The organism is Nocardiopsis sp. ATB16-24 (genome assembly GCF_030271535.1).
Classification (GTDB): Bacteria; Actinomycetota; Actinomycetes; order Streptosporangiales; family Streptosporangiaceae; genus Nocardiopsis.
Map to the genome: position 1 here is coordinate 56,748 of NZ_JASCXJ010000008.1, position 57,671 is coordinate 114,418.

Below are 57,671 nucleotides of genomic sequence, written 5' to 3' on the forward strand. Positions count from 1 at the left end.
GTTCACGGTCGTCGCGGTCGCCGCCACGCTGTGGGACGCGCGCGTCGCCTTCGTCACCCTCGTCTTCGGGTGCGCCGTCGCGATCACCGCGCATCTGGTCGACCCCGCGGACCACGGGGCGGACCGATGACCGCGGGCGAGGCGAACGGCCGGGCGGAGCGGCCCGGACGACGGTGCGAACCCCTCAGGCCCGATCTGCGCCTCCTCCGTGACGACGGCCGGATCTGCCTCCTGCTCGGCAGGATCGCGCCGGGGGCCGTGCCTCCCCTGCTCCCCGCGCTCACCGGTGCCCTGATCGTGGGGACGCTCCTCGTGGCGGGCCATGGACGGCTGACAGGTATTACCCTGTTTGCACCGGTTGCCGCCCTGCTACTGTCCGGATTGGCCTCGGGCCACCCCCACGACGGTCGGTTCGACTGGCTCGTACCGCCCGTCCTCCGCGTCACCGAGTACGGATATCTGGCGGTTCTGGGACTGGCCTCCGGTGTGCCGGGTCCCCTTGTGTCCGTACTCTTGGTGGTGGTCGTCTGCCTACACCGCGACGACGTCGCACGTCCCGCGGTGGGGACGGTCCGGAGGGACGGCGTACGCGCGGCGGCGTTGGGCTGGGACGGTCGCATGCTCGTCATCGCTGTCGGGGGAGCGTTTCACGCCCTTCCTCCCGCATACGGCATACTCACGGGATACCTGGTGGTGCTGCTCGTCCATGAGGCGGTGCGCACCTGGAGTTCGACACCGGTGACCGACGTGCGAGTCCGCACCACAGCCGCAGACGACGGCGTCACCGACCGGACTGACGCTGGGAAAGCCCGAACCGACCGCACAGGCGGGGCCCGATCGGCCACGGGAACGAACGGGGAGGCGTGAGAGCCTTCCCGACCTAAGGAGGAACACGCCCTCATGCTCGGAATGGTTCTCGCCGCAGGCGCGGGGCGCCGTCTGCGCCCTTACACAGACACCTTGCCCAAGGCCTTGGTGCCCGTCGACGGTGAGACGACCATCATGGACATCTCGCTGCGCAACCTGGCCGCCGTCGGGCTCACGGACGTGGTCGTCGTGGTCGGCTACCGCGCCGAGGCGGTCGAGGCCCGCAAGGAGGCTCTGGAGGAGCGCCACGGGGTCAAGCTCACCCTCAGCTACAACGACAAGGCCGAGGAGTGGAACAACGCCTACTCCCTGTGGACCGCGCGTGAGTTCTTCTCCGAGGGCGTCCTCCTCGTCAACGGTGACACGGTGCACCCCGTGAGCGTCGAGAAGACGCTGCTCGCCGCCCGGGGTCCGGAACTCCTCCTCGCGGTGGACGACGTGAAGAGCCTCGCCGACGAGGAGATGAAGGTCACCCTGGACGACGAGGGTCACCTGCGCCACATCACCAAGCTCATGGACCCGGCCACCGCCGCGGGCGAGTACATCGGGGCCACCCTCATCGAGGGCTCCCTGGACGCCCGACTCGCCGACGCGCTCAAGGCCACCTGGGAGCGCGACCCGCAGCTGTACTACGAGGACGGCTACCAGGAGCTGGTCGACCGCGGTGAGAAGGTCGCCGTGGCGCCCATCGGCAAGGTCGACTGGGTGGAGGTCGACGATCACGACGACCTGACCAAGGCGAGGGAGATCGCGTGCCGCTACTAGCTCGTATGCTCCCGTCCCCGCTGGCGATCGACGTCCGGCGGGGCGCGGTCTCCTCCCTGGGGTCCGTGCTCGCCGACCGGCGTATCGCGACCGAGGGGCGCATCGCCGTGGCGGTGGGGCCGGGCCAGGGCGCGCAGATCGCCGCCGACCTGGACCTGCCGCAGTGCGAGGTCTTCCACGTCAGCGAGGGCACCGTCGACGCGGCCACCGAGTTGGGGAAGAAACTCCGCTCGGGCGCCTACGAGGCGGTCGCCGGGATCGGTGGCGGCAAGACCATCGACGTCACCAAGTTCGCGGCGACCATGGCGGGCATTCCGATGGTGGCCGTGGCCACCAACCTGGCCCATGACGGTATCGCCTCACCGGTCAGTTCCCTGGAGCACGAGGGCGGTAAGCCCTCCATCGGTGTGACCATGCCCCTCGCGGTGGTCATCGACCTCGACTACGTCCGTGCCGCCCCCTCCCACCTGGTCCGCTCGGGCATCGGTGACGTGATCAGCAACATCTCGGCCATCGAGGACTGGGAGCTGGCGGGCCGGGTGAACGGCGAACCGGTGGACGGCATGGCCGCCACCTTCGCCAGGGTCGCGGCCGAGGCGGTACTGCACCGACCCGACTCGGTGGAGTCCGACGCCTTCCTCACCGTGCTCGCCGAGGGGTTGGTGCTCTCGGGCATCTCCATGTCGGTGGCGGGGTCCAGCCGTCCCGCCAGTGGTGCGTGCCACGAGGTTCTGCACGCCGTCACCCACCTCTACCCCGGCATCAGCAACCACGGTGAACTCGCGGGGCTGGGAACGCTGTACGCGTCCTTCCTGCGGGTGCGGCACCTGGGCTGGCCGGAGGCTCGGCTGGGAGAGCTTCGGGACTGCCTGCTCCGCCACGAACTGCCCATCGTGCCCTCCGACGTCGGACTCGGTCACGACGAGTTCGTACGGGCGGTGGTCCACGCCCCGGACACCAGGCCGGGACGGTTCACCATCCTGGAGCATCTCGACCTCTCCGAGGACGAGATCGGACGGAGCGTCAAGGACTATGTCGAAGCCGTCGGTCGCTGAGGTCCGGGCGGGCGGCCAGCCCGCCGGGATCAAGGAGCGGACCAACGAGGAACACTGGGCGGGTCGTCTCTACATGCGCGACCTGTCCCCGTATCTGACCACGCTCTTCGTCCGACTCGGCGTTCCTCCGAACCCGATCACCTATCTGATGATGGTGTTCGGCGTGCTCGCGGGCGTCGTGGTCGCCTTCGGCGGTCTGTGGTCGGCGATCGTGGCCGCGCTGCTGGTACAGGTGTACCTGTTGCTGGACTGCTCCGACGGTGAGGTGGCCCGTTACACGGGTCGCACCAGCGTCGCGGGGATCTACCTGGACAGGATCGGCCACTACGTCTCCGAGATCGCCCTCCTCGTGGGGCTGGGCATCCGCGCCCAAGGGGAGTGGGAGCCGGGAGGCTGGGTCGTGCTGGGCATGACCGCCGCGATCGGTGTCGCGCTGATCAAGGCCGAGACCGACAACGTGGTCGTGGCACGTGCCAAGGCGGGGCTTTCGGAGGAGATCCCCGACGAGGCGATGAGTCCGCGTTCCTCCGGACTCAGCCTGGCCCGCCGTCTGGCCTCGGCCCTCAAGGTGCACCGCCTGATCCAGGCGGTCGAACTGTCCCTGATCGTCGTCGTCGTGGCCGTCGTTGACGTGTTCCTCGGCGACCTGACGGCCACGCGGATCCTCGTGGCGGCGTGCGCGGCCGTGGCGGTGTTGATGAGCTTCGCGCACTTCGTGAGCGTGCTCGCCTCGCGGCGCCTCGAATGAGTCCCCGATGACGCGGGCAACGCGCCAGTGACCATGACGTCATATTCGGGGCCGTGCGGGTTACCCTGTTCACGGCCCCGGACATCTGCCGTTTATTTCTTCGTTAGTCCGTTTCCGCGAGTGTTGGCGTGTGTCAACCTTTCGGAAACACGTCGTCCACTGAATGGTCGCAAGCATGGCCACACCCGTGACTCCATCCTCGTCGAGCTCAGGCAATACCGAGACCGAGGTCTCCTCGGCCTCCACGGAGCAGGAGCAGCCCCGAGCGCCTGAAGAGGAGCACTCCCAGGCACCCAGAGCCGAACGGAGCCGCTCCGAGGTGCCCGTGTTGACCCTGTCCTGTGTCGTCCTCACGATGGGCAACCGTCCCGCCGAACTACGCCGCGCGATCACCAGTGTGTTCGAGCAGGAGGACGCGGACATCGAGGTGGTGGTGGTCGGCAACGGCGCGGACCTGCCGGAACTGCCCGAAGGCGTCGTCCAGGTGCGCCTGCCGGAGAACGTGGGCATTCCCGAGGGACGCAACCACGGTGTGCGGGAGGCCAAGGGCGACGTCATCCTGTTCCTGGACGACGACGGCTGGTATCGGTCCCCGGACCTGGCCCGGCACGTACGCGACCGCTTCGCCGCCGACCCCTCGCTGGGCGCCCTGTCCTTCCGGATCGCCGATCCCGACGGCGGGCCCGACCAACGCCGTCATGTGCCTCGTCTGCGCGTGGGGGACCCCCGCAGGTCGAGTGTGGTGACCACGTTCCTGGGCGGGGCGTGCGCCATCCGCCGTACCGCGTTCGAGGCGGGCGGTGGCCTGCCCGGTGACTTCTTCTACGCACACGAGGAGACCGATCTCGCCTGGCGGATCATGGACGCCGGTTACGGGATCGAGTACGACGCCGAAGCGGTGATGTACCACCCGGCGGTGGCCCCCACCCGACACGAGAACTTCTACCGGCTCAACGCGCGCAACCGGGTGTGGCTGGCCAGGCGCAACCTTCCCTGGCTCCTGGCCCTGCTCTACCTGACCGTCTGGGTGGGCCTGACCGTGATGCGTGAGCGCGACCGGAGCGCGTTGCGTTCCTGGTTCGCCGGCTTCCGTGAGGGCTGGCGGGAGAACCCCGGACCGCGCGCTCCGATCCGCTGGTCGACCGCCTGGCGGATGGCCCGTGCGGGTCGTCCACCGATCATCTGATCCGGAGAACGGCGTGTCGCCCGTGTCGTCGGCTCCGGGGCCCGGTGAACGGCCCGAACCGAAGGAAGCCCCCGCAGACTCGCGGGGGCTTCCTTCGGTTCGGCGGTGGTGTCCCTCCCCGCGTGGGAGGACCGGGCCACGGTCGATCGCCGCCCTGCCCGAAGGTGATTGTTGTCGCTTGACAATAGTTGATGTTCTCGGCATTGTGAGACCTCGGGAAGTCCGCCTCACGGCGGTCGCGGACCCGGGCAGCCCGGGAAAGCGGAGGTCTCCCCCTTGAGTGGTGTCGGTTCCTCCGTCCGGATTCCACGCGGCGGTCTCAGGCCGTACGGAAGTTCGGTCGTTCCGAACTTCCGGAATGCTCGTCGGAGCGGTTCGCCGCCTGGCGGAAGGACGTGAGCCCCTCCAGGAGCATCGCCCGTTTCCGCGGGGGCATGCGTGCGATGACCTCCTGGAGCTCCACCTCCCTGCGCGCCCTGAGGTCACGGAGGAAGGAACGACCGCTCTCGCTCAGCCAGAGCCTCAGTTCCCGACGGCTGTTCGGACTCGCTGTCCGCTTGACGAAACCGACCGCCTGTAGGCGGTCGCACAGCCTGCTCACGGACGGAGGGGTGGAACCCAGGCGCTCGGTGACGGTACGCAGGTTCACGCCGTCCTCCTCCTCGAGGACGAAGAGGACCTTGAGTTGTGGAGGGGAGACGGGAGAGGAGGCGACCTCGCGCCCACGTCCCCACAGCACTTCCATCAGTTCGGTGACAGCGGAGGCCGCACGGGCCGCGTCACTCGCCTGTTCCTGCGATTCAGGACTCACTTTCCACTCTCACAAATCGCGTCTGTGAGTAGTACCCGGCCGTGTTCGTCGGGCGGGTATCCCTACGACCATAACGGAACACCGGGTTCCATGTCCGCCGTCCGTACCCGTGCCGGTGCGCGGACACGTCCCACCAGGCACAGAAAACGCAGGTCGACCACAGTGAACAGATCCGAGACCGTAGCGCGGGCCCTTCGTGAGGCCGCACCACACCGCCTCGTGGCGGTGCTCCGCGACGCGTTGGCGGAGCACTACGGGGCGGTGTCCGTCGAGGTCCTCCTCGCCGACTACGGGCTCGAGGTACTCTGCCGGGTCACCGAGCCCTTCGGGGAGTGCGGCGAGGAGTTCTCCGTCTTCAACAGCATCGTCGGCAGGGTGTTCGGCGCACAGGCGACCTTCGTCGAGGACGACCTCGCCTCCGGGACGGAGGTCGTCCACCTGCCGGTGAGCGCGCGTGGGGACAGGCTGGGCGTCCTCGTGGTCGGGGTGAAGGCGGGCACCTCCTCGGAGGAGACGATCGTCGACCTGGAGCACGTCGCCACCGCCTTCGGCCACGAGCTCCTCGTGGCCGAACGGGACACGGACGTCTACCGTTCGCTGCGCCGCAGGGACCGTCTCACGCTGGCGGCGGAGGTGCAGTGGGACCTTCTGCCGGGCAGGGCCTACGAATGCCCCGAGTACAGCATCGGGGCCCACCTCGAACCCGCCTACGCGATAAGGGGCGACAACTTCGACTGGTCGGCCGAGCCGGACCGGCTCCACCTCGGCATCACCAACGGCATGGGTGAGGGCATCGAGGCCTCGCTCCTGACCGGCCTGGCCGTCAACGCCCTGCGCAACGCCCGTCGAGGCGGGGTGTCCCTCGCCGACCAGGTCGCCCTGGCGGACAAGGCCGTGTACGCCCAGTACCGAGGGGAACGGTATCTGGACGTCCTCATGCTCGATTTCGACCTGGAGACGGGTGAGGTGGAGGTGGTCGACGCCGGCTCCCCACGTCTGTACCTCCTCCGGGACGATCGCGTCAGCCAGTTGCCGTTCGAGCCGCAGTTGCCCGTCGGCATGGCCGAGGACAGCGTCTACACCACGCAGAACCTCAAGGTCGAACCCGGGGACCGTCTGGTCTTCGCCAGCGACGGCGTTTTCGACGCTCCCGGTGAGGCGGAGGAGAGTTTCGGCGACAGGGCCCTGGCCAAGGCGATCCTGGCCACCAGACTGTTGCCCAGCGTCTCGGTCCCCCAGGAGGTGCTGCGTCACCTGACCGCCTACCAGGGTGGACGGGAGGCGGTCGACGACGCGCTCGTGCTCTGTCTCGACTGGCGGGGCCGGTCCTGACCGGGATTTCGGTCACACCGTGGCGGAACACGGTGGGTGTGCGCAGTATGTTGGCGAGTGAGCCGGTCCCGAACACGCCCTTGCGTCGTTCGTCCCCCCGTCGGCACCGAGACCGTGTTCGTATCCTCTGTGCGTGCACATCCCTTCTGATAGACAGTTGTCAGAAGGCAAATGATCATGTCACCGAATCGACCTCACGAACAAGAGGAGACGTATGACGTACGGACCGCCTGACTCCGCCGCCGCCGGAGCGGAGGCCGTGGCCGGTCTCCTTCGGCGTCGCAGGGAACAGATCGCGCAACGCTGGGCGGACCTTCCCCTCTTCCAGGCGGTGTTCACCGTCACACGGGAAGAGGCCGTCGAAGCCTGTCACTCGGTCATCGACTCCCTGGCCGCGGTCGCCGAGAGCGGACGGGTCGAGGATCTGGAGGCCCCGGGTTTCGATCCCATCCAACGCCAGCTCGCCGCGATGACCGCCTCACGCGCGAGGGCGGGCCTGTCCACCAGCCAGGTCGACCAGGAGGTCAGTGCCCTGCGCGACGCGGCATGGGACCTGTTGGACGCCGAGACGGTCGAACTCGGCGTGGAGGACACCTGTGAGGCTCGGACGCGGCTCGTCGCGCTGTTCGGCACCCTGCGGGTCGTGGTCATCGAGGCCATGCTCCAGGAGAACCAGGAGATCATCCTGCGCCAGCGGCAACAGCTGCTGGAGATGGCGACGCCGGTCATCAAACTCTGGGACCGTCTCGTGGCGGTGCCCCTCATCGGCATGCTCGACAGCGCGCGCAGCCAGGTGGTGATGGAGAACCTCCTGGAGGCGATCGTCGAGCACAAGGCGACCATCGCCATCCTCGACATCACCGGTGTGCCGACGGTGGACTCGCTCGTCGCGCAGCACCTGATGAAGACCGTCGCCTCGGCACGCCTCATGGGCGCGGAATGCGTGATCTCGGGGATTCGGCCCGCCATCGCCCAGACCATCGTCCAGCTGGGGCTCGACCTGAGTTCGGTCACCACTCGCGCTACCCTCGCCGACGCCCTGCAATGGGCCCTGGGCCGTGACCAGCGTGGGGAACTGCCGGCCCGAGGCCACCTCTGAGAAAGGACCGGACGGACACATGCCAGGTGCGTCTTCCATCCCCGTGCTCGACTTCGGTGGGTTGCTGCTCGTCAGCATCCAGGGCGAACTCCCCGATGACGCGGCCGTCTCCCTCCAGGAGGACATCACCGACGCGGTGGTGCGAACCGGTTCGCGCGGAGTCATCATCGACATCAGTTCGCTCGACATGGTCGACTCCTTCCTCGCCCGGGTCCTGGCGGAGATCGCCGCGTCCTCGCGCCTGCTCGCGGCCAGAACGGTCCTGGTCGGTATGCGCCCCGCGGTGGCCATCACCCTGGTCGAGCTGGGACTGTCCCTGCCGGGCATGGACACCGCCCGCACCATCACCGACGCGGCGGCGGACTTCGGGGTCACCATTGCCGACACGGTCCAGGAGGAACGGAACACGACATGAGCCAGACCTCCGCGGAACCGATACGGTTGCCCATCCGCAAGGACACCGATCTCACCGCGGTCCGCCAGCATGTGCGTGCGCTCGCGCAGCGGGTCGGGTTCGGACTGGTACAGCAGACCAAGCTCGTGACGGCCGCCAGCGAGCTGGCCCGCAACACCCTTCTGCACGGTGGTGGGGGGATGGCGCAGATCAGCCTCGTCCACGGTGAGAGGGGCCAGGGGCTGTCCGTGAGCTTCGTCGACTCCGGACCCGGGATCCCCGACGTGGGACTGGCTCTGAGCGACGGCTACTCCACGGCGGGCGGCCTGGGCATGGGCCTGAGCGGTTCACGCAGGCTCGTGCACGACTTCGACCTCAAGAGCGACCCCGAGGGCGGTACGGAGGTCACGATCACCTGCTGGAACGACTCCCTTCGGCGTGGGTTCCGATGACCAGGGTCTGGGAACTGAGCGTCACCGACGCCACGCTCGTGTCGCACGCCGCCCGGATGGCCGGGAACGCCGCCCGGTCGATCGGTCTGGACGAGGTGAGGGCGGCCGCCGTCGCCCTCACCGCGTCCGAGTTGGCGACCAACATGTGCAGGTACGCGGCCGGGGGGCGGTTCGTGGCCGAGGAGGTCCAGGACCCCTGGGGAACGGCTCGGGCCCTCCAGGTACTGGCGTTGGACCACGGCCCCGGGATCCCCGACGTGGCTCGGGCCATGAGCGACGGCTTCTCCACCGTCGACTCGCTGGGCACCGGGCTCGGTGCCTGCCAAAGGGCCGCCGACTTCTTCGAGGTGCAGAGCACCCCCGGGCGGGGGACCGTCGCCCTGGCCAGGTTCACCCGGCCCTCCGACCGCGCGTTGTTCGAGAAGCGGGTGGCGGTCGGAGGGGTGCACGTGCCCTTGGGCGGCGAGGCGGACTCCGGGGACACCCTGGCCTTTCGCAGCGGCGGCGGAAGCCGCATGGTCATGCTCGCGGACGGTCTCGGGCACGGAGAGGCCGCGGCCGAGGCCTCGGCCGCGGCCGCGCGGTGTCTGAGGGAGAACGGTCGGCACTCCCCGGTCACGCTGCTGCGGGGCATGCACAAGGAACTGCGACGCACACGCGGGGTCGCCGTCGCGCTCGCGGAGGTGGACGACTCGCGGCAGCGCCTCACCTTCTGCGGGATCGGCAACATCGGTGCGCGCCTGTACCGTGGCGGACGTTGGGAGACCCTGCTCTCCAGCCCCGGGATCGTGGGGGCCTTCACGCTGCGTACACCGGTCCCGGTCCTCCGTGACTGGACCCCGGGGGACATGCTCGTCCTGCACAGTGACGGTCTGCCGAGCCGGTGGAGGCCCGAGGGAACGGAGCTTCTGTACGACCACGACGCGGCGGTCATCGCCGCCGCCCTGTTCCGGGACTCCGGAAGCGCGGCCCGGCCTCTGCGCGACGACACCTGCGTCGCGGTCGTCAAACACACCGTGCGAGAAGAAGGGGAGGAGGGGGCGGCCCTTGCTTGAACTGCGAGTGCGAACCGCCGCTGACGTGGCCCTGGCGGTCGCGGCCGCGGCGCGCGTGTTCGACGTCGCCTGTGTCGCTTCGGAGACCGTACTGGAGTGTCTGGACGCCTTCTCCTCACGCGCGCTGCGCGAGATCGAGGCCGGCGGATCGGCCGTGTTGGTACTGGAACGCTCCGAGGACGCGCACGCCCTGCGGACGGGGGTCCGTGACGGCGCGGGGGAGAGCATGTGGGCTTCCACGATCACCCTCTCCGAGCGTCTGGACCGTCCTCTCGGCGGGCTCGTCGGCTCCGTCGACCACGTGGAACTGTTGGCGACGGAATTGCTGCGCGCCCTCGACAGGGGTGGTTCGGCGGCCGCGGTCGCCAACGAACGCGCACGCGCGCTGGAGAGCCTCCAACGCGAACTGGAGGAGACCAACCAGGGCGTGCTCGCGTTGCACGCCGAACTCGCCGAGGCCAGTGACGAGCAGAGGAGACTGCTGGCGGCGGAGAGGACGGCCCGGAACGAGGCGGAGGCCGCGCGCAACAGGTTGACCTTCTTGTCCTGGGCCAGCGCACGGCTGCTGGCCTCCCTGAACCAGACGGAGATCTCCTCCTTCCTGCGCGAGTTCCTCATCCCTCGGCACGCGGAGGACGTGCAGGTGTGGCACTCGGGCGCGGAGGGGGAACTGTGCGGGCCCGAGGACGTCGACCAGACCCCTCCGGAGACCGTACTGCGGGCCGCGTCCAGCCGACGGCCCGTGGACGCCTTGAGCGAGGAGGGCCATCTGGGTCTGCCCCTGCTCACGGGCACCGAGCTGATCGGTGTGCTGCTGCTGCGGCGCACGGATGAGCTGGACCCCGACGACGGGGTCATGTTGGTCGAACTCTCGCGCAGGGTGGCCGTGTCACTGGACAACGCGCGCCGCTTCGAGCAGGAGCGCGACACGGCGGCCACGCTCCAACGCGCCATGCTCACCGATCTGCCCCGCACCCCGGGTATGGAGATGACCGCCCGCTATCTCCCCGCCACACGAGGGATGAACGTGGGCGGCGACTGGTACGACGTCTTCCCCCTGGGGGACGGCGAGTTCATCGGCGTGGTGGGCGACGTCACCGGGCACGGCATCCATGCCGCCGTCATGATGGGCCAACTGCGTACGGCCCTGCGCGCGTACGCACTGGAGGAGCGGAGCCCGGCCGCGCTCTTGGGACGGCTGCACCGTCTTTTGGACCACCTCGAACCGGACCTGTTCGCGACCGCGGTGATCGTGCGCTTCCGCCCGGGAGATCCGGAGGTGGTCATGGCCAGCGCGGGCCACCCTCCGCCGCTGTGGCGGGACGGCGGCGGAAGGGCCGAGGCCGTGGAACTTCCGCACGGAGGGATGCTCGGTCTGCCTGTGGACCTGGTCCACACCGACCACACCGTCGCGCTGCCGCCCGGTTCCGCCCTGCTGCTGTACACGGACGGTCTCGTCGAACGACGGGGCGAGTCCATCGACGACGGGATCGACCGTCTGCTGGAGGGTTTCAGCGGACCCCCGTACTGGGACGACGGTCCGGAGAAGGCGGCGGACGACCTGCTGGACGCCATGGTCAAGTACCAGGACTGCGACGACGACGTGTGCCTGCTGGTCTTCCTCGCCTCCGCGGGTAACGGGACCGGTGAGGGCTGAGCGGTGCTCCCTCCCACGGCTCGGTGTTCCCCGTGGGAGGGTGTGAGCGCCTCCCACCGACACGTCGGGCCGGGCGCCTCGGAGACGCCCGGCCCTTGTCCACGGAGGCGAGATCAGAGCTCGGTGAAGACCTCTTCGTGCTCCAGGCGCGGCAGACGGTCGAACCACGCGTCGGGGCCCGGCCTGCCGATGTTCATGACCACGAGGGGCTGGAGCGCGGAGTCCTCGCCGAAGAACTCCTTGCGGATGCCCTCGGCGTCGAATCCGGTCATCGGTCCGGCGGCGAGGCCGGCGGCGCGCACACCCACGATCAGGTAGGCGATCTGTAGGTAGGCGTTCTGCTGTGCCATGGACGCGCGGGCCTCGGCGGGCATCGCGGCGAAGTTCTCACGGGCGTCCGGTGCGACCGGGAAGGTCTTGGGGAAGTGCTCGTGGAAGTCGGGGTCCGCGGACAGGATCAGCGTCAGCGGGGCCGTGGAGGTCTTCGGGGCGTTGTTGCCCGACATGTGCGGGACCAGGCGCTCACGGGCCTCGCGGGAGCGGACCACGGTGACCCTCAGGGGCTGGTTGTTCATGGCCGTGGGCCCGTACTTGACCAGGTCGTGGATCGCACGTACCTGCTCCTCGCTCACCGGTTCGTCGGTGAAGGTGTTGGCGGTACGGGCGTCACGGAACAGGAGATCCTGGGCCGCCTTGTCGAGAACCAGCGCGTCAGTCATGTGCTTCCTCGGTCGTGATCATGATGGGCCGAACATCGGTTTTGCTCCGACACGACCCACAACATTCCTTATCGAGGAAGATATTTCCTAAGTCACTAAATGTGAGGCCGATCACCCACGGGTGTGGGCCGGCCTTTGCTCCGCTCCGTGACCACGGGGAACGCGCCGTTCGCCTCCTCCACCCAGCTCTCCAGCCGCCTGACGAACATGCGGGCCTGGACGGGCCAGTGGAAGGACGTGCGCGCGATCCGGTGTCCGGTGCGTGCCATGTGCCGCCGCAGCTCGGCGTCCCGGCACAGTCGTAGCACGGCCTCGGTGGCCGCGGGGACGTCGCCGAACGGTACCACCACGCCCGCCGGACCCTCCGGGCGGTCCTCCACCAGGGCCCGAGCCAGGGGGTTGGGCGTGGTCACCACCGGCAGGCCGTGCGCCATGTACTCCACGACCTTCGTCGGCATCGAGTGTCTGTAGTTCGGTGTGTCGTGCAACAGGCTCAGACCCGCCGCGGCGCCCGCGCACATCCGCAGGGCCCTGTCGTTGGGGACGAATCCGTACCAGTGCAGCACGCCCTCGCGCTGGGCCTCGCGCAGCAACGGTCGCACACCGGGGTCGGCGCCGCCGACGACCTCCAGGCGCACCCCGTGCGGACGCAGCGCGCGCCCCAGTTCCACCATCTCGCGCGCACCGCGCGCCTGCGACACCTGACCCAGGTAGACGACCCGGTCCTCCCCCGGTTCCCGGGTCGGGGTCGGGGGGACCTCGGTCGTGTTGGGCACCACCGGGTGTTCGCGTCGGAAACGGGAACGGTATCCCTCCTCCGCGAGCAGGAGGCGTATCCGGCGCTCCGCGTACCGTTCGACGGAGCGCACGACCGCGCCCAGCGGGCGGCGAAGCGGCCCCGGGACCCATGTCTTGGTGAGAAGGGCCGAGGCCGTGTCCTCGTGCACGTCCCACACCGTCACCGGGCGGCCGGAGGGCAGCGCCAGGAGGAGTTCGGGGTCGTGGAGGAGCAGCAGGTCGGAGGCGGGGGCGTGTTCGGCGAGTACCGCACGCGCCGCGCGCAGTGAGGACAACCGTTCCCTGCCGGAGGCGCGCGGTACGTCGACCGAGCGAAGCTCCTTCCAGGGGGTCGCTCCGCAGTCGCGGAAGGGCGCGACGTAGGTCACCGTGTGTCCGGCGTCCAGCAACGCGCGGATCTGACGGTGCAGGATCCGGGCGTCTTCGGGGTGGTGCACGACCGTGGCCACAAGTGCGTGCATCTGGTTCACCTACCTGTGTCACCGTATAGGCCCTTTGTGGTGATCTGTCCCAATCATCCACTTTCGGGGGTCGTATGGTCCTTCCGACACGCTAGGAGGTGAGAAAGACGTCGCGAGGAAACCGGGGTGGCCGGGCGGGGTGCGGCGGGTGAACCTTCGGTCGGGAAGGGGCGAACACGACAAGGCACGCCGACGGGCGACCATCGGCGTGCCGGTGGGCGGGCCCGGGGCCCGGCCGGTTCACAGGACCTGGAGGCCCTCACGCGGTACGTGGCGTCGGACCTGCTCGGGCACCGTGGTGCTCGCTTCGGTCTCCGGGTCGGGACGGCGCAGTACGCCCCGGGTGTCCAGGAGCAGGCGCGCGTACTCCTCCAGTTGCTTGGGCCGGTACTCGCTGTGGTCCGTGAGCAGGATGGTCAGATCGGCGTCGGCCAGTGCCCGTTCCAGGTCGGTGGAACGGGGGATGTCCACCCCGTCCACCTGCCAGGACTCCACGTGCGGGTCGTGGTAGGTGAGCGTGGCCCCCTTGGCGGTCAGCTTGCGCGCGACCGGTCGCGCCGGGGACTCGCGCTGGTCGGCGATGTCGGCCTTGTAGGTCACTCCGAGCAGCAGCACCTTGGAACGGGACAGGGCCAGTCCGGAGTCGTTGAGCAGTTCCTGGGCCCGCTGGGTCACGTACGCGGGCATCCGCCCGTTGATCTCCTGGGCCAGCTCCACGAACCGGAACGGATACCCCAGGGTCTTGACCTTGTACGACAGGTAGTTCGGGTCGATGGGGATGCAGTGGCCGCCCACGCCCGGCCCCGGATAGAAGGCCTGGAATCCGAAGGGCTTGGTGGCCGCCGCCGCGATGGAGTCCCACAGGTCGATGCCCAGTTCCTGGCAGAAGACGGCCATCTCGTTGACCAGGGCGATGTTGACGTGCCGGTAGGTGTTCTCCAGCAGCTTGGCCATCTCCGCCTCGCGCGTGCCGCGTGCCCGCACCACCGTGTTCACGAAGGCGGAGTAGAAGTTCGCCGCCGCCTCCCCACAGTCGCGGGTGAGACCGCCGACCACCTTGGGGGTGTTGACCACACCGTAGGTCGGGTTGCCGGGGTCGATGCGCTCGGGAGAGAAGGCCAGGTGGAAGTCGGCGCCCGCGACCAGGCCGGACTCCTCCAGCAGTGGTCGTACCACCTCCTCGGTGGTGCCGGGGTAGGTGGTCGACTCCAGGATGACCAGAGTGCCCGGTTGCAGCCGCGTGGCGATGGACCGGGCCGCGGAGGTGACCGCGTTCAGGTCCGGCCCTCCCTCGGGCGACAGCGGTGTGGGCACACAGACCACGATGGTGCGTGCGGTGGCGAGGCACGCGGGGTCCGTGGTCGCGGTGAAACCGCGGTCCAACATCCCGCGGACGTCCTCCGAGGAGAGGTCGTCGACGTGGGACACCGCGTTGTTGAGCCCGCTGACGACGTGGTCGCTCACATCGAGGCCGGTGACCTTCAGCCCCGCGGACACGGCCGCGGCCGCCAAGGGCAGGCCGACATAGCCGAGGCCGAGGACGACGAGATCGCCGACAGCGCCGACTGGCTGCTGGGAAACAGGTGCTGGGTTAGAGGCTGCGGCATCCACTTCGTGGTCACACTCGCATTCATTTCGTGAACGGGCGTAAATAGCAGGGATGGCCATTGCTCAGTACGTTGGACGTCCGAGTGTAGACAGACGTTGTCCCTGATTACGGATGTTGGCCTGATTCGGTCATTTCTTGAATCAGAACCCGATACGCCTGGTTGTAGCGGTATGCGGCCTTGGCCCAGGTGCGGTGCGCGCCGACGAGGCTGCGACCTGCACTGCCGTAGGAAGCCCGCTTTTCATGACTGTAAGCGAGTTTTGTCAGGACATCGGCTAGGCTTGCCGATTCGCCCGCAGGAATTAACTCTCCTGTCACTCCTGGTTCCACGATCTCTCGCAACGCGGGAAGATCACTGGCGACCACGGGAAGTCCGCCCGCCATGGCCTCCACGGGTTTGAGCGGAGTCACCGAACGGCATACCCTCTCGTCCCGCCGGGGCACGGCGAACACGTCCATCGCGGCGTGGTGGTCGCGTACACGGTCGGCGGGAACCCGGCCGGTGAAGTGCGCGGCCCCGCCCAACCCCAGGGAGGACGCCAGGGAGCGCAGCGCGGGCAGTTCGGGGCCGTCCCCCACCACGAGGGCGTGCGCGGGCTCCCCCCGTTCGCGCATCAGGGCGACCGACTCCAACAGCGTGTCCAGACCCTCGTAGCCGAAGCAGCTGGTGGTGGTGCCCACCACGAACTCCTCCGCACCGATGCCCAGCCGCGCACGCACCCCGGCACCGGAGGGCAGGGGCTCCAGGAAGGAGGGGTCCACCGCGTTGGGGACCACCATCAGACGCTCCCTCGCCACCCCCCGTGCCTCGATGTCCGCGCGCATCGTCTCGCCCAGCGTCACGACCAGGTCGGCGGCGAGCATGCACGCGGTCTCGTTCGCGCGCTCGGCTCGGTAGAAGGCGTCCTCCACGCTGCGCGAGGAGTCGCGTGACAACCACGACTCCTCCAGGAAGCCCCGCACCTCGTACACCACCGGCAGGCCGAACCTACGACCCAGTTCCAGGGCCAGACGGGCGTTGTGGTGGTTGCTCGCCGCGTGGAGAACGTGTGGACGCAGCGTCTCCACCAGCGCCGACGCCATCCGCGTCCCCACCTCCAGTTCCCGCGCGGAGTCGGCGGGCGCCGTCCACGGGATCAGTCGGTGGTAGGGGACGCCGTCCACGAGTACCGACGTCCGCGGATCCCGGACGCCTTTGGTGAGCGGGTAGCCCACCCGCGTGACCACGTGAACGTCCATCCCGGCCCTGCGTTGGGCCACCGCGATCCGGTGGGTGCGCTGCGTGTAGCCGGCGTTGGTGTGCGGCAGGGCGTTGGTCACCAGGTGTAGGACCCGTGTCGCCGCTTCGGACGGGGGACGTTCCTCACCCGCCCATCGTCGTTCACCAGCGTGGATCTTCGGTCGCCGAGCGTTCACCGTGTCGTCGGGTCGCGTTCGGGCATTGCGGGTTAACGTGATCCCGTGACGGTCAGGCGATACGGACAAGGGTACGGGAGCGGCGACGGCGCGTCCCGTGGCCAGAGCCGTCCGATGTTCCGCGGACCTTCGGAGGGCGCCCTCCGGAAGGCGTTCGACGAGTTCTCGGGCGGTCCTCGCATCTCCCGCCGCAAGACATGCGGACACCAGACGATCCACCCGGCGGGGAGGGGCGCCGCTCGCCGCGCTCAGGACCGCCTCGCGGGCGTCGTCGCGTCTGCCCTGGTCCCACAGGGCGTAGGCGCGTGCCCGACCCCCGGCACGGGAGGCGAGGGAACGCACCGTACGTCGCGCCGGGCCGGGCATCAGCCGCAGCGCGAGCAGCGGCAGACGGGCCGGATCGGACCGAAGGTGCCGCCAGGCCAACGACAGGGTGAACGTCGCCGCCCGTGGCCAACGGGCGCGTGGGCGCGGAACCTGGGATACGAAAGCTCGGGTGTCATGCACGGTCAGTCACACAACCACGCCGACATGACCATGTGGTGACACCACGGCGACACGGACGGGACGGCTCAGGCAAAGAAAACCACTGGACCGCACCAGCCCCGTCGGTGGCGACGGGGACACCACCTCGACAGAAGGAAACGTGAAAGTCGTGGCAACGAGCGCTCCCCTGGGGAGCCAGGACACCGGCATCGTGCACGTCGTCGGAGCACGGCCCAACTTCGTCAAGGCCGCGCCCGTCGTCTCCGCCCTGCGTGGGCGTGGGGCCCACCAGTCGGTCGTGCACACCGGGCAGCACTACGACGACCGCATGTCCGCCGTGTTCTTCCGGGACTTGAACCTGCCCACTCCCGACGTCGACCTCGGGGTGGGTTCGGGCACGCACGCGGCGCAGACCGCCTCCCTCATGGTGGGGCTGGAAAGGGAGTTCCTCGCACGACGGCCGGGCATGGTGGTCGTCTACGGCGACGTCAACTCCACGGTGGCCGCCGCTCTGGTGGCCGCGAAGCTACAGATCCCCGTCGCCCATGTGGAAGCGGGACTGCGCTCCTTCGACGACACCATGCCCGAGGAGATCAACCGCCGCGTCACCGACCAGCTCAGCGATCTGTGCTTCGCCACCAGCCCCGAGGCCATCGGCCACCTGGCCGCCGAGGGCGTGGGTCCCGAGCGGGTCCACCTGGTCGGCAACCCCATGATCGACACCCTGCTCGGCAACCTCGACCGTTTCGACTCCGAGGCCCTGCGCGCCCGACTCGACCTGCCCGAGCGCTATGTCGCCACGACCCTGCACCGTCCCGCGAACGTGGACGACGCCGACAACGCGATCCGCCTCACCGAGCGCCTGCACGAGATCGCCGACCTCATCGACGTGGTCATGCCCGTGCACCCCCGGGGCAGGGACGCCTTCGCACGGGCCGGACTCGGCGACCATCCACGTGTACGGCTCCTCGAACCCCTCGGCTATCTCGACTTCGTGGCGCTCACCCGTGGCGCCGCCGCCGTGGTCACCGACTCCGGTGGAGTGCAGGAGGAGACCACCGTCCTCGGAGTCCCCTGCCTCACCCTGCGTCCCAACACGGAACGGCCCGTCACCATCACCCACGGGACCAACCAGCTCGTCACGGAGACCGATCTCGTCCAGACGGTCACCAAGGTCCTGCACGGTCACACGCCCGAGCGGCTCGGCGACGGCGTCCCGCCCCTGTGGGACGGTCGCGCGGGGGAGCGCATCGCCTCCGTCCTCACACAGTGGTCCAGGTGAACCCGATGACAGACCGCACGCACGTCCCCGAACCCGAAGACGCCGGTGAAGGCACCGAGGAGGGTGCCGTTCCCGCCCGGGAGGAACCCTCCGACCGCTCCACCGTCACGATTCCCCCACAGCGCTCCAGGTGATCGACCATGGCGAACGTCCACACACCGACCCTGGTCACAGGACCGGACGAAACCGTGGCGCGTCCGGCCAGGGGCGTCCGCGCCCTGCCGGATACGCGCCGCGGACACCGTTCCGCACGGTCGGGACACCCGACGCAGGCAGCGGTCTCACCGATCAGTCCAGAACACAAGGTGGCAGCCCGTGAAACGGCGTGAACAGAGCCAGACAGAACAGCTCCGTCAGGCGCTGGCAGAGCGCGAGGCCCAACTCCAGGAAGCGCGCGCACGGCTTGCGGCGGTCGAGGGTTCCACCTCGTTGCAGGTGGGGCGCGCGCTCACAGCCGCGGCGAGGAAGCCCGGCCGGTCCCTGGTCAGGCTCCCGCGCGACCTCTACCGGCTCTGGCGGCGCAGTGGTACCACTCACCACTCCGAACGCCGTCGCGGCGGTGTCGAGCCCGTGCGTTCCTTCGACGCCGACCGCCAGGAGGCGCGTCTTTTGACGGGCGTTCCCGGAGGCGGCCAGGACATGCTGGTGGTCGCCACGGTCGTCGGTACCTCCATCGCCGAGGCGATCGGCCCGTACGTGCACCCGGTGCCCCTGCGCCCGCACGACGCCCAGATCGTCATGGACGGCCTGGACGTCGACCTCGTCCTGGTCTCGTCCTCGGCCGCCGCCCCCGGGTCCCCGTGGGCGCACGTGGGCGACCCCGCCGTCGTGGACCGCACCCGCGCCCTGCACTGGGTGTTGGAGTCCGCCGCCGCGAGGGGCATCCCCACGGTCCTGATCGAGGACGCGCCCGCGGCGCCGGCACTGCGCACGCTGGGCTTCGACAAGGTCCACAGGGGGGACGCGGGGGTCCCGCTCCACGTGTTCAACCCGGTGGCCGCCCACCTGACGCCCGGACCCGAGGCGGTCTTCGTGCGGGGACATCGGGACGAGCCCGTCCCCGAGGTCCTCAGCGAACTGGGCGCGGGCGTGGTGGACGCCGACTCCTCCGACCTGGCCGACGCCCTACGGGCCGCCAACGTCGCCGTCGTCCCGGCGTTCCCGAGTGAGGACACCCGGCTGCGTCGACGTGCCTGGGCGTGCGGGACCCACATCGTCACCCACGCCGCGATCCCCACCCCGACCGAACCCGCGGAGGAGGGACTGGCGGTCACGGTGCCGCGTCTGCGCGCCGAGGAGCCGACCGCCGCCGAGCAGCGCGGCATGCTCCGGCAGGTCTTCCTCAAGGAGGCCACCCCCGTCCGCCTCGCCGAGATCCTGGAGGGCCTGTCCTTCCCGCCCGGTACATCGGGGGCGAAACTGCTCCTGCGCGGGCGCTCCGTGGCCGTCCTGGCCGACCCGGCGGGGGAGAACGACGCGGAACTGCTCGCCGACGACCTGTTGGCCTCCCTCCTGAAGCCCACGGAGGTCGTCGTGCCCGGCCCGGCCTCGCGTCTGCCCGGTGTCCAGCGGCTGAGGGCGCACGGCATCACCGTGCGCACCGCGCGTTTCACCGCACCGGACACGCCGGAGGAGCTGACCCGCGACACCTCCGGCGTCCAGCTCGGAGGTCTGGGCCCGGAGCGATGGGCGGCGCTGGCCGAACGAGCCACCGCACCATGGTCGCTGCCGTGGTCCGCGCCGATGGGCCGCAGGCGACTGGCCGACCTGGTGTGCGCCGTCGAGTGCTCGGACGCCGACGCGGTCGGTATCGCCGTCCCGGGCTCCGAGGAGGAGGGATGGGGTTCCGCGCTCTCCTCGCCGGGCGGCGGGACACGTGGGTTCTTCGATCGCCCCGGCACGGGCGGACAGCAGTACGTCTTCGTGGGCGAGGTCGTCCCCGAGCTGGCCCGGACCGAACTGCTGAGGCGTGGTTGGGACCCCCGACAGTGGAACCGGCGCGGTGCCAGACTCCTGGCTCTGGGCTCCGACCACGGTAGGGGCGCCGACTCCGACACCGAGGACACCGCGTACAACGCCGCGGACGCCCCCACCGGGGCGGTCGGTTGACCACCGACGGCCCCGCAGGGGCGAAGAAAGAGCATCCGAAGGGAAGAACGTGAGTACACCGCCTCCGCGCGCGCTCCTGTACGGGGACGTGGACCTCAACATCATCGACGGCTCGGCGATCTGGGCCCAGTCGATGGCACAGGCCCTGTCCGCCGCCGGATGCGAGGTCACCCTGCTGTTGAAGGCGCCCGTGCGCACCGACCGACTCATCGAGCCCCTCAGCAGGATCCCCGGTGTCCGGTTGCTGCGGCCCTACGAGGACAAGGCGCTTCCCGACCCGGGGCCGAAGGGACTCACCCCGGAGCAGGCCGTCGCCCTCATGGTCGAGCACCACGAACGCAGGGCCTTCGACCTGGTGGTCGTGCGCGGACGACGCCTCGCCGGGCTGGCCGCCCAGGAGGAGGCGTTGACGGGACGACTGTGGACCTACCTGACCGACTTCCCGCACAGTGTGGGCGAGCTGTCGGCGACGGTCACCGCCGAGCTCACCGAGATCGCGTTGGCCTCCCGCTTCCTGCTCTGCCAGACCGAGGAGCTACGGGCCTTCCTGGAGTCGTCGGTACCCGCCGCGTGCGGACGGTCGGTCCTCTTCCCGCCCGTGGTGGTCGTGCCGGAGGACGTACGAGCCGACGGAGAGATCCACGCCCGTGCCCGTCTGGCCTACACCGGCAAGTTCGCGCCACGGTGGAACACCCTGGAGATGACCGGGCTGCCCGCCGAGCTGGCGCGACTCGGAGTGGACGCCGAACTGGTGATGATCGGCGACAAGATCCACGCCGAACCCGCCGACTGGGCCAAGCGCATGCGCAGGGCGTTGGAGAACACCCCCCACGTGGACTGGCGGGGCGGGATGTCGCGCGCCGACGCGTTGCGCCAGGCGGCCGAATGCGGTTTCGGACTGTCCTGGCGCGACCCGTCCATGGACGCCAGCCTGGAGCTGTCCACCAAGGTGTTGGAGTTGGGCGCGCTCGGCCTGCCGGTGGTGCTCAACCGCACACCCATGCACGAGACGCTGTTGGGTGAGGACTATCCCCTGTTCGCCGGTGCCGACGTCACCTCGGTCGCCGAGGTGATCGCTCGCGCGCACAACGATCGTGCGGTCTACGCGGACGCCGCCGCGCGCTGCCGCGACGCGGCGGCCGACCACACCCTGGAGCGGGCCGCCGAACGACTGCGTGGCTACCTCACCGAGGCACTGCCGCCCGCACCGGCGGGGGCCGACCCCGAGCGGCCGCTCAAGGTGGTCGTGGCCGGACACGACATGAAGTTCTTCACCCGGCTGGCCGAGTACCTGGACTCGCTGCCCGGGCTCGACGTACGCCTGGACGAGTGGGAGGGGCTGAGCACCCACGACCAGTACCGGTCACGGGAGCTGGCGGGCTGGGCCGACGTGGTGATCTGTGAGTGGTGCGGACCCAACGCGCTGTTCTACTCCAAGTGGAAGAGGCCCGAGCAACGACTGATCGTGCGGCTGCACCGTTTCGAGCTGTACGCGGAGTGGCCGCGCAAACTCGACATCGGCAAGGTGGACGCGGTGGTGTGCGTGAGTCCCCACTACGCCGACCTGACCAGGGAACTGACGGGGTGGCCGGCCGACAAGGTGGTCGTGGTGCCCAACTGGGTGGACGACGAGCAGTTGGACCGTCCCAAGTTGTCGGGTGTGGAGTACTCCCTGGGCATGATCGGCATCGCACCGTCGCGCAAACGCCTGGACCGGGGGCTGGACGTGCTGTCGGAGCTACGGCGCATGGACCCGCGGTACACGCTGTCGGTGAAGACCAAACAACCGTGGGAGTACTGGTGGATCTGGAACCGGCCGGAGGAGCGGGCCTACTTCGAACGCGTCTACCGGCGGATCCAGCGCGATGAACGCCTCGCCTCGGGGGTGGTGTTCGACCCCTTCGGGCCGGACGTGGCCACGTGGCTGCGACGGGTGGGCTTCATGCTCTCCACCAGTGACGACGAGTCCTTCCACCTGGCCCCGGCCGAGTGCGCCGCCTCCGGTGGGATCCCCGCGCTGCTCCCCTGGCCGGGCGCGGACACGATCTACGATCCGCACTGGATCCACGACGACGCCGTGGCGATGGCCGAGGCCATCCACGCGACGGTGACCGAGGACCGGTTCGCCGCCGAGGCGGAACGAGCACGGGGAGAGATCACCAAGGCCTACGGACTGGGTCGGGTACGTGCTCTGTGGAGCGACCTGGTGGTGCGCGGCAAGGCCCCCGAGCCGCCGGAGCGGTCCGCGGCCTCGGCCGACTTCTGAGGTTGCGACCGACGGGGACGGGACGGCGGTCGGTGTCGGCCCCGTCCCTCAGACCGGACCGGTCATCTTCGACAGGCCGCCGGCGCCGGCCGGCAGGAACAGAGCGAAGACGGGAGGTTTGATCTGGACCAGTTCGATCCGGGCTCCCTCCGACTCGGCGATGTGCCGGGCCAGGGCCAATCCCAGGCCGGTGCCGTTGCCACCGCTGACCTCCCGGTCGAAGATCCGGTGCGCCAGGTGCTCGGGCACGCCGCCGCCCTCGTCACTGACCTCGATGCGCACGGACTGGCCGGTGTCGATGCGGCGGACGGTCACCGTTCCCTCGCCGTGCTTGTACGCGTTCTCCACGAGGGTCGCGAGGATCTGCGCCAGGTCGCCGGGGGCGGCCATGGCCGTCAGCCCCTCCTCCCCGGTGATCGCCAACCTGCGTTCCTCGGCGTGGAGGACGGGTTCCCACTCGGCCTGGATGTTCTGGAGGACGGGATCGATCTCCACCGCCTCCACCTCGGGGTTCTGGCTCTTGCGAGCCCGTCCCAGGAGGCTTTCCACGGTCTCGGCCAGACGTTCGGTCTGGGCCAGGGCGGCCTCGCCCTCCTCCCGTACCACCTCGGGATTGTCTGCCTCGGCGAGGATCTCCTCCAGACGCATCGTCAGGGCGGTCAGCGGGGTGCGCAGTTGGTGCGAGGCGTCGGTGGCGAAATGACGCTCGGTGGCGATGAGTCCGGCGATGCGTTCGGCGCTACGGTCCAGGACCTCCGCGACCCGGTCCGCCTCGGGGATTCCGTACCGGTGGCCCCAGGGCGTGGTCACTCCCGACCCGAGACGCTCGGCGGTGACCGCCAGGTCGATCAGGGGCAGGGTGAGTCTGCGTGCCTGGAACATCGAGAGCCCGACGGCCACCCCGATCGCCAGCAGGGACAGTGAAGCGATCCCCAGCCAGGCGCGGATCACGCTCTGCTGCACGTCTTCTGCGTTCGTCCACACCTCGACGAGCGTGCCACGGCCGGTGGTCGCGGTCGCCTTCAACATGCTCGGAGAATCGGGGGCCTCGGGGTTGAGGGCGGGGTCGCCCGCGGTCACCACGGTGGACGCGTCCGCCGTGGTGATCCTGATGAACCGATTCGGATGGTCCCGGTCGAACTCGCTGAGGTTGAGTTCGCCATGGGCCTCCAGCATGGTGTCGCTCTCGGCACCGATCAGCTCCGCCTCGCCGTGGAGCTGGCGGGTGCTCTCGTCGTGCACCAGCTTGTAGGTGAGCGCACCCAGAGGCAGCCCGAGCAACATCACGGCGATGACGGTCACCAACAAGGTGGAGAAAACCATCCGCCTGCGCATGTCACCTCATGTGTGTCCGACCCGGAGGTGGCCGGGCGACAGGGAGAGACCCGGACGCGGGACCGGGTCAGTCTCGCTCGAACCGGAAGCCCACACCCCGGACGGTCGTGATGTACGACGGTTGGTTGGCGTCGTCGCCCAGCTTGCGACGCAGCCATGAGATGTGCATGTCCAGGGTCTTGGTGGACCCCCACCAGTTGGTGTCCCACACCTCCCGCATGATCTGCTCACGGGTGACCACCTTGCCCGCGTCACGGACGAGCACACGCAGCAGGTCGAACTCCTTGGTGGTCAGTTGGAGCTCGCGTTCGCCCAACCAGGCGCGGCGGGAGTCGTTGTCGATGCGCACGCCGTGCACGACGGGCACCTCGGCGCCGCCTCTGCGCAACAGGGCGCGGACACGGGCGAGCAACTCGGCCAGCCGGAAGGGTTTGGTGACGTAGTCGTCGGCGCCCGCGTCGAGGCCGACGACGGTGTCGACCTCGTCGGCGCGCGCGGTCAGGATGAGGATCGGTGTTCCGTGACCCTCGGCACGAAGCCGACGCGCCACTTCGAGCCCGTCCATTTCGGGCAGTCCGAGGTCCAGAACCATGAGGTCGATGTCTCCCGCACGGGCACGGTCGAGTGTCTCAATGCCGTTGACGGTCACGTCCACCGTGTATCCCTCGCGGCGGAGCGCGCGCGCGAGAGGCTCGGAGATCGAGGCATCGTCTTCGGCCAGCAAAACGCAGGTCATGCTGTTGATCGTAGGTCCGGGGTCACGCATTTCCCTATTATGCGCGCCGGATGTCCCAAGGTTGGCCGAAGATACGCTAACCACATATGGGGCAAATCGTCCAATTGGCCCTTTTGGGTCATTTCTTTGCCCCTCCATGGTGAAACCGAGAGGCGTGTGGCGGGCGTGTGCCGAGTACCGACCAGTGTGGACGCCATGTCCGGCCCCAGAGGGGCACCGTGCATGGGCAAGTGGGAGGATTCCTGGCAAAACTCATAGTAAAGAGGTGTGGAGCGGGTATCCGAGCGTGGTCGGACGTCCTCTTCCCACCGGTCGGCCTTCGCCGGTGCGCGTTCCGATGTGGCATTTCCGACGACGAGGAGACTGTACGTGAACCCCCATGACACGCCCGGACACGGCGGCGGCTTCGGCCCGCCGTCGCACGAACCCCCACGGTCCCACGCACCTCCCGAGAACCGGACCCCCTACGGTCCGCACGGGCGGACACCCGCGAACCGACCTTTCCCGGAGCGGCCCGCGTACCCGACGCAGGGACCACCCCCACAGGGACCGCCTCCGCACCAAGGCCCGCCGGGACCGAGGCCGCCCCGAGCCGGCCGCTACGGCACCGGCCTGGTGACGGTGCTCGCCGTGATCGCGGTGCTGGCGGGCGCCTCCTTCCTCGGAGGAGGGATGGCCCTCGGAGGAATGATGGCCGGCCGCGTCATGGCGGACGAGGAGCCGGAGCCACGGGACGGACCCGATGGGGAGTCCCCGTCGCCGACCGACACCCCGAGTCCCACCGAACGCCCGAGTCCCCTCGAACACCCGAGCCCCACCGAGGAGCCCGAGCCGACCCCGGAACCGACCACCGAACCGGAGGAGTTGATGTCCTCCGAGGACCTGGTGGCCGAACTGCGGCGGGATTTCGACATCAGCGCCCGTCAGGACATCACCGAGGAGGTCTGTGGAGCGGCGGACGAGGAGGAGTACGACCTCTTCCAGTGCACCTCCTCCATGGACACCGACCTCGTGCGGGTGGCCGCCTTCGAGAGTCCCGGAATCGCCATGCTCGCCACGATGGCCATGTTGGAGAGCGAGGACAACACCGCGGAGGACATCCAGGACGCCTGTCACTTCGTACTGGTGTGGTTCGACCACAACGGCCTGGACCAGGGCGAGCGTGACGAGATGGCGGAGGCGGCGAGGGAGATCGTGGGCTGCCCCTAGAGAAGGGTTCCCACGCCCCGAAGACGGGAATCCGGGCTGCTGTGGGGGTCGGAGGTCCGGGCCGCCTACCATGGTGGAGCACACCGATTCGACAATCCTTCGGAGGACGTCCGTGTTTCCCTCTGGTCAGGACCCGTACGACCCCGACGGGACGCAGGGCGGCGGCCTGCCGCCGCGGGGGACGTCGGACTTCGGAGGCGGTTTCGGTGCTCTGAGCCCCGACGCGCCCCTGCCCAAGAAGGTGGCGGTCGTCCGCACCCTGATGTTCGTGGGCGGTGCCTGCGGGTTCGCCCTGTCCTCCCTCTTCCTCATGGGGCTGATCGCACCGGCCGAGGCCATGGCGGAGGTTCTACGGCAACAGGCCGACATCGCGGCTCAGGAGGGCGTGGAGATCGCCGTCAGCGTGGAGACGCTACGCGCCATGATGGGGGTGATGGCCGTGATCACCGGCACCTACGGGCTGCTGTCCACGTTGTTGGCCGGAAGAATCCGTCGACGCACCGTCGGGGTGTTCTGGGGGGTCGTGGTCTTCCAGGCGGCGGCGGGCGCGCTCCTGCTGTGGAACCTGCTCGCCGGGGACTACTTCGCGATCGTTCCCTTGGGCTTCACGGTCATGATGGTGGTGTACATGCTCTCCCGCGAGGGCCGTGCCCACTACGGACTCCTCTGAACCGAACTCCGTCGCGCGTTCCTTCCGGGAACCCTCATGCCCCCTCCTCAGGAGGGAGGGGTCGCCCTCTGTCACCCCGTTCGCGGGTGGAGAACGCCGAACGTCGGTGGTCTCCGCCATCGTCGAGGTCCGCGGGAGGAAGGAAGTGTCCATGGTCCCCGAACGGTTCGTCGACGCGGCCCCGTGGTTCCCCGCAGCGGGGGAGAGCGAGCCCCTCGGCCCTGGTCGCCAAGGTGGCCGACCAGAAGACGTCCGCCCTTCTCAGAGGAGGAGGCGAGGGGAAGGGCGTGGCCGTGGTGAACCTCACGTGCGACCCGGAACTCGCGCTGGGGTCGCGCACCCGTTTCCCGGCCGCCGCCCCGGCCACCACATGAACAAGGAACACCGGAACTCCGTCCTCCCGGACGGCACGGTGCCCGACGAGGAGATCCTGGAGACGCTCCGGCACTCCTCCGTCCCGGTCACCCGGAGTCCGCGACGGGCCGACCGCGACCGCGTGCTCGCCGCTCCGGGCGAGGACGTGCCGCCGGTGCACGAGGGGCCGGAACAGCCATCGGAGGGGACCTGACCCCGGAAAGGACGGCCACGTGTCCGACAAGACCGTCCGGTCCGCCGTCGTTCAAGGCGTCCTGGAACGGATCACCTACGCCAACGAGGAGACCGGGTACACCGTCGCCCGCGTCGACACCGGACGCGGTGGTGACCTGCTCACCGTCGTCGGCTCCCTCATGGGGGTCCAGCCCGGGGAGGCCCTGCGCATGCACGGGCGCTGGGGCTCCCACCCCCAGTACGGGCGCCAGTTCCAGGTGGACGACTACACGACCGTCCTGCCCGCCACCGTCCAGGGCATCCGTCGTTACCTCGGCTCCGGACTGATCAAGGGCATCGGCCCGAAGATGGCCGAGCGCATCGTCGACCACTTCGGCACGGACGCCCTGGACGTCATCGAGGAGAACCCCGAACGGCTCATCGAGGTGCCCGGCCTGGGTCCCAAACGCACGAAGCTCATCACCGAGGCCTGGGAGGAACAGAAGTCCATCAAGGAGGTGATGGTCTTCCTCCAAGGAGTACAGGTCACCACCTCCCTGGCCGTGCGCATCTACAAGAAGTACGGCGATTCCTCCATCGACGTCGTGCAGAAGGAGCCCTACCGGCTGGCCGCCGACGTGTGGGGGATCGGCTTCAAGACCGCCGACACCATCGCCCGTGCGGTCGGCATTCCGCACGACAGTCCGCAACGTGTGATGGCCGGCATCCAGTTCACCCTCTCGGAGTCCATCGGTGACGGGCACGTCTACCTGCCCGAGGAGAAGCTCATCTCCGCCGCGGTGAAGATCCTCCAGGTGGACTCCGGTCTGGTGATCGAGTGCATCGCCGAACTCGTGGCGACCGAGGGGGTGGTCCGCGAGACCCTTCCCGGTCCCGAGGGCGAGCCCGTGCGCGCCGTCTACCTGGTGCCCATGCACCGGGCCGAGATCGGTCTGGCCTCCGGCCTGCGCGCCCTCCTCGAACACCCGGTCGACCGTATGCCCGCGTTCGCTGGCGTGGACTGGGACACGGCCCTGGAGTGGCTCCGGTCCCGAACACGCGCCGAGCTCGCCGAGGCCCAACGGGAGGCCGTACGCCTGGCTCTCACGGAGAAGGTGTGCGTGCTCACCGGTGGACCGGGCTGTGGAAAGTCCTTCACCGTGGCCTCCATCGTCACCCTGGCGGCCGCCAAGCAGGCCAGGATCATCCTGGCAGCACCCACCGGACGCGCCGCCAAACGCCTCACCGAGATGACCGGCATCGAGGCCTCCACGGTGCACCGGCTCCTGGAGCTGCGTCCGGGCGGGGAGGCCGCCTACGACCGGGACAACCCTCTCGACTGTGACCTGTTGGTGGTGGACGAGGCCTCCATGCTGGACGTACTGCTGGCCAACAAGCTGGTCAAGGCGGTCCCGCCCGGAGCGCACCTGTTGTTCGTCGGCGACGTGGACCAGCTTCCCTCCGTGGGGGCCGGACAGGTGCTGCGGGACCTGCTCGACGAGGACTCGCCCGTCCCCAACGTGCGCCTGACCCATGTCTTCCGGCAGGCCCAGCACTCGGGGGTGATCACCAACGCCCACCGGATCAACAACGGCGAACCACCGCATTTTCGTGGCATGTCCGACTTCTTCCTCTTCTCCTGTGAGGAGTCGGAGGACGCCGCCGAGATGACCGTGGACGTGGTCGCCCGCCGCATCCCGCGCCGGTTCGGCCTCGACCCACGTCGGGACGTGCAGGTCCTCACCCCCATGAAGGGCGGCCCGGCCGGTGCGACCAACCTCAACATCGCGCTCCAGGCGGCCATCACCCCCGCGGGCGACCACGTTCCCGAACGTCGCTTCGGCGGACGCGTCTTCCGCGTCGGTGACAAGGTCACGCAGGTCCGCAACAACTACGAGAAGGGGGAGAACGGGGTCTTCAACGGAACCCTCGGCGTGGTGACGGGTATCGACTCCGTCGCCCAGGAGGTCCTGGTCCGTACGGACGAGGACGAGGACGTCGCCTACGACTTCGCCGAACTCGACGAGCTCGCCCACGCCTACGCCGTCACCGTGCACCGCTCCCAGGGCAGCGAGTACCCCGCCGTGGTCGTTCCCGTCACCACCAGCGCCTGGATGATGCTCCAGCGCAACCTGCTCTACACGGCCGTCACCAGGGCCAAGAAACTGGTCGTGCTCGTCGGTTCCCGCCGAGCCTTGGCCCAGGCGGTCCGCAACGCCTCGTCCGGACGCCGACACACGGCCCTGGCGCACCGGCTGCGGTCCGTCGCGCGCGGGAACGACCCCGGCCCCGCGTTCCCCGACCCCGAAATGTCGTAGCCCCCCGCTACGCTGGGGCATCGTGGAGCAGCAGACCCTGATCGTGGTGGGCGCCGCCGTCATCCGCGACGGCCGCGTCCTGGCCGCCCAACGCGCGGAGCCCGAGTCCCTGCGCGGACGATGGGAGTTCCCCGGTGGCAAGGTCGACCCCGGGGAGACGGCGGCCCAGGCCCTGGTCCGCGAGTGCCGGGAGGAACTCGGAGTCGTGGTCCGTCCCCTGCATCAGCTCGGGGTGGACGTTCCCTTCCCCGCGCCCGGCCGTGCCCACACACGCCCCGCCGTGCTGAGACTGTGGCGCGCGGAGTTGCTCTCCGGAGAACCCAGACCCCTGGAGCACCTCTCCTTGCGTTGGCTCGCGGCCACGGACCTGCGTACCCTGGACTGGCTTCCCGCCGACGTGCCCCTCCTCGGTGCGATCGAGCCCCTGCTCGCGGCGGGAGCGGTCACACGTCCCTGACGCGGCGACGGTGATCCGAGCGGTCCGTCCGAGGAGCTCGGGCGGTGGGGGTCGTCACACCGAGTGGTCGGCCGTCCCGGCGGAGCCACACGTCTACTCATCGGACCGCTATGGCCGCATAAAATAAGTAACGGGCCGTGGCAATCTACGGTCTCTTCCCAGTACAGGAAACGAGACTTTCCCATGTCCAGCGCTACACCCGTCGAGGGCTCCGCACGCCGTGGCGATCTCCGCAACGTCGCGATCGTGGCCCACGTGGACCACGGCAAGACGACGCTCGTCGACGCCATGCTCTGGCAGTCCGGAGTGTTCCGCGAGAACCAGGACGTTCACGACCGGGTGATGGACTCCGATGACCTGGAACGCGAGAAGGGCATCACCATTCTCGCCAAGAACACCGCCGTCCACTACACCACGCCCGAGGGCGAGGACGTGGTCATCAACATCATCGACACCCCCGGCCACGCCGACTTCGGCGGCGAGGTCGAGCGCGGCCTGTCGATGGTCGACGGTGTGGTCCTGCTCGTCGACGCCAGCGAGGGGCCGCTCCCCCAGACCCGCTTCGTGCTCCGTAAGGCCCTGGAGGCCAAACTTCCGGTCATCCTCGTCATCAACAAGGTCGACCGGCCCGACAGTCGTATCGCCGAGGTCGTGGACGACGCCTACGAGCTGTTCATGGACCTGGACGCCGACGAGTCCCAGATCGACTTCCCGATCGTCTACGCCTGCGCCCGGGACGGAAGGGCCTCCCTGGAGCGCCCCGCCAACGGCAGCGTTCCCGACAACGACAACCTCGTGCCGCTGTTCAGCACCATCCTGAAGACCATCCCGGCTCCCGAGTACATCCCCGGCGCGTCCTTGCAGGCCCACGTCACCAACCTGGACGCCTCCCCGTTCCTGGGACGCCTGGCGCTGTGCCGCGTCCAGCAGGGGGAGCTGCGCAAGGGCCAGCATGTGGCGTGGATCCGCGCCGACGGCAGTGTCCAGCAGGTCAGGCTCACCGAGCTGTTCATGACCGAGGGACTGGAGCGCAAGCCCGCCGAGAAGGCCGGTCCCGGTGACATCGTCGCCATCGCCGGCATCGACGACATCATGATCGGCGAGACCATCGCCGACCCACAGAACCCGGTTCCGCTGCCGCTGATCCAGGTCGACGAGCCCGCCATCTCCATGACCATCGGCACCAACACCTCACCGCTGGTCGGCAAGGCCAAGGGCACCAAGGTCACCGCCCGTCTGGTCAAGGAGCGGCTGGACAGGGAACTCGTCGGTAACGTCTCCCTGCGCGTCCTGCCCACCGAGCGTCCCGACGCGTGGGAGGTCCAGGGCCGTGGGGAGCTGGCGCTGGCCATCCTGGTCGAGCAGATGCGCCGTGAGGGCTACGAGCTGACCGTCGGCAAGCCCCAGGTGGTCACCAAGGTCGTGGACGGCAAGGTGCACGAACCCGTCGAACGCCTGACCGTGGACGCCCCCGAGGAGTACATGGGCGCGATCACCCAGTTGCTCAGCGTCCGCAAGGGCCGTATGGAGAACATGGTCAACCACGGCACCGGCTGGGTGCGGATGGACTGGTTGGTGCCCTCCCGCGGCCTCATCGGTTTCCGGACCGAGTTCCTCACGGAGACACGCGGCACGGGTATCGCCCACCACGTCTTCGAGAAGTTCGAGCCGTGGTTCGGTGAACTGCGCACCCGCGCCAACGGCTCCCTGGTGGCGGACCGCCCCGGAGCGGCCGTCGCGTTCGCGATGTTCAACCTCCAGGAGCGCGGCACGCTCTTCGTCGAGCCGGGCACCGAGGTCTACGAGGGCATGGTCGTGGGGGAGAACTCGCGTTCGGAGGACATGGACGTCAACATCACCAAGGAGAAGAAGCTCACCAACATGCGCTCGGCCACCGGCGAGGAACTGGAGCGCCTGGTGCCGCCGCGCAAGCTCTCCCTGGAGCAGGCCCTGGAGTTCTGCCGCGAGGACGAGTGCGTGGAGCTCACCCCCGAGCACGTGCGCATCCGCAAGGTCGTTCTGGACCAGAAGGAGCGCGCCCGGATGACGGCCAACAAGAAGCGCCGTTAGCACCGTCCTTCCGATGGCGGCGAGGTGGAGGCCGCCCCGCTCCGCGCGTGGCGCGTTTTCCGGACGAACGTGTCGGGTAGACCCTGAGCAGCATGAAGTCCGAGCCCACGTGTCCCCGCTGCGGGCGCGCGGTCCAGCCTCCGGGGCTGTGGACCAGCGCCTGGCAGTGCGACGTCCACGGAGCGGTGGCGCCCCTCCAGCAGGTGCGCGCCCCCGGGGCCGTGCCCCTGGAGGCGCTTCTGTCCCAGGCACGGGTTCCGGTGTGGATCCCCTGGCCGCTGCCGACCAACTGGGTGGTCACCGGTTTCGCCGAGTGTGGTGACGAGCGCAGCGGCGCCATGGCCGTCGCCGTCGCGCTTTCGGGGCCCGATCCGGTCGGCGGTGTCGGAGAGGTCGTCATCGTCGCGGAGGACCCCGGTATCGGCCTCGGCGCCCGCCTCGCCGGAATGGAGGGCCCGGACCCCGGTCACGGTTTCGACGACTCGGCCGCCGACGCCAAACTGCGCTTCGACGGCCACGAGGTCACGTTGTGGAACCTGGACCTGGGGCATGATCGCCGCGCCGTCTACACCGGCGAGGCCCTCGCCCACTGGCTGTGGCTGGTCTTCGCCTCGGCGGACACCGCCATGCTGATGTGCGAGATCAACGCGCTCCGGGATCTGCGTGACATCCGGGACGGGGGCATCGCGCTGGAACCACCCTTCGGCGCTCCCAGCCCTTTCCTCGCCGAGGCGCTCGCGCCTTGGGACACGACGGACTGAGGTCGCCAGCACCGTCCGCGCGGGACGTGTCGAGCCGGACTTACGTACAATCGCCCGGTGACACGTATCGACCTGCACTCCCACAGCTCCGTCTCCGACGGAACCGACACCCCTGCCGAAGTCGTCGAGTACGCGGTCGCCGCGGGTCTCGACGTGCTCGCGCTCACCGACCACGACACCGTGGCCGGGATCGAGGAGGCCGCCCGAAAACTGCCCGCCGGCTTCACCCTCGTTCCCGGGATGGAGTTGTCCTGCGCCTACGAGGGGTCCAGCGTCCATCTGCTGTGCTATCTGTTCGACCCCGAGGAGCCGGATCTGGCCGAAGAGCTGCGCCGTGTGCGCTCCGATCGCGCCTCCCGTGCGGAGGAGATGGTCCGCAAACTCCGTGAGCACGGAGTGGGCGTCACCTGGGAACGGGTGTTGGAGATCGCCGGAGCCGGACACGAGGAGCACGCCGACGCCAACACCATCGGCAGGCCCCACCTGGCCCGCGCGATCGTGGAGGCGGGGGCGGCGAGGGACGTCCAGGACGCCTTCGACCGCTGGATCGGCTCGGGAGGTCCGGCCTACGCCTCGCGTTACGCGATCGACCCGGTCCGCGCGGTGGGGCTGGTGCGCGCGGCGGGCGGAGTGTGCTCGCTGGCCCACCCGGGGCGTGCGGAAGGCTCCCTGAACAACACGGTCCCCCTCGAACTGGTCGAGCGCATGGTCGCCGCGGGAATGGGGGCGATCGAGGCGGACCACCCCTCGCACAACCGGGCCCAGGCCAGGTACTGGCGCGGTGTCGCCGATGACCTGGGCGTGGTGGTCACCGGTTCCAGCGACGACCACGGAAGCCTGACCGGTCGGCGACTGGGGTGTCGGACCACCGCCCCGGAGGCGTTCGAGCGGCTCGTGGCGCCGGCGACGGGAACGCCCCTGTTGCGGGGGTGAAGCATGTACCGGATCCTCAGAGTCCGGTACGGTACCGACCACTGCGCGGGAACGCGACAATGGTCGCAACGCGATTCACCCGTACTCGGACGAACTCGAAAGGTCTGACGCCGTGTTCTGGAAGCGGAAGCCGAAGAGACAGGACGGCCAGGAGGCCACCGATTCCGCTGCGGGGGCCGCGGCGGACAAGGAGGAGGCCGTCACCGAGCAGGACGACGGGGAGAGCGCGGAGAAGCCGGAGGCGGAGAAGACCACGGCCGAGACCGGGGAGGGCACGTCCTCCGACGACGGTGACGCCGGGGAAGAGGCCGATGACGGGACCGAGGCCGAGAAGGAGTCCTCGGAGCCCGAGGAGGACGCCGGGACCGGCGACGTCTTCGCGGACGAGAACGAGGAGGTCGGGGTGACCGGCCCCGACGGGGACGGCATCACGCGTGTGCGCACCGCCGGCGTCTTCGAGTTCGAGGGCGAGAAGAACGAGGTCGTCAGCAACACCTGGATCGTGAAGGCGGACGAGGAGGGTGTCGTCGTCATCGACCCCGCCCACGACGCGGAGGCCGTCCTCAAGGCCGTCGGCGACCGCGAGGTCTACCTCGTGGCCTGCACCAACGCCTACAGCCCCCACATCGAGTCGGCCATCAAGGTGGCGGAGGAGTTCGAGGCGCCCATCGCACTGCACCCGCGTGAGATGCGTGCCTGGCGTCGCCACCACGGTGCCGAGCACCGTCCGGAGATCGAGGTGGAGGGACAGGGCGCCCTGGACATCGGCGACCTGCACATCGACGTCCTCGCCCTGCCCGGTACCTCCACCGGCACCGTCGGTTACTACATCAGCGAACTCGGCGTCGTCTTCAGCGGTGACACCCTGCGCAAGGGCGAACCCGGCATGGTCGGCAACACCTACGTCGACTACACGACACAGCTGGCCTCCATCGGCGAGGCGTTGCTCTCCCTGCCTCCGGACACCCGGATCCTGCCCGACCGCGGTCCGTCCACCACCTCGGGCGCCGAGAGCAAGAACTTCGACTCCTGGGTCTGACGGGCCCGCACCGAGGCACCGGGACCCCGATCACCGATCCGCCGCGCCACGTCTCCTTCGGTGGCGCGGCGGCCGTGATTCAGTGACGGCCGACCGACTCCGCCTCGTTCCAGAACGAGGTCAAAGCGCTCGCGGTGGTCTCGGGCGCCTCCACGTTGGGGGAGTGACCCGCACCGGGCACCACCAGACGCCTGGCGCCCAGGCGTTCGGCCATCCGGTCCTGTTCCCGCGGAGACCACGCGTCGTCGTTCTCGCCGTACAGGACCAGTGTGGGCATGTCCACCCGAGCCAGCTCGTCCACGCGGTCCGGTGCGGACACGAGCTCCTCGGCCATGTGCATCAGGCCCACGGCGCTGCTGGACAGCAGCCGCCTGCGTAGGAAGTCATGGATCTCGGGCCGGGTCGTGCGCGACCGCGCCACCGCGTCGAACTGCTCCTCCCACAGCTGCCTGAGCCGCTCGGCGGTGGGGTTCATGGACACGGCGGCGATGAGGTTCCCCGCCGTACCCGCACCAGGGCCGCTCAGAGCGCCGGGGCCCGAGCACATCAGGGTGAGAGAGGCCGGCGGCGCCGTCGCGGTCAGCGCGGCCTCGCGGCAGACCAGGCCGCCGAAGGAGTGCCCCAGCAAGTGGACGGGTCCGCCCTCACCGACCTGCTCCAGGACCTCGGCGACCACCGCGCCCAGGGAGGGCAGGCGGTAGTCGGGGCGGCGTACTCCGGGGACGGGGGGAAGGGACTCGGGCCCGGGAGACTCGTGGTTACCGGGAAGGTCGATCGCGACCACTTCCCGCCCGGCCTGGGCCAGGCTCTGGAAGAGGGCGATGAAATCCTCCTTGCTGCCCGTGAAACCGTGCACCAGGAGGGCGGGGGCCAGCGTGGAACCACCGGAGGTGGGAAACGCCCGCAGCGCGGCCACCGGACCGTACGACAGGGTCATGTCCGTGCGCCGCACGCCCGGTGGCAGATCGATGAACCGAGGTGTACTCACGTCGGGCCACCCTAGACGATCGGTGACCCCGGCCGGACGGACCCGGGCCGTGACCGCGGGCACCGGCCCCGAGAGGGCGGCACCCGTCCGTCCCGGCCGTGGCACCCATGGAGGCGGGTGCCACGCGGTTCCGGTCGCCGTTCCGCCCGTCGGGCGGCGGACGTCGGCCGGTCATGTCCGTCGGTGCGGACCCCCGAGATCAGGTGTTCTCGGGGTCACGCCGGGCGGCGCTGACACCACCGCGTGTACGACGGCGTCGACGCACCCTGCGGGGACCCTCCGCCGAGGACGCGGTGCCCTCGCGCGTGGTCTCCGCGGGAGCCGTGGAGCCGGAGGAGGCCTTGTCCGCCGGACCCTCGGTGCGGGCCTGGCCGCCGCGCGTACGTTGGCGCGAACGGCTGCGGCCGCGTCCGCCCTCGCTCCGACGTCGACCACCACGCTCGCCTCGCGGCATGCCGGTGTCGCCGATGTCCTCGATCTCCTCGGCTTCGAGGCCCGCGTGCTCGTCGCGCCTGTCCGCGGCCAACTTGCCCTTGGTCCCCGCCGGGATCCGCAACGCCTCGAAGAAGTGCGCGGAGGTGGAGTAGGTCTCCTCCGGCTCGGCGAACGGAAGATCGAGCGCGGCGTTGATCAGCTTCCACCGCGGCATCTCCTGCCAGTCCACGAAGGTGACGGCGGTGCCGCTGCGCCCGGCCCGACCGGTACGGCCGATGCGGTGCGTGTAGGTCTTCTCGTCCTCGGGGGTCTCGTAGTTGACCACGTGGGTGACGTCGTCCACGTCGAGTCCCCGGGCGGCCACGTCGGTGGCGACCAGGATGTTGATCTTGCCGTTGCGGAAGGCGCGCAGAGCGCGCTCGCGTTGGCTCTGCCCCAGGTCTCCGTGGACGGCCGCGACGGCGAATCCACGCTCCTTGAGTTCGCCGGCCACCCGGTCGCAGGCCCGCTTGGTCTGGCAGAACACCATGCTCTGGCCGTGGTCCTCGGCCTGCAACAGACGGGCGAGCATCTCGATCTTGTCCATCTGGTGGGTGCGGAACGCGTGCTGCGTGATCTGCCCGGTGATGGCCGTGCCGTCGATCTCGTCGTCGTCACCCGCGCGGACGTGGGTGGGACGGTGCAGGTACTTGCGCGACAGGGAGACGATCTCGCTCGGCATGGTGGCCGAGAAGAGCATCGTCTGGCGTTCCTGCGGAATCCTGGTGAGGATGCGCTCGATGTCGGGCAGGAAGCCCAGGTCGAGCATCTTGTCGGCCTCGTCCAGCACCACGGCGGACACCTGGTCCAATCGCAGGTGCTTCTGCTTCTCCAGGTCCAGCAGACGCCCCGGGGTGCCGACGACGACGTCGGTCCCCTCCTTGAGACCGTTGATCTGCGGCTCGTAGGAACGGCCGCCGTAGACGGTCAGGATCCGACCGCCGCTGCGCTTGGCGGCGGTGGTCAGGTCGGCCGCGACCTGGATGGCCAGTTCACGGGTGGGGACCACGACCAGGGCGCGGGGCCGCTTGGACGAGCCGGGGGCGGCCTGCGCCCGCTGGAGGAGCGGGAGGCCGAAGGCGAGGGTCTTGCCCGTACCGGTACGGGCCTGACCGATGATGTCGCTGCCGTCCAGTGCGATCGGCAGGGCGAGTTCCTGGATGGGGAAGGGTTCGACGATCCCCTCCGCCTCCAGTGCGTCCGCGAGCTCGGTGCTCACACCCAGATCGCGGAAGGTCGTCTTGGTCTTGGTCGTCTCTTCTGTGCTGCTCAGGGCTCAAGCCTCCATCTTCGCGGGCCGCAGGCTCCTGCGTGGCCGCGGCGGGATGCGGTCGTGGCCGGCTCCTGACCGCCAGGCGGGCGCGGCTCACCTCGGCCTCGTGGTGAGGCGGTGTCGTGGCGCTGCCCTGGCCGGTCCGTGCGGCGTGGGGGGTCCCCCGCCGCGGATCGTGACCTTCCCCGCTCGGTACGGGGAGCATCCGTGGTTCGTCGTTGGTCCTCACGCGACTCGGGACCCAACGGTGGTCCGAGCCTGTGTGGGCGCCGCCTGCGCGGCACCGGTGCGTGGGAGATCCCCGCGTGCGTGAGGAGATTGTCGAGTAGGACGCACACGCCGGTCATCACGCAGAGTCTAGCCGTTGGAGTGCCAGGTGGACATAGGACGGTTCACCTGGCTGTGGACGGCGTGGACCGTACCCGCTCTCAGCGGGTGCAACCGTGTCCACGGTCTGTTTAGTCCCCGGTTCGGTGTCCGAGCGGCCCGGACGATACTCTGACCGACATGACCCAAGGCTCCTCTGACAGCGCCGGCGTGATCGACCTGCTCGGACTCCTCGCCTACGCCGAGCTGGGTTCCTTCTTCCGGCTGGCCGACGACGCGGGGCTGGCGCCCTCCCTGCGGTCCAAGGGACAGCTCGCCGCCCTGGCGGCCGCGGAGCAGGCGCACTACCAGGTGCTGCGAGACCGTCTGGAGGAGCTGGGCGCCGACCCGGAGGAGGCCATGGCCCCCTTCGTGGAACCCCTGGACGCCTGGCACAGCAGGACCGAACCGCAGAGTTGGCTGGAGAGTCTGGTCAAGACCTACGTCGGCGACGGTATCGCGGGTGACTTCTATCGCAAGGTCGCCGCGCTGGCCGACGAGGAGACGCGAACCCTGGTGGAGGGGGTTCTGGCGGAGACCGGTCGTGCCGAGTTCGTCGCGAGCACGGTGCGCGCGGCCCTGGAGGAGACCCCCACGCTGGCGGGGCGTCTGTCCCTGTGGGCCCGTCGCCTGGTCGGCGAGGCGCTCAGCCAGGCGCAGGCGGTGGCGGTGGCCCGCCCCCACCTCGCCGCGCTGTTGGCCGCCCAACGGTCGGAGACGGGCGACGGTGGTGGCCTGGGCGACCTGGCGGCGGTCAGCAGGATGTTCGCCTCGCTCACCGACCGGCACGCCGCCCGCCTGGAGGCCATGGGTCTGTCCTCCTGAAGCCGCACGCTGGGGCGAGCGCAGAACTTACCCACCTTTGACCCGACCTTGGGGTTTCTTGGTCAAAGATGGGTAATATCCACCACTTTCGTAACGATTCGTTGGTGGTCTCCCTTAATATCGATGAAGTTTCCGTCTTCTGACCACCCGAGTAGGTACTTCCATGCCCAGTGGGACCTCCGTGCGCCATCCGCTGGCCGGACTCACCCGTGACTTCCACCGGATCGGTCCTCTCAGCGGTCCGATCGAACCCTGGCTGTGCGCCGAGCTGGACCAACACGCCGCCGAGGTGCGCGAGGGCATCGCCGCTTCGGGCAGTGGATTCAACGCTCGGAGCCTCGGCACCTACCTTCACGGCTTCCTCGACGGCTGCCTCGAACAGGGTTGGGACTCCGACGCCGTCGAGTACGACTGGGAGACCATCCGCGTACTCGCGATCTGCCGGCTGGCCAAGGAACACGGTTTCGTCCGCTAGGTTGGTGACGTCCGCAGGCTGGCGCGTTCTGGAAACCGAACTTCGCGGCCCTGGCGGATTCTCCGGCGGAAATCCCGCGCTGGGCGTACGCTGAAACGGGTCGGTGGCTCCACAACGACCGGTGGCGGTCGGTGCACCGTGGTCGGGTCCCGCGGGATGTCATGCGGGACCGACGGCGTTACGCGGGTCCGGAAGAGATCCCGACGCCGTAACTGGCGGAGCGGCCCACAAGGCCGCAGGAAAGGAAGGCGAATGGGGAGCGGTCGGCATGGCGCGGCGCGCCCACCGGTTGGCGTCCTGATTCAGCAGGATCGTATCGACTTCGCGCTTTTCGCACTGATCTTCGTCGTCGCACTCGTGTCCATGGTCCTCACCGGGCCGGGAAGTGTCGCCTTCTGGTTGGCCTTCCTCCCGATCATCGCATCCGTCGTGCTGACCTTCCGGCGGATCGAACACCTCTCTCGCCTGGAACTGCGCGACTCGGAATTCCTCTAGGCGGCTTTCTCCGGTGCGAGCCCTTCTCCACGGGGCCCCAGGACGCATCACACGCACGAACACACGGATGAGGGCGGGACCCGACGGCCCCGCCCTCACCTCTTCTTTCGGTACGCGATCGTGCCGCGCGGCCGTCCTACGGGGCCTGCGGCTCATCGCCCATGCCGCGTCGTGAGGCCTGGGACGTGGCTCCCTCACGCGGCTCCGCGCGTTCGGTGGAGGTGGGACGGTTCATGGCCGCCTCACGTCCCGCGCGGTAGCTGCTCTCCTCGCTGATGCGATCGGTCTCCCGCTCGGCGACGTCGAGCCACCGGGCCCAGCGCCCGCGCATCGGCTCGATCATGCCGCCGCCCACGCCGACGACGAGGATACCGCCGATGGTGGCCAGGACCGTGACCAGTACGGGCAGGGTCACGGTGACGGCGACGCCTATCTGGTTCAGCGCCGCGATGACGCCGAGGCCCAGGACGAACACGGCCGCCACGTTGGCCAGGATCCGGCCGTAGGACAGAGCGCCCAGCGCGCCGGAGATGACGTCACGAAGGGCCTTGGCGATCATCGCCGCCACCACGATGATGACCAGCGCGACGATGGCGTGCGGAATCCAGGCGATGATCTCGCTGAGCAGCGTGCTGACGGGGTTCGGTCCGAAGACGTTGAACGCGAGTGTGAGCACGAACAACAGCGCGACGTAGTAGATGATCTTTCCGCTCAGCTCACTGGCGGTCCAGCGGCTACGCTCGAAGTACTCGCCCATGCCCCCGCGGTGCAGCGCCCGGTCCAACCCGACGCTGTGCAGGCCCTTGGCGACGGCCTTCCCCACCAACCAGGCGATGATCCAGCCCAGGACCAGGATCACGAGGAATCCGACCAGAAGCGGCACGAAATTCGCCACCGCCTGCCAGGCCGTCGTCAATCCCTGACCCACGTCCATACGTCTTCACCTCCAAATCGCTTGCTCCGTCGGGTTTGCCGAATGGCGGACCGGACGGATACGGCGAAGAGAAGCGCGTTGCTTCTCATCCCGCCGATACCCGACGTGCGGCGATTGAACCGCTTGTCATACACGCGTTGGGGCGAATCCTATTTTTTGGGAATTTCCTTGAGAAAAAATGGGTGGCAATTTCCCTCGTGCTGTGACAAAAGAACCCGGGGCGCGGAACACGCCCCGGGGAACCGCCGTGGAGTGACGGGAGAGGTCAGTCCTGTCCGTCCGCCTTGCGCTGTAGATCCCAGCCACTGATACCGCGCCAGGCCAGGCGGGCCACCAACTGCTCCGCCGCGTCCTTGGGGACGGAACCGCGGCTGTTGAGCCAGTACCGGGCGCTGGTCTCGGCCATGCCGACCAGCCCGATGCTGAGCAGATGCGCCTGTTCGTCGGAGATGCTGGTGTCCTGACGGATCACCGCCCCGATCAGCTCCGCGCAGCGCTGGAGGGTCTCCTCGCTCTTCTCCCGCACGGCGGGCAGGTTGCGCAGGTCGGACTCGAAGACCAGCCTGAAGGCCTCCCCGTCCCCCGCGACGAAGTCGAAGTAGGCGCGGAAACTCGCGATGACGCGCTGACGGTTGTCATCGGTGCTCTCCAGCGCCTCGCGCTGCTTTTCGACCAGCACCTCGGAGTGCTCCTCGAGCAGAGCCAGATACAGCTCCAGCTTTCCCGGGAAGTGCTGATAGAGCACCGGCTTGCTGACGCCGGCACGATCGGCGATCTCGTCCATCGCCGCCGCGTGGTACCCGCGCGCGACGAAGACCTCCTGCGCCGCGGCCAGGAGTTGGCGGCGGCGTCTCACCCGGGGCAGACGGGTGCCCCGCGTGCGGGCGTCTGAAGGAGCTGTCACACCCACACCCTCCGAACTCGGAATGGCGGATACACGCCTTCGCCGGACATCTGCGTGGCCGGGTCTGGCCGAACACGGCCAGCGGCGCGTTCCATGTCTTCCCTCATCTTACTCTCGCGTAGCTTCTTCCCGCGCAGGGAAGAAGGCCGGTCCGGTGGGGTCGAGGAGGGGAGGTCTTCCTCACCGGGCGCGTGCACTCGTCGCCGACGGTCCTTCGGAAGGGAGCACGGGGGCGGGTCAGCGCCATTCGTCCTCGTCCAACTCGACCTCCAGGGCCTGCTCCACCACATCGGCCTCGGAGGCGCGGTGGAGACTGTCCTCCGAGGGGTGGTCCCACCCGTTCTCGGCCTCGTCCACGGCCGGCGTGCTCTGGTCGACGGCGTCGGCCTCGGGGACCTCGACGACCTCGGGGACGGGGCTCCCCTCGGCGGCGGTGCCCCGTCCCACGGAACGATCCTCCTGTGCCACAGGTGCCTCCCAACATCGGTCTCCGAGCGTACACACGACCACTACCCACCGCCTGGGCCGGTACGCCGGAGCGCGTGGAATGAACACCCGTGCCGCGGTGGTTGACGCCGGCGGGACGTGCGCGGACCCACGTGTGCTCAACACCTCCCGGGGGTGGGAATGGAAAACCCCACCCGTTAGGTTGGGTATGAGTGCAAGCATGTTTCGCGCACCCGTCCCCTCGCCCGGTGCTCCCTTGGTACGGGTGGTGTGAAGCAACCGAACAGACATGAGGAGTCACAGTGTCGCTGCCGCCGCTGGTGGAACCAGCTGACGAGCTGACCGTGGACGAGGTGCGCCGTTACTCGCGTCACCTGATCATCCCCGACGTGGGCATGGACGGGCAGAAGCGCCTGAAGAACGCCAAGGTCCTGGTCGTCGGCGCGGGCGGTCTGGGTTCCCCGGCGCTGCTCTACCTGGCCGCCGCCGGTGTGGGGACGCTCGGCATCATCGACTTCGACGTCGTGGACGAGTCCAACCTCCAACGTCAGATCATCCACGGACAGAGCGACCTCGGTCGACCCAAGGCCGAGTCCGCCCGGGACAGCGTCAAGGAGGTGAACCCCAACACCCGCGTGATCCTGCACCAGGAGCGCCTGGAGTCGGACAACGCGCTGGAGATCCTCGGCGGTTACGACCTGATCCTGGACGGGACCGACAACTTCGCGACCCGCTACCTGGTCAACGACGCCTGCGTCATCCTGGGCAAGCCCTACGTCTGGGGTTCGATCTACCGCTTCGACGGTCAGGTCAGCGTCTTCTGGAACGAGTACGGGCCCCAGTACCGCGACCTGTACCCCGAGCCCCCGCCGCCCGGTATGGTCCCCTCCTGCGCCGAGGGCGGCGTGCTGGGGGTGCTGTGCTCCTCCATCGGCTCGGTCATGGTCAACGAGGCCATCAAGCTGATCACCGGTATCGGGGAGCCTCTGGTGGGTCGTCTGCTCATCTTCGACGCCCTGGAGATGAGCTGGCGCGAGGTCAAGGTCCGCAAGGACCCCGACACCGAGCCGGTCACCGAACTCATCGACTACGAGGCGTTCTGCGGCACCGTGTCGGAGGAGGCCGGTGCGGCGGCGGCCGGCGCGACGATCACCGCGTCCGAGCTCAAGGACCTGTTGGACCACAAGCCCGACGAGATCTTCCTCGTGGACGTGCGCGAGAAGAACGAGTACGAGATCGTCAACATCCCGGGGGCCACGCTCATCCCCAAGGACCAGTTCCTCAACGGCAAGGCGTTCGAGCGGTTGCCGCAGGACAAGCGTGTGGTCCTGCACTGCAAGTCGGGTGGGCGTTCCGCCGAGGCGCTGGCCGCGGTCCACGCGGCCGGGTTCTCCGACGCCGTCCACGTGGGCGGCGGCGTCCTGGCCTGGATCAACCAGGTCGACCCGAGTCTGCCCGCCTACTAGGTCGTTGATGGGAGTTTCAGGAAACTCCCATCAACGATCCAGCGGCGCATCCACCCGAGTCCGCCTCGTCCGTGGGGTGGTCTCCACCGTCCGCCCGGGTCGCCGCCTACGACGCCGTCGCGTTCGGGAGGTCGGCGGTGGTGCCGGAAGAACTCTTCCGGCACCACCGCCGACCGTTTTTTCATGGTTTGCCTGATTTGTGCCACGAGTGGGTAGGGGTCGGCAGAGGCCGTCGTCGGCCGGCGACGGCCGGGCTGCTGGGAGGTGGCTCCATGCGACTGAGAGGACGCTGGACCGACTGGGCCGCGATGCTCGCCGGCCTGGCCCTGGGACTGAGCTACGTCTGGCACGGGATGTACGGTCTCGGCGCGGGCGCGATGTTCGTCCTCGGCCTGTGCACCATCGTGGCCTGCGTCATGTCCATCACGCGCCCCGCGGGGGTGGCGAGCGAACTGAGCCTGCTGGGGATCGGTGTCGTGGTCCTCGCGCTGCCGTTGCTGCTGGGCTTCACGGGCACGGCCGTGGCCGCGTGGACGGCGTGGATACTCGGTGCGGTCCTGATCGTGCTGGGGGCGTTCGGCCTGTTGAAGGCCGTCCGAACCCGCAGACGTGATCCCGAACTGGCCTGGCCCCAGCACGGTCACGAGGTCTTCACCTGACCCGTGCGCGCCTGGAGGCCGAACCGGGGCCGCTCCCGCACCGGGAGCGGCCCCGAGGCGTCGGAGACCGTCTGTAGGCTGCCGGGGTGTTCACAGACGAAGAGGGCGGACCGGACGACTACGCCGAGGAGGTCCTGGCACTGGTCGAGCGGATCCCACCCGGACGGGTGATGGCCTACGGCGACGTCGCCGAGTACGTGGGAAGGGGAGGCCCCCGCCAGGTCGGCTCGGTCATGTCCACCTGGGGCGGGGGAGTGCCCTGGTGGCGTGTGGTGCGCGCGAACGGGAGCCCGGCCTCCGGACACGAGGTCCGCGCGCTGTCGCACTACGCGGCCGAGGGCACCCCGATGCGCCCGGGAAGCGACCGCGTGGACATGGGACGTGCCAGATGGGAGGGACCCGAGGAGCAGTGAGGGGCCTCCGTGAGGGGGAGGACGTGCGGGGTGGTCACCGACCTCTGGTGAACTGGTGGGGTGAACACGACTTCGTACCGTCTCGTGCGGCGCGCCCACCAGGTGCGGCCGGCACCGGTGCTGGACGACGACCAGCGGCGCGTGGTCGAACACGCGGGCGGCCCCCTGCTGGTCCTGGCCGGACCCGGCACCGGCAAGACCACCACCATCGTCGAGGCCGTCGTCGACCGTGTCGACCATCGCGGTGTGGACCCCTCACGGGTCCTGGTGCTCACCTTCAGTCGCAAGGCCGCCCAGGAACTCCGCGAGCGCATCACGGCCCGGTTGCGTCGCACCACACGTGAACCCCTGGCCCTGACCTTCCACAGCTACGCCTACGGCCTGATCCGCCGCGAGTTCCAGCGGATGGGCGACCTGCCGCCACGCCTGCTCTCGGGACCCGAACAGTTGATGGAGGTCCGAGAACTCCTCAGGGGCGAGGCGGGGGACGGAGGCGTCGACTGGCCCGAACGCCTGCGGCCCGCTCTGGAGACCCGCGGCTTCGCCGAAGAACTGCGCGACTTCCTCATGCGCGCCCAGGAGCGGGGTATGGGACCGGCCGAGTTGGAGGCGCTGGGCCGCGAGCGTGGCCGTGACGACTGGGTGGCCGCCGCAGGGTTCCTCGAACGCTACACGGGCCGCTTCGACATCGCACCGGTGCCCACGCTCAACTACGCCGAACTGGTGCGGGTCGCCGCGAACCTGCTCTCCGATCCCGTGGTCCAAGAACGCGAGCGCGCCGCCCACGAGGTCGTGTTCGTCGACGAGTACCAGGACACCGACCCCGCGCAGGAGGAACTCCTGCGCGCTCTGGCCGGGGACGGCCGAGACCTGATCGCGGTCGGCGACCCCGACCAGTCCATCTACGGCTTCCGCGGCGCCGAGGTCCACAACATCCTCGACTTCCCGCGCCGTTTCACGACCGCGCAACGTACGGAGGCCCCCGTGGTCGCGCTGCGCACCTGCCGCCGCAGCGGTGCGGCCCTGCTGTCGGCCTCGCGCGGCCTGACCCGGCGTCTGCCCGCCGTGGCCTCCGCCCACGGTCGCGTCAACGAACACCGGGAGCTGATCCCCGCCGAGGGGCTGCCCGCCGGTTCGGTTCGGGTGCTGTCGGCCGACAGCAGCACCCAGGAGGCCGCGGTCATCGCCGACACGCTGCGTCGTGCCCACCTGATCGACGGCGTCCCGTGGTCGGACATGGCCGTCCTGGTGCGTTCGGTCGGCCGCCGACTACCGGTGCTGCGTCGTGCCCTGGCGGCCGCCGCGGTCCCCGTCGCGGTCGGCGCCGACGATCTGCCCCTGGCGGCCGAACCCATCGTCCGGCCCATGCTCGCGTTGATCCGCTACGGCCTGTTCCCCGACGAGCTGGACGACGAGGCCGCCCGAGAGCTGCTCACCAGCGCGTTCGGTGAGGCCGACACGGTACGACTGCGCCGACTGGTGCGAGCCCTGCGGCGCCTGGACCTGGACCGCGCCCACGCCCGCGGTCCGGGGGAGGACGGGGACGGCGGCACCTACCGGCCCTCCTCCCGGTTGCTCGTGGACGTCCTGCGCGACCCGACCGAACTCGCCCTCGTCGACCCGGAGGTCGCCGCGCCCGCCGTCCGTGTCGCGCAGGCGTTGAGCACCGTCCGCACCCTGGCCGCGAAGGGCGCCGACGCCGAACAGGTCCTGTGGGAGCTGTGGCGTGACAGCGGCCTGTCCGACCGGTTGCTGCGCGCCGTCCTGGCCGGAGGCCGCAGGGGCGCTTCCGCCGACCGTGACCTGGACGCCGTGGTCGCCCTGTTCGAGAGCGCCGCCCGTTACTGTGACCGGCTGCCCCCAGGCACCCCCGCCGGGTTCCTGGAGGATCTCGCGGCCCAGGAGATCCCGGGCGACAGCCTCGCCGAACGCGCTCCCGAGGGCGAAGCGGTGCGCATCCTCACCGCCCACCGGTCCAAGGGGCTGGAGTGGGACCTGGTGGTGGTCGCCGGGGCCCAGGAGGGTGACTGGCCCGACCTCAGACTGCGTGGCTCCCTGCTCGGCGTGGAGGAGCTCGTGGACGCCGACGTGCACTCCGCCGACTCCTTCGGAGCCGCACTGGCCTCCAAACTCCTGGACGAGGAGCGCCGTCTTTTCTACGTGGCCCTCACCCGCGCCCGTCGCACGCTGGTGGTGACGGCCGTGGGCGGCGAGGACACCGACGAACGCCCCTCACGCTTCCTCTCGGAAATGGGCGTGGGCGAACCCGAGCCCGTCAGCACCGGCCTGCGCTGGCTGTCCCTGCCCTCACTGGTCGCCGACCTGCGCTCGGTCGTCACCGACCTTCGAGCCCCCGAACCGCTGCGCGAGGCCGCCGCCCGCCACCTGGCCCGGCTCGCGGAGGAGGGCGTGCGCGGGGCCGACCCCTCCGAGTGGTACGCGCTCACACCCTTCAGCGACGACCGTCCCCTGGCCGACGCCCAGGACACCATCCGGGTCTCGCCCTCCCAGGTGGAGAGTTTCACCAACTGTCAGCTGCGCTGGTTGCTCGAACGCGTCGCCGGAGCCTCCTCCGGCGACGCCGCGTCCGCCCTCGGCACGGTCGTACACGCGGTCGCCGTGCTGGTCGCCCAGGGCAGCACCCCGGAGGAGATCAGCGGACGCATGGACGAGATCTGGGCCGACCTGGACTTCGGCGGCCCCTGGCAGTCCAGGGCCCAACGGGACCGTGCGGACACGATGGTCCGCAAACTCATCGACTGGGAGGCGGCCAACGACCGCGAACTGGTCGTCACGGAGGAGGGGTTCCGGGTGGACGTGGGCGGTATCGAGATCACCGGCCGTGTCGACCGCCTCGAACGCGACGACCAGGGCCGAGCCGTGGTCGTGGACATCAAGACCGGCAGGAACAAGGCCGAGGACCTGGCTCGCCATCCCCAGCTCGGCGTCTACCAGATGGCGGTCCTCCAGGGGGCCTTCGCCCGGCTCGGACTCACCGAACCGGGGGGCGCCTCGCTGGTGCAGGTCGGAGAGAAGATCAAGAAGGCCAGAGAGCAGGCCCAACCCCCCCTGGGCGAGGACCCCGATCCCGGATGGGCCGGGACGCTGGTGCGCGAGGTCGCCGCCGGCATGGGAGGGTCCCGCTTCACCGCCACACGTCACAAGGGCTGTAGGTCGTGCGCCGTTCGCTCCTGCTGCCCGGTCCAGGATGAGGGCAGACATGTCTGAAACCCACCCCCGCCCCCACCCCCACCCCGCGTCGGATCCCCCTCCCTCCGCACCGCCTCCCCGCTTCACCCCCGCCGAACTCGCCCGTCTTCTGGGACAGCCGGAGCCGACGGCGGAACAGGCCGAGGTCATCTCCGCGCCCCTGGAACCCGGCGTGGTCATCGCGGGTGCGGGGTCGGGCAAGAGCGAGACCATGGCCTCCCGAGTGGTGTGGCTCGTGGCCAACGGCCATGTGCGTCCGGAGCAGATCCTCGGCCTGACCTTCACCCGCAAGGCCACCGCCGAACTGGCGGAACGCGTGCGCAGGCGGATGGAACAGCTGAGGGAGACCGAACAGCTGCCCGAGGAGCTGCTCGACGGTGAACCCACCGTGTCGACCTACAACGCCTACTCCGGACGCATCGTCGCCGACCACGCCCTGCGCGAGGCCGTCGAACCGAGCTCCCGCCTGCTCAGCGAGGGCCAGGCCTGGCAACTCGCGGCCCGTGTGGTCGGCGAGTACGACGGCCCCATGGACCTGATCACGGTCGGAGCCGACACGGTCACACGCCGGGTCCTGGATCTGTCCGGGCAGATCGCCGACCACCTCACCGGCACGGAGCAGATCCGAGGGATCGGGCGATGGCTGCGCGCGTCGATCGAGGCCCTGCCGCGCAAACCCACGGTGCCCACGCGCAACCTGCTCAACGCCCAGCTGCGCCGTGAGCAGCTCCTGCCCCTGGTGGAGCGCTACGAGCACGCCAAACACGTCCGTGAGGCCATGGACTTCGGCGACCAGGTGTCCTTGGCGGCACGCATCGCCCAGAACCACCCGGAGGTCGGTCTCATCGAGCGGAGCCGGTTCCGTGTGGTCCTCCTGGACGAGTACCAGGACACCAGCCACGCCCAGCTCGTACTGCTGCGTGCCCTGTTCGGGGAGGGCCACCCGGTCACCGCGGTCGGCGACCCCTGCCAGTCCATCTACGGCTGGCGCGGAGCCGTCGCGGCCAACCTCACCAACTTCCCCCACGACTTCCCCGCCTCGCCCGGTCGCGCCGCGCCCGTACGCCGCCTGGCCACCAGCTTCCGTAACGGGGAGCGCGTCCTGGAGGTCGCCAGGCGTATCTCCGAACCCCTCCGTGTCCAAAGCCCCGAGGTGCCGGTCCTGTATCCCGGCCCGGCGCGGCGCGGCAGGGGCGTGGTCCACACCGGACTGTTCGCCGGACAGAAGGACGAGGCCGCGTGGATCGCCGAACGGGTCAGGAGCTACCTGGACGCCGGCCCCGGAGAGCCGGGCGGGGCGGAGACCGCGCCGGACGGCCTGCCATGGCCGACCGGAGAGTCCGGCGGGGCCGAGGACGGCGGCGTCGGTCCCGGAGACATCGCCGTGCTGTGCCGCAAGCGCTCCCAGTTCCCGGCACTGCGCGAAGCCTTGGAGGAGCGTGGCGTTCCGGTGGAGGTCGTCGGGCTGGGCGGCCTGATGATGGTGCCCGAGGTCCGCGACATCATCGCCACCCTTCGGGTGGTCCACGACGCCTCGGCGGGCAACGAACTCGCACGCATCCTGACCGGGCCGCGCTGGCGCATCGGGCCGCGCGACCTGGCCGCGCTCGGTGCCCGCGCCGCCGAGTTGGCCCGTCAGAGCAGGCGCGACCTCACCTCACCCGACCCGGGGGAGGAACCGGAGGACGACATCCTGCGCCGCACCGTACTGGACCTGACGGCGGAGAGCGGCAGTCTGGTGGACGCCCTCGACGATCCCGGTCCCGCCGAGAACTACTCCGAGACCGCCCGTGAGCGGCTCGGTCTGCTCGCCGAGGAACTGCGCACCCTGCGCAAACTGGTCGGACAACCCCTGCCCGACCTGATCACCGAGATCGAGCGGATGCTCGGACTGGACATCGAGGTGGGGGCACGGACCGGACGCGAGCCGATGTCGGCGCGCGCGGACCTGGACGCCTTCGTCGACCACGCGTCCCGCTTCGTCGGCAACAGTGAGGATCCCACCCTCGGCGGCTTCCTCGGTTACCTGAGGGCCGCGGCCGAGCGGGAGAGCGGCCTGGCGCCCGGCGAGCGCGTCGGAAGCGGCGACACCGTCAAACTGATGACCATGCACGCCGCGAAGGGGTTGCAGTGGCCCGTGGTGGTCGTGCCGGGGATCAGCGGCGGCAAGTACGCCCCGTTGTTCCCCACGAGCCTGTCCGAGGGCGACATGTGGATCAAGGGCGAGCACCTGCTGCCCTACCGGCTGCGCGGTGATCGTCGGAACCTGCCCGAGCTGCTGTCGGTGGACAAGAAGGGCATCGACGAGTTCAAGGCCGCCGAACAGGAACGCCATCTGTCGGAGGAACGGCGGTTGGCCTACGTCGCCGTCACCCGCGCCTCCTTCGCCCTGTTGTGCACGGGCCACTGGTGGGGACACGACGCCGCGAGCGAGCGCGGACCCTCGCTGTTCCTGGAGGAGATCCGTCAGGCCTGTGAGGACGGAGCGGGGAAGGTCGTGCACTGGGAACCCCGGCCCGATCCCGACGCCAATCCCTACGAGGAGGAGGACGACGGTACGGCCGTGTGGCCTCCGCGGAAGGACGAGGGGGACGAGGACTCCGACCGCCGGGCCGGGATCCTCTCCGGCGCCGACCTCGTCCGGCGCTCCCGTGCGAGGCTGCGAGAAGGGGGCGTCGAGCCGGAGGAGGGGGCGTGGCCGCAGGGGCTGCGTCGCCGCCTGCGGGGATGGGAACGCGACACCGAGCTCTTGTTGGCCCACCGCCGTGCCGAGGAACAGCGTACCGAGGAGGGGCCCGTCCAGGTCGAGCTGCCCGGACACCTGTCGGTCTCGTCCATGGTGTGGCTGGCACGTGACCCCTCCGCCCTGGCCCGGCAGATCCGGCGCCCGCTGCCGCGACCGCCCGCGCCGCACACCCGTCGGGGCACCGCGTTCCACTCCTGGCTGGAGCAGCGCTTCGGTCGACGCGCCACGCTGCTGGACGAGCTGCCCGGTGCCGCGGACGAGACCGCGGGAGAGGACGAGGACCTCGCCGAGTTGCAGAGCCGCTTCGAGGAGAGCGAGTGGGGCTCGCGGATCCCCGAGGAGGTGGAGGTCTCCTTCGAGACGGTCATCGGCGACCGGCTCATCCGGGGACGCATGGACGCGGTCTTCCGTGATCCCGAGACCGGCCGTTACGACGTGGTGGACTGGAAGACCGGACGACCGCCCGCCACCGACGCCGAGCGTCGGGCCGTGGGCGTGCAGTTGGCCGCCTACCGTCTGGCGTGGGCGGAGTTGGCCGGGGTGGAAGCGGAGGAGGTACGCGCCGCCTTCCACTACGTGCGCGCCGGACTGACCGTGCGTCCCGCCGATCTGCTCGACGCCGAGGGGCTGGCGGCGCTCATCGAGGCGATCCCCGAACCCGGGGGATGACCGGAGGAACGACGGTGGACGGTCGCTCCGAGGCGGCGTCGGCCCGCGTGCCGTCCGCGTTCTAGGCTCGTTCCCGACGAAGACGTCGAGAAAGGACCCCGCAATGGACGTACGTACCTACATCGAGGAGCACCGGGACGAGTTCGTCCTCGCCCTGAAGGAGTGGTTGGAGATCCCCTCGATCTCCGCCGACCCCGCGCACCACCCCGACGTGCACCGGTCCGCGCGCTGGCTCGCCGACCACCTCACCTCCACGGGCTTCCCCACCGTGGAGGTGTGGGAGACCCCCGGACTGCCCGCCGTGTTCGCCGAGTGGCCGGCCGCGAACCCCGAGGCCCCCACCGTGCTCGTGTACGGACACCACGACGTCCAGCCGGTGGACCCGATCGCCGAGTGGGAGACCGACCCGTTCAAACCCAGCGAGCGTGGCACCTCCCTGTACGCACGTGGAGCCTCCGACGACAAGGGACAGGTGCTCTTCCACGCTCTCGGGGTCAGCGCCCTTCTGGCGGCCTCTGGTGCGGACGCCCCTCCCGTCACCGTCAAACTCCTCGTGGAGGGCGAGGAGGAGTCGGGCTCGGTGCACTTCGCCGAACTCATGCGGGCCAACCGCGACCGCCTGGACTGCGACGTCGTCGTCATCTCCGACACCACCATGTGGGCGGCCGACACCCCCTCCATGTGCGTGGGCATGCGCGGCGTCACCGATGTGGAGATCAGCCTGCACGGCCCCGAGCGTGACCTGCACAGCGGTTCCTTCGGCGGGGCCGTGCCCAACCCGCTCAAGGCCATGGCCGACCTGCTGTCCGGTATGCACGACGAGGACGACCGGGTCGCGATCCCAGGTTTCCACGACGGGGTGATCGAGGCGAGCAGCGACGAGCGCGACCTCATCGCTCGCCTGCCCTTCGACGAACGGGAATGGTTGGCCACGGCCGCCTCCACCGCCACCTGGGGGGAGAAGGGCTACTCCACACTGGAGCGGATCTGGCTGCGCCCCACCGCGGAGATCAACGGAATGTGGGGCGGCCACACGGGTTCGGGAGGCAAGACCATCGTGCCCCGTTCCGCTCATGCCAAGGTCAGCTTCCGTCTGGTGCCCGGGCAGGAGCCGCTGCACGTTCAGGAGTGCGTCCGCGCCTACGTGGAGGCCGCCACCCCCGAGGGACTGCGCGCCGAGATCGAGTTCGGTGGTCCCGGGGTGCGGGCCTGCGCCTCCGACCTTTCCTCCCCGGCGTTGAAGTCCGCCCGCTCGGCCATGGAGCGTGCCTTCGACAAGGAGGTCCTGTTCACCCGTGAGGGCGGCAGCGGTCCCGAGGCCGACATCGCCGACATCCTCCAGGCCCCGCTGGTCTTCGTCGCGGTCGGTCTGGACGAGGACCGCATCCACGCCCCCAACGAGAAGGTGGAGATCCCGCTCCTGCTCAAGGGAGCGGAGAGCGCCGCGTACCTTTGGGAGGAACTCGGCGCCTCGGGCCGCTGATCCGGGGCATGCACGCGGGCCGTTCCGGTGCTGTCCCCGGTACGGCCCGCTCGAAGGAAGGACCCCATGGACCACACGACACCCTCCCTGTCCCGTTTCTCCGTCGATCCCGCGGCACACCTGCGCAAGGACGAGGAATGGCTGGAGAAGGCCTGGGCCGACCCTTCCACCCGTGTGCTGACGTTGGAGGGTGGTGACGTCGGGGCCCATGACTGGAAGGGCGTGATGTTCAAGCAGTCCCGGGCCCTGGTCCACGACGGAGCACTTCCCGAACTCGTGCTCACCGGTCCCGGTGAGGCCCCCGAGGGAGAGCGCTACCTGCTCGGGGTGGAGGACGGTCGTGCCTACTTCGCCGTCCGTGCGTCGGTCCCGCTCACGGAGGGCGACGATGTCCGGCCGGCGTCCCTACGCGAGGTCGGTGCGCTCCTGTCCGACCGGGACACCGGGCTGCTCACCCGTGCCGTCTCCCTCGCCAACTGGAACGCCACGCACGGTTTCTGCCCGGCCTGTGGATCCCGCACCATCGCGGCCGAGGCCGGACACGTCCGGATCTGCGAGGCGGAGGGCAGTGAACAGTACCCCCGTACGGACCCGGCGGTCATCATGTTGGTGCATCGCGAGCGGGACGGGCGCGAGGAGGTACTGCTGGGCAACAACCCTCGCTGGGGTGTGGCGAACCGCTTCTCCGTGCTGGCCGGATTCGTCGAGGCGGGGGAGTCCCTGGAACAGGCCGTGGCCCGTGAGGTCGCCGAGGAGGTGGGGGTCGTGGTCGAGCGGCCACGCTACCTGGCGTCGCAACCCTGGCCCTTCCCCCGCAGCCTGATGGTCGGATACACCGCACGTGCGGTGGGCGAGACCGAACGCGCCGACGACGAGATCGGCGTCTCCCGCTGGTTCACCCGCGCGGAACTCGCCGAGGCGACGCACAGGAAGGAGATCCTCCTGCCGGGACGGGTGTCGATCGCCCGCACCCTCATCGAGCACTGGTACGGGGCCGAACTCCCCGGGGAGTGGTGAGAAGGCCCCGCCGGAACGTCAGCCGCTCAATTCGTCGGGCAGGGTGACGAGGGGGCTGGTACTGCTCTCCACCACGTCCCGTGCCAGCTCGGCGACCTTCCGCCCGCGCGAGCGCGCCGATGAGCGCAGCAGTTCGAAGGCCTTGCGGGGGAGCATGGTGTGCCGTTCCGCCAGAACCCCGATCGCCTGCTCCACCACCACACGCGAGTGCAGGGCGTGCTCCAGTTGGGCGATGGTGTGCCGCAGTCGTTCGACCTCGGAGGCCCCCTCCGGAGCGCGGCCGGGCGCCTGGGAACGCGGGCGTCGTGCGCCCGTCTCCCCCGCCAGCAGATCCGCCAGGACCATCGCGCTCACCAGGTCGGGCATCTCCTCACAGCCGTCCACACGCCACCCGTTCCGGGTGCGTCGGACCACGTCGGCCTCCACCGTGTCTGCGACCGTCATGTCAAGAGGCCTCATGTCCTGCCCCAACTCAACACTCCCCGTCGTCATCGTCCGTGCCCTTCCCGGCCGGGAACCGTAGGAAGGCGCACCACCGATGACGGCGGGCCCCGAGGTGCGGATCACCGGTCCCGCCCCCGTGGCGGGACCGGTGATCCGCGTTCGTCCTACGACAACTCGGCCAACTTCTGCTTCACCTGAGCGAGCGACGGGTTGGTCATGGCCGATCCGTCCCCGAAGACCAGCGTCGGGACCGTCTGGTTCCCGCCGTTGACCTTCATCACGAGTTCCGCGGCCTCCGGGTGCTCCTCGATGTTCACCTCGTCACCGGTGATCCCCTCGCGTGCGAGCTGGCTCTTGAGCCGCTTGCAGTATCCGCACCACGGGGTGGTGTACATCGTGAAACTTCCGGTCGCCGACTTCGTCATGTCGCTCACGTCCTCTTTTCGTCCACGGTCGTGGGGATGTGTTCGGTCATCTCAACACCGAGAGGGCCCAAGCGCTTCCCACGGCCGTGCGACACAACGTGTGACGCCTCACAAGCCCGCCTGGTTCTCAGGTGGCCGATGGCGGCCACGACGCATGGGTGACCGAGCGCGCAGACCGATCGGCTCCCCGGTCGGCGGATCCTTGAGACACTGGGACGCCGGACCCGTACGCCCCGACCGATGCAGGAGCACCATGGACCCCGACCGCGTCCTGGAGGGACTGGACCCCGAGCAGACCCAGGCGGCCCGCGCGTTGCGCGGCCCCGTGTGCATCCTGGCCGGTGCCGGCACGGGCAAGACCCGTGCCATCACCCACCGCATCGCGCACGCGGTCGCCAGCGGGGTGGTCTCCGAGCAACAGGTCCTCGCGGTCACCTTCACCACCCGCGCCGCCGGGGAGATGCGCGGCCGGCTTCGCGCCCTGGGAGCGCCCCGCGTCCAGGCCCGCACCTTCCACGCCGCCGCCCTGCGACAGCTGTCCTTCTTCTGGCCGCAGGTCATCGGCGGCGAGAAGCCCACGCTCATCGAGAGCAAACTCCAGGCGGTCTCCCGCGCGGCCCACCTGGTGGGGTTACAGCCGGACCGCTCCGGAGTGCGGGACCTGGCCGGTGAGATCGAATGGGCCAAGGTGACGCAGGTGCGCCCCACTGACTACGACAAGGCCGCGGCCAAGGCGGGTCGTCCGACCCCGCTGCCCGCGGGCGAGGTCGCCCGGGTCTTCGAGGCCTACGAGGAGGTGCGCCGTGAGCACAACCTCCTCGACTTCGAGTCGATGCTCGAACTCACCGCGGGCATGATCAACGAGTACCCGGCCATCGCCCAGCGTGTGCGCGACCAGTACCGCTACTTCGTCGTCGACGAGTTCCAGGACGTCAACCCGCTCCAGCGGCTCCTGTTGGACGCCTGGCTGGGCGACCGCGACGACCTGTGCGTCGTCGGCGACCCCAGCCAGACCATCTACTCGTTCGCGGGAGCGACCCCGACCTATCTCACGGAGTTCGCCACGCGCTATCCGCACGCCACCGTGGTCGAACTGGTCCGCGACTACCGCTCCACCCCCCAGGTGGTCCGGGTCGCCAACCACGTCATCGGGCAGGCACGCGGCTCCTTCGCGGCCGAGCACCTGACCCTCCAGGCCCAGCGCCCCGACGGACCGGATCCCATGTACGTGGAGTACGACGACGAGCCGGCGGAGGCCACGGGGGTCGCCCGTAAGATCAGCGTGCTGTTGCGGGAGGGCACCCCGGCGGGGGAGATCGCGGTGCTGGTGCGCACCAACGCCCAGTCGGCGGCTTATGAGCAGGCCCTGGCCGACGAGGGCGTGCCGTTCACCGTGCGCGGCAGCGCGCGCTTCTTCGAGCGTCCCGAGATCAAGCAGGCCGTCCACATCCTGCGTGGGGCCCGGCACGGTGCGGCGGGGGAGGAGCCCGAGCCCCTGGCGCGCACGGTCAGGCAGCTGCTGGGCCGGCTCGGTCTGACCGAGAGCGCGCCCGAGGGGCGCCAGGCCCGCGAACGTTGGGAGTCCCTCTCCGCGCTCGCCCGACTGGCCGAGAACATGGCCGAGGCACCGCGGCCGGACGGCCTTGCGGTGACCATGGCCGACTTCGTGGACGAGTTGGACATGCGGATGGCCACCGAGCACGCGCCCGACTTCGAGGGCGTGACGATCGCCTCCCTGCACGCGGCCAAGGGGCTGGAGTGGGACGTCGTCTTCCTGGTCGGCCTCACCGAGGGCATGATGCCGATCATCTACGCCGAGACCGACGAACAGGTGGAGGAGGAACGGCGCCTGTTCTACGTGGGGGTCACCCGTGCCCGCGAACGCCTGGTGATGTCGTGGTCGCCGGCCCGTTCGCCCGGAGGCAGGAAGACCCGTAGGCCCTCCCGCTTTCTGGACGGGCTCCGTCCCGCCTCCCCGTCCACGGCCTCCAGGCGGACCGAGCGCCGCAAGAGCGGCGTGATCCGGTGTCGCGTGTGCTCGTCCACTCTCACCGATGCGGCCGAACGCAAACTGGGACGCTGCCTGGACTGTCCGTCCAGTTACGATGAGGCCCTGCTACAGCGTCTGCGCGAATGGCGCCGGGTGAAGGCCCAGGAACAGAAGGTGCCCGCCTACGTGATCTTCACCGACGCGACCTTGCAGGCCATCGCCGAACAGGAGCCCACCAGCCTCACACAGCTCTCCGGGGTGTCCGGCGTCGGAGCCGCGAAGCTCGATCGCTACGGTGAGGCGGTGATCGCTCTGGTGTCCGGAGCGCGGCCGGCGGACGTGGGGGAGGGGTCGGTGGAGGAGAACGTGGAGGAGACAGCGCATGAGTGAGCGCGTCGACGCGCCGATGCGAGGGCAGTCCCTCGCAGACCTGTTGGCCGTGTTGGACCTGGAGCAGATCGAGGTCAACATCTTCCGGGGCAGTAGCCCCAAGGAGGGGCCACAGCGGGTCTTCGGTGGTCAGGTCGCAGGTCAGGCCCTGGTCGCGGCGGGCCGCACCGTTCCCACCGAGCGCCACGTGCACTCCCTGCACGCGTACTTCATCCGCCCCGGAGACCCGGCGGTGCCCATCGTCTACGAGGTGGACCGGGTCCGTGACGGGCGTTCCTTCACCACCCGCCGGGTGACGGCCATCCAGCACGGCGTGCCGATCTTCACCCTGTCCGCCTCCTTCCACAAGGAGGAACCGGGGCTGGACCACCGGGTCCCGATGCCCGACGTCCCTCCCCCGGAGGACCTGCCGAGCACGCGGGAGCGCCTGCGGGACGCCTTCGGCAGGGTCCCGGGATTCGCGAGCTGGCACCCCATCGAACTACGTCCGGTGGGGCCGATGTCCCACGAGGCGGAGCGGGATCCGCGACTGCGGACCGTGAACAACCCCGTGTGGTTGAAGGTGGACGGCAGGCTGCCGGACGACCGGCTCACCCACGTGTGCCTGATGACCTACGCCTCGGACATGACCCTGCTGGACACCGTGCTGCTGCGGCACGGCCGGTCCTTCGAGGGCATCCTGATGGCCAGTCTCGACCACGCGATGTGGTTCCACCGCGCGTTCCGCGCCGACGAGTGGTTGCTGTACGCGCAGGAGACGCCGTCCGCGCAGGGCGCGCGAGGCCTGGCCCGCGGACTGGTGTACACCCGTGACGGCGAACTCGTCTGTTCGGTGGTGCAGGAGGGGATGATCCGCGTGGTGGACGAGAAGGGCTGATCCGACCTCCGGCCCGGTGCGTCCGGGCAGACCCTCCGGAGACCTCGTCGCTCCCATGGCCGAGAGCGCTGCTCACCG

52 protein-coding genes (1 of these 52 only partly in view) are annotated in these 57,671 nt (G+C 69.6%); 38 read left to right on the top strand and 14 right to left on the bottom strand.

Annotation, left to right across the window (positions count from 1 at the left end):
- From PFX91_RS11150 to PFX91_RS11175, 6 genes are all read left to right on the top strand, one after another.
- On the top strand, window positions 1-130 hold the 3' end of the coding sequence (locus PFX91_RS11150; protein WP_285731420.1) for a hypothetical protein. 704 nt of this gene lie to the left of the window's left edge; only the last 130 of its 834 coding nucleotides appear in the window; its start codon lies off the left edge, out of view; its stop codon occupies window positions 128-130.
- Window positions 127-867, top strand: coding sequence for a DUF5941 domain-containing protein (locus PFX91_RS11155; protein WP_285731421.1), 741 nt, complete (start codon window positions 127-129; stop codon window positions 865-867). Before PFX91_RS11150 ends, PFX91_RS11155 begins: the two co-directional genes overlap by 4 nt.
- Before the next feature lie 33 nt (window positions 868-900).
- The gene (locus PFX91_RS11160; protein WP_285731422.1) at window positions 901-1,632 is read left to right on the top strand and encodes a phosphocholine cytidylyltransferase family protein; all 732 of its coding nucleotides are present in this window, start codon (window positions 901-903) and stop codon (window positions 1,630-1,632) included.
- A gap of 5 nt (window positions 1,633-1,637) precedes the next feature.
- Window positions 1,638-2,687 carry an iron-containing alcohol dehydrogenase family protein gene (locus PFX91_RS11165; protein WP_285731423.1) on the top strand — a complete coding sequence of 350 codons (1,050 nt, stop codon included), beginning with the start codon at window positions 1,638-1,640 and terminating at the stop codon, window positions 2,685-2,687.
- Window positions 2,665-3,435, top strand: a complete 771-nt coding sequence (locus tag PFX91_RS11170; protein ID WP_285731424.1) for a CDP-alcohol phosphatidyltransferase family protein — start codon at window positions 2,665-2,667, stop codon at window positions 3,433-3,435. Before PFX91_RS11165 ends, PFX91_RS11170 begins: the two co-directional genes overlap by 23 nt.
- Before the next feature lie 319 nt (window positions 3,436-3,754).
- Window positions 3,755-4,621: a glycosyltransferase family 2 protein gene (locus PFX91_RS11175; protein WP_285731541.1), complete on the top strand. Its 867-nt coding sequence runs from the start codon at window positions 3,755-3,757 to the stop codon at window positions 4,619-4,621.
- A gap of 319 nt (window positions 4,622-4,940) precedes the next feature.
- On the opposite strand, the gene PFX91_RS11180 is transcribed toward PFX91_RS11175, so the two are convergent.
- The gene (locus PFX91_RS11180; RefSeq protein WP_285731425.1) at window positions 4,941-5,432 is read right to left on the bottom strand and encodes a MarR family winged helix-turn-helix transcriptional regulator; all 492 of its coding nucleotides are present in this window, start codon (window positions 5,430-5,432) and stop codon (window positions 4,941-4,943) included.
- Between the two features lie 162 nt (window positions 5,433-5,594).
- On the opposite strand from PFX91_RS11180, the gene PFX91_RS11185 reads away from it, so the two are divergent.
- The 6 genes from PFX91_RS11185 (at window position 5,595) to PFX91_RS11210 (ending at window position 11,421) form a co-directional block, all read left to right on the top strand.
- On the top strand, window positions 5,595-6,764 hold the full coding sequence (locus PFX91_RS11185; protein ID WP_285731426.1) for a PP2C family protein-serine/threonine phosphatase: 1,170 nt from the start codon (window positions 5,595-5,597) through the stop codon (window positions 6,762-6,764).
- Between the two features lie 214 nt (window positions 6,765-6,978).
- Window positions 6,979-7,863: an STAS domain-containing protein gene (locus PFX91_RS11190; RefSeq protein ID WP_285731427.1), complete on the top strand. Its 885-nt coding sequence runs from the start codon at window positions 6,979-6,981 to the stop codon at window positions 7,861-7,863.
- A gap of 19 nt (window positions 7,864-7,882) precedes the next feature.
- Entirely contained in the window at window positions 7,883-8,278 is a 396-nt protein-coding gene (locus tag PFX91_RS11195; RefSeq protein ID WP_285731428.1) for an STAS domain-containing protein, read from the top strand.
- Window positions 8,275-8,709 carry an anti-sigma regulatory factor gene (locus tag PFX91_RS11200; protein ID WP_285731429.1) on the top strand — a complete coding sequence of 145 codons (435 nt, stop codon included), beginning with the start codon at window positions 8,275-8,277 and terminating at the stop codon, window positions 8,707-8,709. Before PFX91_RS11195 ends, PFX91_RS11200 begins: the two co-directional genes overlap by 4 nt.
- On the top strand, window positions 8,706-9,764 hold the full coding sequence (locus PFX91_RS11205) for an ATP-binding SpoIIE family protein phosphatase (protein WP_285731430.1): 1,059 nt from the start codon (window positions 8,706-8,708) through the stop codon (window positions 9,762-9,764). Before PFX91_RS11200 ends, PFX91_RS11205 begins: the two co-directional genes overlap by 4 nt.
- Window positions 9,757-11,421, top strand: a complete 1,665-nt coding sequence (locus tag PFX91_RS11210; protein ID WP_285731431.1) for a PP2C family protein-serine/threonine phosphatase — start codon at window positions 9,757-9,759, stop codon at window positions 11,419-11,421. The genes PFX91_RS11205 and PFX91_RS11210 overlap by 8 nt, the downstream gene beginning before the upstream one ends.
- Before the next feature lie 113 nt (window positions 11,422-11,534).
- Here the strand turns inward: PFX91_RS11210 and PFX91_RS11215 are convergent, their stop codons facing one another.
- From PFX91_RS11215 to PFX91_RS11225, 3 genes are all read right to left on the bottom strand, one after another.
- Window positions 11,535-12,140, bottom strand: coding sequence for a malonic semialdehyde reductase (locus tag PFX91_RS11215; protein WP_285731432.1), 606 nt, complete (start codon window positions 12,138-12,140; stop codon window positions 11,535-11,537).
- A 95-nt stretch (window positions 12,141-12,235) separates the two neighbouring features.
- Window positions 12,236-13,399 carry a glycosyltransferase gene (locus tag PFX91_RS11220; protein WP_285731433.1) on the bottom strand — a complete coding sequence of 388 codons (1,164 nt, stop codon included), beginning with the start codon at window positions 13,397-13,399 and terminating at the stop codon, window positions 12,236-12,238.
- A 240-nt stretch (window positions 13,400-13,639) separates the two neighbouring features.
- Window positions 13,640-14,896, bottom strand: a complete 1,257-nt coding sequence (locus PFX91_RS11225; RefSeq protein WP_285731542.1) for a nucleotide sugar dehydrogenase — start codon at window positions 14,894-14,896, stop codon at window positions 13,640-13,642.
- On the opposite strand from PFX91_RS11225, the gene PFX91_RS11230 reads away from it, so the two are divergent.
- On the top strand, window positions 14,852-15,040 hold the full coding sequence (locus tag PFX91_RS11230; RefSeq protein ID WP_285731551.1) for a hypothetical protein: 189 nt from the start codon (window positions 14,852-14,854) through the stop codon (window positions 15,038-15,040). The genes PFX91_RS11225 and PFX91_RS11230 overlap by 45 nt on opposite strands.
- Window positions 15,041-15,113: 73 nt before the next feature.
- Here PFX91_RS11230 and PFX91_RS11235 read toward each other — a convergent pair whose 3' ends face one another.
- Window positions 15,114-16,850 carry a glycosyltransferase family 4 protein gene (locus PFX91_RS11235; protein ID WP_285731434.1) on the bottom strand — a complete coding sequence of 579 codons (1,737 nt, stop codon included), beginning with the start codon at window positions 16,848-16,850 and terminating at the stop codon, window positions 15,114-15,116.
- Between the two features lie 229 nt (window positions 16,851-17,079).
- Here PFX91_RS11235 and wecB point away from each other — a divergent pair, with 229 nt between their 5' ends.
- The 4 genes from wecB to PFX91_RS11255 all read left to right on the top strand — a co-directional run bounded on the left by wecB (window position 17,080) and on the right by PFX91_RS11255 (window position 22,567).
- On the top strand, window positions 17,080-18,192 hold the full coding sequence (wecB, locus tag PFX91_RS11240) for a non-hydrolyzing UDP-N-acetylglucosamine 2-epimerase (protein WP_285731435.1): 1,113 nt from the start codon (window positions 17,080-17,082) through the stop codon (window positions 18,190-18,192).
- Entirely contained in the window at window positions 18,189-18,326 is a 138-nt protein-coding gene (locus tag PFX91_RS11245; RefSeq protein WP_285731436.1) for a hypothetical protein, read from the top strand. The genes wecB and PFX91_RS11245 overlap by 4 nt, the downstream gene beginning before the upstream one ends.
- A gap of 181 nt (window positions 18,327-18,507) precedes the next feature.
- Window positions 18,508-20,301 carry a hypothetical protein gene (locus tag PFX91_RS11250; protein ID WP_285731437.1) on the top strand — a complete coding sequence of 598 codons (1,794 nt, stop codon included), beginning with the start codon at window positions 18,508-18,510 and terminating at the stop codon, window positions 20,299-20,301.
- 76 nt (window positions 20,302-20,377) lie between these two features.
- Window positions 20,378-22,567 (top strand): glycosyltransferase, encoded by a 2,190-nt coding sequence (locus PFX91_RS11255; RefSeq protein WP_285731543.1) that lies wholly within the window; start codon window positions 20,378-20,380, stop codon window positions 22,565-22,567.
- Between the two features lie 48 nt (window positions 22,568-22,615).
- Here PFX91_RS11255 and PFX91_RS11260 read toward each other — a convergent pair whose 3' ends face one another.
- Together PFX91_RS11260 and PFX91_RS11265 are read right to left on the bottom strand one after the other, a co-directional pair.
- Window positions 22,616-23,902, bottom strand: coding sequence for a sensor histidine kinase (locus tag PFX91_RS11260; RefSeq protein ID WP_285731438.1), 1,287 nt, complete (start codon window positions 23,900-23,902; stop codon window positions 22,616-22,618).
- A 67-nt stretch (window positions 23,903-23,969) separates the two neighbouring features.
- The gene (locus PFX91_RS11265; protein ID WP_285731439.1) at window positions 23,970-24,638 is read right to left on the bottom strand and encodes a response regulator transcription factor; all 669 of its coding nucleotides are present in this window, start codon (window positions 24,636-24,638) and stop codon (window positions 23,970-23,972) included.
- A gap of 615 nt (window positions 24,639-25,253) precedes the next feature.
- Between PFX91_RS11265 and PFX91_RS11270 the strand changes: the two genes are divergently transcribed.
- The 9 genes from PFX91_RS11270 (at window position 25,254) to PFX91_RS11310 (ending at window position 34,623) form a co-directional block, all read left to right on the top strand.
- A complete protein-coding gene (locus tag PFX91_RS11270; RefSeq protein WP_285731440.1) occupies window positions 25,254-25,847 on the top strand; it encodes a hypothetical protein in 594 nt (197 codons plus the stop codon).
- Between the two features lie 112 nt (window positions 25,848-25,959).
- On the top strand, window positions 25,960-26,517 hold the full coding sequence (locus PFX91_RS11275; RefSeq protein WP_285731441.1) for a hypothetical protein: 558 nt from the start codon (window positions 25,960-25,962) through the stop codon (window positions 26,515-26,517).
- A gap of 370 nt (window positions 26,518-26,887) precedes the next feature.
- Window positions 26,888-27,085: an MmcQ/YjbR family DNA-binding protein gene (locus PFX91_RS23130; RefSeq protein WP_352231656.1), complete on the top strand. Its 198-nt coding sequence runs from the start codon at window positions 26,888-26,890 to the stop codon at window positions 27,083-27,085.
- Between the two features lie 19 nt (window positions 27,086-27,104).
- The gene (recD2, locus tag PFX91_RS11285; protein ID WP_285731442.1) at window positions 27,105-29,363 is read left to right on the top strand and encodes an SF1B family DNA helicase RecD2; all 2,259 of its coding nucleotides are present in this window, start codon (window positions 27,105-27,107) and stop codon (window positions 29,361-29,363) included.
- Between the two features lie 22 nt (window positions 29,364-29,385).
- A complete protein-coding gene (locus tag PFX91_RS11290; RefSeq protein WP_285731443.1) occupies window positions 29,386-29,820 on the top strand; it encodes a (deoxy)nucleoside triphosphate pyrophosphohydrolase in 435 nt (144 codons plus the stop codon).
- Window positions 29,821-30,003: 183 nt separating this feature from the next.
- The gene (gene typA / locus PFX91_RS11295) at window positions 30,004-31,890 is read left to right on the top strand and encodes a translational GTPase TypA (protein WP_285731444.1); all 1,887 of its coding nucleotides are present in this window, start codon (window positions 30,004-30,006) and stop codon (window positions 31,888-31,890) included.
- A 92-nt stretch (window positions 31,891-31,982) separates the two neighbouring features.
- Window positions 31,983-32,651, top strand: coding sequence for a DUF6758 family protein (locus PFX91_RS11300; RefSeq protein ID WP_285731445.1), 669 nt, complete (start codon window positions 31,983-31,985; stop codon window positions 32,649-32,651).
- A 57-nt stretch (window positions 32,652-32,708) separates the two neighbouring features.
- Complete coding sequence (locus tag PFX91_RS11305; protein WP_285731446.1) at window positions 32,709-33,584, top strand: PHP domain-containing protein; 876 nt, start codon at window positions 32,709-32,711, stop codon at window positions 33,582-33,584.
- A 112-nt stretch (window positions 33,585-33,696) separates the two neighbouring features.
- Window positions 33,697-34,623: an MBL fold metallo-hydrolase gene (locus tag PFX91_RS11310; protein WP_285731447.1), complete on the top strand. Its 927-nt coding sequence runs from the start codon at window positions 33,697-33,699 to the stop codon at window positions 34,621-34,623.
- Between the two features lie 79 nt (window positions 34,624-34,702).
- Here PFX91_RS11310 and PFX91_RS11315 read toward each other — a convergent pair whose 3' ends face one another.
- Both PFX91_RS11315 and PFX91_RS11320 read right to left on the bottom strand, forming a co-directional pair.
- Window positions 34,703-35,611: an alpha/beta fold hydrolase gene (locus tag PFX91_RS11315; protein ID WP_285731448.1), complete on the bottom strand. Its 909-nt coding sequence runs from the start codon at window positions 35,609-35,611 to the stop codon at window positions 34,703-34,705.
- A gap of 199 nt (window positions 35,612-35,810) precedes the next feature.
- On the bottom strand, window positions 35,811-37,304 hold the full coding sequence (locus PFX91_RS11320; RefSeq protein WP_285731449.1) for a DEAD/DEAH box helicase: 1,494 nt from the start codon (window positions 37,302-37,304) through the stop codon (window positions 35,811-35,813).
- 561 nt (window positions 37,305-37,865) lie between these two features.
- Here PFX91_RS11320 and PFX91_RS11325 point away from each other — a divergent pair.
- From PFX91_RS11325 to PFX91_RS11335, 3 genes are all read left to right on the top strand, one after another.
- Window positions 37,866-38,549, top strand: a complete 684-nt coding sequence (locus PFX91_RS11325; RefSeq protein ID WP_285731450.1) for a ferritin-like fold-containing protein — start codon at window positions 37,866-37,868, stop codon at window positions 38,547-38,549.
- A gap of 163 nt (window positions 38,550-38,712) precedes the next feature.
- Window positions 38,713-39,024, top strand: a complete 312-nt coding sequence (locus tag PFX91_RS11330; RefSeq protein WP_285731451.1) for a DUF6401 family natural product biosynthesis protein — start codon at window positions 38,713-38,715, stop codon at window positions 39,022-39,024.
- A gap of 252 nt (window positions 39,025-39,276) precedes the next feature.
- Complete coding sequence (locus tag PFX91_RS11335; RefSeq protein ID WP_285731452.1) at window positions 39,277-39,519, top strand: hypothetical protein; 243 nt, start codon at window positions 39,277-39,279, stop codon at window positions 39,517-39,519.
- A gap of 136 nt (window positions 39,520-39,655) precedes the next feature.
- Here PFX91_RS11335 and PFX91_RS11340 read toward each other — a convergent pair whose 3' ends face one another.
- From PFX91_RS11340 to PFX91_RS11350, 3 genes are all read right to left on the bottom strand, one after another.
- A complete protein-coding gene (locus PFX91_RS11340; RefSeq protein ID WP_285731453.1) occupies window positions 39,656-40,453 on the bottom strand; it encodes a mechanosensitive ion channel family protein in 798 nt (265 codons plus the stop codon).
- A 265-nt stretch (window positions 40,454-40,718) separates the two neighbouring features.
- The gene (locus PFX91_RS11345) at window positions 40,719-41,357 is read right to left on the bottom strand and encodes a TetR/AcrR family transcriptional regulator (RefSeq protein ID WP_285731454.1); all 639 of its coding nucleotides are present in this window, start codon (window positions 41,355-41,357) and stop codon (window positions 40,719-40,721) included.
- Window positions 41,358-41,594: 237 nt separating this feature from the next.
- On the bottom strand, window positions 41,595-41,825 hold the full coding sequence (locus PFX91_RS11350) for an Rv3202a family protein (protein WP_285731455.1): 231 nt from the start codon (window positions 41,823-41,825) through the stop codon (window positions 41,595-41,597).
- A gap of 281 nt (window positions 41,826-42,106) precedes the next feature.
- Between PFX91_RS11350 and moeZ the strand changes: the two genes are divergently transcribed.
- From moeZ to nudC, 7 genes are all read left to right on the top strand, one after another.
- Window positions 42,107-43,270, top strand: a complete 1,164-nt coding sequence (gene moeZ, locus PFX91_RS11355; protein WP_285731456.1) for an adenylyltransferase/sulfurtransferase MoeZ — start codon at window positions 42,107-42,109, stop codon at window positions 43,268-43,270.
- A 272-nt stretch (window positions 43,271-43,542) separates the two neighbouring features.
- Window positions 43,543-43,929, top strand: a complete 387-nt coding sequence (locus tag PFX91_RS11360; RefSeq protein WP_285731457.1) for an SPW repeat domain-containing protein — start codon at window positions 43,543-43,545, stop codon at window positions 43,927-43,929.
- 86 nt (window positions 43,930-44,015) lie between these two features.
- Complete coding sequence (locus tag PFX91_RS11365) at window positions 44,016-44,342, top strand: MGMT family protein (protein WP_285731458.1); 327 nt, start codon at window positions 44,016-44,018, stop codon at window positions 44,340-44,342.
- 84 nt (window positions 44,343-44,426) lie between these two features.
- Complete coding sequence (locus PFX91_RS11370; protein ID WP_285731544.1) at window positions 44,427-47,570, top strand: ATP-dependent helicase; 3,144 nt, start codon at window positions 44,427-44,429, stop codon at window positions 47,568-47,570.
- The gene (locus PFX91_RS11375; protein ID WP_285731459.1) at window positions 47,563-50,967 is read left to right on the top strand and encodes an ATP-dependent helicase; all 3,405 of its coding nucleotides are present in this window, start codon (window positions 47,563-47,565) and stop codon (window positions 50,965-50,967) included. The genes PFX91_RS11370 and PFX91_RS11375 overlap by 8 nt, the downstream gene beginning before the upstream one ends.
- A 103-nt stretch (window positions 50,968-51,070) precedes the next feature.
- Complete coding sequence (locus PFX91_RS11380; RefSeq protein WP_285731460.1) at window positions 51,071-52,450, top strand: dipeptidase; 1,380 nt, start codon at window positions 51,071-51,073, stop codon at window positions 52,448-52,450.
- 66 nt (window positions 52,451-52,516) lie between these two features.
- Entirely contained in the window at window positions 52,517-53,467 is a 951-nt protein-coding gene (gene nudC / locus PFX91_RS11385; protein ID WP_285731461.1) for an NAD(+) diphosphatase, read from the top strand.
- 18 nt (window positions 53,468-53,485) lie between these two features.
- Here the strand turns inward: nudC and PFX91_RS11390 are convergent, their stop codons facing one another.
- Window positions 53,486-53,911 carry an ANTAR domain-containing protein gene (locus PFX91_RS11390; protein WP_285731462.1) on the bottom strand — a complete coding sequence of 142 codons (426 nt, stop codon included), beginning with the start codon at window positions 53,909-53,911 and terminating at the stop codon, window positions 53,486-53,488.
- Between the two features lie 164 nt (window positions 53,912-54,075).
- Window positions 54,076-54,336 (bottom strand): mycoredoxin, encoded by a 261-nt coding sequence (locus PFX91_RS11395; RefSeq protein WP_285731545.1) that lies wholly within the window; start codon window positions 54,334-54,336, stop codon window positions 54,076-54,078.
- A gap of 253 nt (window positions 54,337-54,589) precedes the next feature.
- On the opposite strand from PFX91_RS11395, the gene PFX91_RS11400 reads away from it, so the two are divergent.
- On the top strand, window positions 54,590-56,716 hold the full coding sequence (locus PFX91_RS11400; protein ID WP_285731463.1) for an ATP-dependent DNA helicase UvrD2: 2,127 nt from the start codon (window positions 54,590-54,592) through the stop codon (window positions 56,714-56,716).
- A complete protein-coding gene (gene tesB / locus PFX91_RS11405) occupies window positions 56,709-57,593 on the top strand; it encodes an acyl-CoA thioesterase II (protein ID WP_285731464.1) in 885 nt (294 codons plus the stop codon). The genes PFX91_RS11400 and tesB overlap by 8 nt, the downstream gene beginning before the upstream one ends.
- The last annotated feature ends 78 nt before the right edge of the window (window positions 57,594-57,671 follow it).

What these genes read in the sequence shown, in the direction of transcription:
- PFX91_RS11155 (WP_285731421.1), top strand. Translation starts at nt 127, where the DNA reads ATGACCGCGGGCGAGGCGAACGGCCGGGCGGAGCGGCCCGGACGACGG.
- PFX91_RS11160 (WP_285731422.1), top strand. Translation starts at nt 901, where the DNA reads ATGCTCGGAATGGTTCTCGCCGCAGGCGCGGGGCGCCGTCTGCGCCCT.
- PFX91_RS11165 (WP_285731423.1), top strand. Translation starts at nt 1,638, where the DNA reads ATGCTCCCGTCCCCGCTGGCGATCGACGTCCGGCGGGGCGCGGTCTCC.
- PFX91_RS11170 (WP_285731424.1), top strand. Translation starts at nt 2,665, where the DNA reads ATGTCGAAGCCGTCGGTCGCTGAGGTCCGGGCGGGCGGCCAGCCCGCC.
- PFX91_RS11190 (WP_285731427.1), top strand. Translation starts at nt 6,979, where the DNA reads ATGACGTACGGACCGCCTGACTCCGCCGCCGCCGGAGCGGAGGCCGTG.
- PFX91_RS11195 (WP_285731428.1), top strand. Translation starts at nt 7,883, where the DNA reads ATGCCAGGTGCGTCTTCCATCCCCGTGCTCGACTTCGGTGGGTTGCTG.
- PFX91_RS11200 (WP_285731429.1), top strand. Translation starts at nt 8,275, where the DNA reads ATGAGCCAGACCTCCGCGGAACCGATACGGTTGCCCATCCGCAAGGAC.
- PFX91_RS11205 (WP_285731430.1), top strand. Translation starts at nt 8,706, where the DNA reads ATGACCAGGGTCTGGGAACTGAGCGTCACCGACGCCACGCTCGTGTCG.
- PFX91_RS11215 (WP_285731432.1), bottom strand. Translation starts at nt 12,140, where the DNA reads ATGACTGACGCGCTGGTTCTCGACAAGGCGGCCCAGGATCTCCTGTTC.
- PFX91_RS11220 (WP_285731433.1), bottom strand. Translation starts at nt 13,399, where the DNA reads ATGCACGCACTTGTGGCCACGGTCGTGCACCACCCCGAAGACGCCCGG.
- PFX91_RS11260 (WP_285731438.1), bottom strand. Translation starts at nt 23,902, where the DNA reads ATGCGCAGGCGGATGGTTTTCTCCACCTTGTTGGTGACCGTCATCGCC.
- PFX91_RS11265 (WP_285731439.1), bottom strand. Translation starts at nt 24,638, where the DNA reads ATGACCTGCGTTTTGCTGGCCGAAGACGATGCCTCGATCTCCGAGCCT.
- PFX91_RS23130 (WP_352231656.1), top strand. Translation starts at nt 26,888, where the DNA reads ATGAACAAGGAACACCGGAACTCCGTCCTCCCGGACGGCACGGTGCCC.
- typA (WP_285731444.1), top strand. Translation starts at nt 30,004, where the DNA reads ATGTCCAGCGCTACACCCGTCGAGGGCTCCGCACGCCGTGGCGATCTC.
- PFX91_RS11300 (WP_285731445.1), top strand. Translation starts at nt 31,983, where the DNA reads ATGAAGTCCGAGCCCACGTGTCCCCGCTGCGGGCGCGCGGTCCAGCCT.
- PFX91_RS11325 (WP_285731450.1), top strand. Translation starts at nt 37,866, where the DNA reads ATGACCCAAGGCTCCTCTGACAGCGCCGGCGTGATCGACCTGCTCGGA.
- PFX91_RS11330 (WP_285731451.1), top strand. Translation starts at nt 38,713, where the DNA reads ATGCCCAGTGGGACCTCCGTGCGCCATCCGCTGGCCGGACTCACCCGT.
- PFX91_RS11335 (WP_285731452.1), top strand. Translation starts at nt 39,277, where the DNA reads ATGGGGAGCGGTCGGCATGGCGCGGCGCGCCCACCGGTTGGCGTCCTG.
- PFX91_RS11340 (WP_285731453.1), bottom strand. Translation starts at nt 40,453, where the DNA reads ATGGACGTGGGTCAGGGATTGACGACGGCCTGGCAGGCGGTGGCGAAT.
- PFX91_RS11360 (WP_285731457.1), top strand. Translation starts at nt 43,543, where the DNA reads ATGCGACTGAGAGGACGCTGGACCGACTGGGCCGCGATGCTCGCCGGC.
- PFX91_RS11375 (WP_285731459.1), top strand. Translation starts at nt 47,563, where the DNA reads ATGTCTGAAACCCACCCCCGCCCCCACCCCCACCCCGCGTCGGATCCC.
- PFX91_RS11380 (WP_285731460.1), top strand. Translation starts at nt 51,071, where the DNA reads ATGGACGTACGTACCTACATCGAGGAGCACCGGGACGAGTTCGTCCTC.
- nudC (WP_285731461.1), top strand. Translation starts at nt 52,517, where the DNA reads ATGGACCACACGACACCCTCCCTGTCCCGTTTCTCCGTCGATCCCGCG.
- PFX91_RS11390 (WP_285731462.1), bottom strand. Translation starts at nt 53,911, where the DNA reads ATGACGGTCGCAGACACGGTGGAGGCCGACGTGGTCCGACGCACCCGG.
- PFX91_RS11395 (WP_285731545.1), bottom strand. Translation starts at nt 54,336, where the DNA reads ATGACGAAGTCGGCGACCGGAAGTTTCACGATGTACACCACCCCGTGG.
- PFX91_RS11400 (WP_285731463.1), top strand. Translation starts at nt 54,590, where the DNA reads ATGGACCCCGACCGCGTCCTGGAGGGACTGGACCCCGAGCAGACCCAG.
- tesB (WP_285731464.1), top strand. Translation starts at nt 56,709, where the DNA reads ATGAGTGAGCGCGTCGACGCGCCGATGCGAGGGCAGTCCCTCGCAGAC.